Below are 46,297 nucleotides of genomic sequence, written 5' to 3'. Positions count from 1 at the left end.
GAACTCAGAAGTGAAACGCGGTAGCGCCGATGGTAGTGTGGCATTCGCCATGCGAGAGTAGGACACTGCCAGGCACCCAACACGAAAAACCCCGCTCATCGAGCGGGGTTTTTTATTGCCTGAAATTTATCATTCCTGCGGTGTCCTCTGCGCTATGCCCCTTAGGCTCTCTCCGCACAGGGCAACTCCATATTGACCACCCCATCTTCCAGCTGGATATCGATCTTGAAACCAAGACGCTTGGCCAGATTGATCATGCCGCGATTGCTGGGCATGGTCATGCCGGATAGCTGGCCAATCCCTCTCTCTCTGGCGTAACGTACGATTTTCTCCATCATCAACTTGCCGAGCCCCAACCCCTTTAGGTCGGATCGCACCAGAATGGCAAACTCCGCATCGGACTGATCCGGGTTTGAAATGGCTCGCACCACCCCCAGGATTTGCTGGTTGAAGGCGCCATCCTGTCCTACCGCGACGAAGGCCATCTCCCGGTCGTAGTCAATCTGGGTCATGCGAGCGAGCTCCTCGTGGCCCAGTTCTCCCACGTCAGCAAAGAAGCGCTTGTACCTGTCTTCATCGGAGACCTTGAGTACAAATTGCTTGTGAGCGGGTTCATCCTCCGGCCGGATCGGGCGAAGCAGCACATGGCTCTGGTCCTTGAGCCAGGCCCCCTCTTCCAGCTCGGTGGGATAGGGGCGTATCGCCAGGGGGCAACGCTGCTGCGTTATTGGCATCAGTGTCAGGCTGGCATCCAGGATCACCATCTCGGCCCCGCATGCTTGCAATGGATGCAGGTCCAGCTCCTGGATCTCGGGAAACGCCAGCAGCAGTTCTGACAGCTGGCATAACACCTGACCAAGCGCATCGATATCGAGTCTTTCGGGGGTGGCCTGCTCGCGGATCTTGCGGCTCTTGAGAGCACCGATGACCTGGTAGCGTGCGAGAGCCTGGTTCAGTGGCGGGAGTGCGGCGACCATCTCCTGGGGTTCTGCTCCCGACTCGCCGAGCAGGATGACAGGACCGAAGACGGGATCCTGTTGCAGGCGGATCCTCAGTTCCAGCCCGCCGCTGCGGCGTGCCATGCGTTGCACCAGCAAGCCTTCGATGCGGGCCCCCGCATCGTGCTGTCTGACCCGATCCAGAATGGCATCTGCCGCCTGAGCGACCTCGGCAGAAGTGCGCAGGTTGAGCATGACGCCGTGCACCGCAGACTTGTGGGCAATATCCGGCGAGCGCAATTTGACCGCTACCGGATAGCCGATCTGTTCAGCCGTCAGGGTGGCTTCGATGGCGTCGGAGACAATCCAGGTCGGTAGGGTCGCGAGCCCGGCAGCTTGCAGTATGGGTTGCACCAGATGGGTATCGAGGGTGAGTTGCTTGCGTTCCAGAGCCTGCCGGATCAGTTGTTGGCAGAGTTCGACGTTGAGCTTGTCCCCCTGCAGGGACGCGGGTGTTTCCATCAGCTGCTTCTGGTTGCGACGGTATTCCACCATATGCATGAAGGCGGCCACTGCACTTTCGGGCGTGCGATAGGTCGGAATGCCCGCCTCGGTGAAGAGCTTGCGTCCTTCCTGTGCCGAGTATTCCCCGGCCCAGTTGGTCAGGATATTGAAGCGCCTGGCTCTGGGATGCTGCCTGAGGTAATCGATCAGACTGCGTGCCAATTCGGCCCCGCGTGCTGTGAGGGAAGGCGCATGAATGAGCAGGATGGCATCTGCTTCATTCCCTTGTAGCAAGGTATCGAGTGCCTGCTGATAGGCGGTGATATCGGCATCACTACCTATGTCTTTTGGCGGCATGGCCAGTTTTCCGCCCCGCTCAAGCAGCACATCGACCGCCATGTTGGCCAGTCCGCGGCCGTTGGAGATGATGGCCAGCCGTTCTCCCTTGAGGGTCAGCGAATGGCTCAGGGTTTCGACCGCGGCAAACAGCTCGTGGGTATCTCGTACCCGCAGCATGCCTGCTCGCCGGATGGCGGCATCGTAGACGTTGTCCAGCCCCTTGGCCGGATCGTGGCGACCGCTCTTGAGCACCAGTATTGGCTTGTTGCGCGAAGCCGCCCGCGCTGCCGAGAGGAAGTGGCGGGCGTCGTGCAACTTGTCCATATAAAGCAGGATGGCGCGAGTGGTGCCGTCGCGAGAGAGCTGATCCAGCAGTTGGCCGAAGTCGATGTCACAGTGGTCGCCGAGGGAGATAAAGGCGGAAAAGCCCAGCTCATGCTGTTTGGCCCAATCCAGTATGGTCGTGCTGACGGCCGCTGACTGGGAGACAAAGGCAACCTGCCCAGGTTTGGCGGCGATGGGGGAGAAGCTGGCGTTGATGCCCTGCGCTGGCAGCAACATGCCCATGCTGTTGGGGCCAAGCAGGCGAATGTCATATTGGCTGCTCAGGCGCTGCAACTGTTCCCTCTCTTCCTGCGAAAAATCGGCGGCCAGTATGATGGCGGCCCCGGCCCCTTTTTTGCCGAGCGCTTCGATGAGCGACAGTACCCGTTCGCGTTTGGTGCAGATGATGGCGAGATCGGGGGAGAGTGGCAGGCTGGCAATGTCGGGATAAGCCAGCACTCCGGCGATGGCTTTGTTATGGGGGCTGACCGGCAGTATGGGGCCTTTGAACTGACCCGCAAGCAGGTGTCTGATCACCACGTGACCCGCTTTCTGCGGGTCGGTTGAGGCACCGATGACGGCGATTGACTGGGGTTTGAAGAGCCGATCCAGGCCGCTTGGTTTCATGGGCACTCCTCATGGCGACCCCCGGAGGCGAGGGTGACGGATGGTGCCAGTGTAATACGCTTTGATTGCCTGTTCTGTGACCGGTTGCGGATCACTGTTTGGTCAGGGCGCTGGCTCGCAGATAAAACTTCATCTTGCCCTGAATTTGGCGCACTGCCGCCAGCGGGCGCTCTTGCAGATAGATATCCTGTTCGTGATCCAGCAAGGTTTGTGGCACTCCCAGACTCTGCAGGTACTCTTCAAACAGCTGTGAGCTGTTGATTTCGATCAGGTGACGCATCATAGCGAGGCTTTTTCCATTCAGGTTGAACACCGAGCCTAGTCTGTGATCTGGATCTTGCTCTGACCATTGTCAGATTTGACACCAAGTCGCTCACACATCTGTGGGTCCATGCATCAGAACTGGGCGCTCAAGCGTTATAGTGAGTGCATCAAGATCAGAGGTACGAGGCGCAATGCTCAGGATTTGGCTGTGGTGCATCACACTGTTTGCGGGGAGTGTCCTGGCTGCCGAGTCGCACATTCGGGCCTGGAACCTGCTGTTGGAGCACCCCAATCCGGCTGTGGCGGGCTTGCTGCGGTTGTCGCTCGATCTCACAGTGCCTGAATATGGTCCCTATCAGCTGATTGCGAGTCCGCCAATGGAGCAGGGGCGGGCAGTCAAGGCGTTACAGGAGGGCGCCCTGGTACAGATAGGAGTTTTTGCCCCTGATGAAGAGCGGGAGCGTTCCCTGCTGGCGGTCCATATTCCGTTGGCGAAGGGGTTGCTGGGCTGGCGGGTCTGCCTCATCCGGCCGGGGGATGAGGGGCGCTTTAGCGGCATAGGGTCGCTGGCGGACTGGCATAGCGCCGGACTCACCATCGGTCAGCACAGATCCTGGCCCGATACCCGCCTGCTCAAGGCCAACGGCCTCAAGGTAACGGTGGGCAATCTCTACGAGGCGCTGTTCAACATGCTGAGCAAGCGGCGTTTTGACTGCTTTCTGCGTTCCGTCATCGAGATAGAGGATGAACTAAAGCAGCATCCGGAGCTCGCAATCGAGCCCCATCTGGTGTTCCGTTATCCGCTGGCGCTGCTGTTCTTTGTTTCCCCCCAATATCCCGAACTGGCACAGCGCATCGAGCTCGGGCTGCAGCGGGCTCGCCAGTCCGGTGCCTTTGATCAGATCTTTGAAGAGGAGTTTGGCAGCACGATTCGTCGGTTGAAGCTGGACGAGCGGGTCATGCTTGAGCTGCATAATCCGGATCTGCCCGCCAGGAGCCGCAACATGATGGCTGACCCCTCGCTAATCTATGCGCCGGTCACTGCCACCCCGTCAGCGCAGTGAACCCTGGCCGCGCGCCGTATCCCAGAAGGCGCGGATAAGAGGCTCTTCCAGCCGCTTCTTGAGTACTGCGATACCGACGTCGAATGGCTTGAGCGCAGGTCTGGGCTCGACGATGCGTACCTTCTCCCCCATGGGGCTGTGATCGATCACGGCGGCAGGCACCAGCCCGACGCCAAAACCGAGTGCCACCATGGCGACTATGCCCTCGTTGCCCGCCACCTCGGCATAGATATTGGGGGCAATTCCCTTGTTGCGAAACCACTGGTCACAGCGCTTTCGTGCCAGACCCTGTTCGGAGAGGATCAGCGGCAGCCGCTCCCAGTCCGGCTCACCCTGCAAGAACCACTGGCTCTGTTGCGGTGCGGTACGGGGGGCAATGAATACCAGCGGCACCTGCTGCAGGCTGGCAAATTCCAGCTTGGCGGAGAGCGCATCCGGCCGCGCGGCGATGGCGAGATCGGCCTCATCGGCCAGTATCTTGTCCACCGCCAGCGCTGGGTCGCCGGTCTCCAGCTTGATCTCCAGCTGGGGGTAGCGGCGGCGGAAGCGCTCCAGCACCTCTGGCAGCAGAAAGTAGCTGGCGGTGACCGAGCAGAACACCCGCAGCCTCCCCTGCAGCGGTTCGTCGCTGCGTTTGAGCTCCTGCTTGAGCTGGCGCCACTCCTGCAACAGGCTGCCGCCAAACTCCCGCAGTTTCTCACCCGCCGAGGTGAGTCGCACGCTGCGGTTGTCCCGCTCGAACAGCACGCAGCCGGTCTCCTGCTCCAGTCGCTGAATGGCGCGGCTGAGGGTGGAGGGGCTGACCGCCATGGCATCGGCACTCTTGCCAAAGTGAAGGGAGTCGGCGAGGTGGAGAAACAGCTCGAGATTGCGAAGGTCCATCTTTCTATTCCTGCGGCGGCGCGTTTGCTGACGTGGGGGAGAAACAGCTTGAGATTGCGAAGAATCATCTTTCAATTCCTGCAACATACTGTTTCGAATATATCAGTTCAGGCAATGAGTGTCCCGCGCTATAGTGGTTCAGACAACGCCACAACCCGGCATGGAATCAATCGAACGGAGCAATCACCATGGCTAACTATTTCAACACCTTGAACCTGCGTCAGCAGTTGGCCCAACTGGGCAAGTGTCGTTTCATGCAGCGAGCGGAATTCGCCGACGGTTGCAACGTGCTGAAGGGCAAGAAGGTGGTGATTGTGGGCTGTGGTGCCCAGGGTCTGAACCAGGGTCTGAATATGCGCGACTCCGGGCTGGATATCTCCTACGCCCTGCGCAAGGCTGCCATCACCGAGAAGCGCGCCTCCTGGCAGAAGGCCACCGACAACGGCTTCGCGGTTGGCACCTATGAAGAGCTGATCCCGACCGCCGATCTGGTGCTGAACCTGACCCCGGACAAGCAGCATTCCGACGTGGTGAAAACCGTGATGCCGCTGATGAAACAGGGCGCCGCCTTGGGCTATTCCCACGGCTTCAACGTGGTGGAAGAGGGTCAGCAGATCCGCGCCGACATCACTGTCGTCATGGTTGCGCCCAAGTGCCCGGGCACCGAGGTGCGTGAAGAGTACAAGCGCGGCTTCGGTGTGCCGACCCTGCTCGCAGTCCACCCGGAGAACGATCCCAAGGGTGAAGGTATGGCCATCGCCAAGGCGTGGGCCTCTGCCACCGGCGGCGACCGTGCCGGCGTACTGGAATCCTCCTTCGTGGCGGAAGTGAAATCCGACCTGATGGGCGAGCAGACCATCCTCTGCGGCATGCTGCAGGCAGGTTCTCTACTCTGTTATGACAAGCTGGTTGCCGAAGGGACAGACCCGGCCTACGCCGGCAAGCTGATCCAGTTCGGTTGGGAGACCATCACTGAAGCCCTGAAGCAGGGTGGCATCAGCCTGATGATGGACCGCCTCTCCAATCCGGCCAAACTGCGTGCCTTCGAGCTGTCCGAGCAACTGCGCACCCTGATGCGCCCGCTGTTCGAGAAGCACATGGATGACATCATCGCCGGTGAGTTCTCCCGCGGCATGATGGCCGACTGGGCCGAAGACGATGCCAAGCTGTTCGGCTGGCGCGAAGAGACCGGCAAGTCCGCCTTCGAAAACGCCCCGGCGTTCGCGGGCAAGATTGCCGAGCAGGAGTATTTCGACAATGGCGTTGTGATGGTGGCCATGGTCAAGGCGGGTGTCGAGCTGGCGTTCGAGACCATGGTGGCTTCCGGCATCTACGAGGAGTCCGCCTACTACGAATCCCTGCACGAGCTGCCGCTGATCGCCAACACAGTCGCTCGCAAGCGTCTGTATGAGATGAACGTGGTCATCTCGGATACCGCCGAGTACGGCAACTACCTGTTCGCCAACGCCGCCGTGCCCTTGCTGCGTGAGCACTTCATGCCGACCCTGAAGGCCGGCGATCTGGGTGCAAGCAAGGCGGAAGGGCAGAGCGTTGACAACCTGGCGCTGCTGGCGGCCAACGAAGCGACCCGCAACCACCCCATCGAAGCGATCGGTCAGGTACTGCGTGGTTATATGAAAGACATGAAGCGTATCGCCGTTGGCGGTTAATCAGGTATGACCCGCAACCATGCCTGATGCGTGAAGATTGGCAGGTACTGCGTGGTTACATGAAGGACATGAAACGCATCGCCGTCGGCGGTTAAGCCGGCATCGGGCAGGATGATGAAGGGGCGGGGGTGACGATCCCCGTCGCCGGTCGGGCTGGACACCCGACTGGCCAGCCAGAAAACCCGGCCACAAAAAAAGCCCCGCTCATCGAGCGGGGCTTTTGCATGCGGAAAGGCCGGCTAAATCAGGCTTTCCATGCTTTCCAGGTATTGATCAGACCGTTGGTGGAGCAGTCGTGGCTGGTGACAGCATCGGCAGTGTTGAGCTCCGGCAGGATCTTGTTGGCCAGCTGTTTGCCCAGCTCTACGCCCCACTGGTCGAAGCTGAAGATGTTCCAGATTGCGCCCTGTACGAAGATCTTGTGCTCGTACATGGCAATCAAAGAGCCAAGCGTCTTCGGGGTCAGGCTCTTGAACAGTATGCTGTTGGTCGGGCGGTTGCCTTCGAACACCTTGAACGGCACCAGATCCTTGACCTGCTCCAGGGTTTTGCCAGCAGCAAGGAACTCGGCTTCGACCTGTTCTTTGCTCTTGCCGAAGGCCAGTGCCTCGGTCTGGGCGAAGAAGTTGGCCAGCAGTTTCGGATGGTGGTCACCGATCGGGTTGTGGCTGATGGCTGGTGCCAGGAAGTCACAGGGGATCAGCTTGGTGCCCTGGTGGATCAGCTGGTAGAAGGCGTGCTGGCCGTTGGTGCCCGGCTCACCCCAGATGATGGGGCCAGTCTGGTAGTCAACCGGCTTGCCGTTGCGATCCACATACTTGCCGTTGGATTCCATGTTGCCCTGCTGGAAGTAGGCAGGGAAGCGGTGCATGTACTGATCGTACGGCAGAATGGCTTCGGACTCGGCACCATGGAAGTTGTTGTACCACAGGCCAATCAGCGCCAGCAGCACCGGCACGTTCTGCTCATAGGAGGCAGTGGCGAAGTGCATATCCATCTCGAAGGCGCCTTGCAGCAGGGCTTCGAAGTGCTCGAAACCGACAGACAGGGCGATAGGCATGCCGATGGCAGACCAAGAGGAGTAGCGGCCGCCAACCCAGTCCCAGAACTCGAACATGTTGTCGGTGTCGATACCGAACTCGGCCACGGCCTTGCCGTTGGTGGAGAGGGCGGCGAAGTGCTTGGCAACGTGGGCCTTGTCACCGGCGATCTTGATGAACCAGTCGCGGGCGGTCAGGGCGTTGGTCATGGTCTCCTGAGTGGTGAAGGTCTTGGAGGCCACCAGGAACAGGGTGGTTTCCGCATCAATCTCTTTGAGAGTCTCGGCGATGTGGGTGCCATCGACGTTGGAGACGAAGTGCATCTGCAGGTGATTTTTGTAGGGGCGCAGCGCCTCTGTGATCATTACCGGGCCCAGGTCTGAACCACCGATACCTATGTTGACCACATGCTGGATCGCTTTGCCAGTGTAGCCTTTCCACTCGCCGGAGATGATTTTCTCGCAGAAGCTCTTCATCTTGGCCAGCACTGCGTTCACTTCCGGCATCACATCCTTGCCGTCGCACTCGATGGGGCGGTCGGAGCGGTTGCGCAGGGCCACGTGCAGTACTGAGCGCCCTTCGGTCATGTTGATCTTGTCGCCGTTGAACATGGCATCGATCGCGCTGCGAAGATCGGTCTCTTTGGCCAGATCAACCAGCAACTTGAGGGTTTCCTCGGTGATCAGGTTCTTGGAGTAGTCGACCAGAATGTCGCCGCCAAAGGTGAGGGAGAACTTGTCGAAGCGCTGCGGGTCCTGCGCGAACAGATCCTTGAGTCGAGTCTCTTTGTTAGCTGCAAAATGGGCTTCCAGCGCCTGCCAGGCCTGGGTCTGGGTTGGATTGATATTTTTCATAGGATTACCGATCTTCCAAGTTGTGTTTGAACCTTGCAGGCAAGGCTCCCGCCAAACCTTATTATTCGAGCACTATACCGGGCCCATTATACCGAGCCCATGGTGCAGCCCGTGTAACAGAGCTTTACCAATTGTCTGCCATCGAAGGAGTTTACAACCAAAACGCTGCGATTATGAGTCACTCATGGCCAGGGGATCTTGAGTTTGCTCATACTTCACCCGGCTTGCCCGGGTTGAAAAGGCTTTCATCTATGGCTGCCAGCTTGGCAAGTTTGTATTACAGCTAAAGGGGTATCTGACAGCCGTTTTTCGGCTCGTTTTATGAGCAAACGCAACTTGTCGGGGTTGGGCGTTGGCTAGTATGTGCACCGAATGGACGAGATCTCCCAGGGATGGCCACTGTCTGGAATGAGGAGATCGATATGAAACATGCTTTATCCCTGTTTGCCCTGAGCCTGATCGCCACCGGTCTCATCGGCCTGCTGACCCTGGCGCTGACCGCCGCCGCGCCGACTCTCGAGATTCGGGTGTTGGCCGTGATCGGGGCCGTGCTGGGGGGCTATGCGCTGGTGCAGCCACTGCTCAACCGGGTCGCTCGTCGACTGGTATGAAGAGGGGCAAGCCAACCTGGCTGCCCGGATTGACAGGTTTTCGACCCCATGGTGCAAGGTGGGCTGCGGGTCGAATCTTTATGCCTTGCCGCATGATCTGGGTTTCAGAAACGACAATGCCAGCCCCGGGGCTGGCATTGTCGTGATCGTCTGCGCAGGTATCAGGCCTGAGGCTTTTGCATGTGCATGACCATCTGCGGGAAGGGGATCTCGATGCCTTCGGCATCGAAGGTCAGCTTCACCTTTTCGTGGAAGTCGAACCAGACGCCCCAGTAATCGGCAGTCTTGACCCAGGGACGCACTACGATATTGACCGATGAGTCGGCCAGGGCGGCAACGGCTATGGTGGCTGCCTGTTCCTTCAGGATGCGCGGCTCTTCATTCACCAGGCGCTCGAGGAGCTGTTTGGCCTTGCGCAGATCCGAACCGTAGCCGATACCGAAGGTCATGTCGACGCGGCGGGTGTCCATGCGCGAGTAGTTGACTATGGTGCCGTTGAGGATGGCGGAGTTGGGTACCACTACCATCTTGTTGTCACCCGAGGTGAGGGTGGTAGTGAATAGCTGCACCGACTGCACGACACCACTGGTGCCCGCCACTTCGATAAACTCACCGGCCTTGATGGGGCGGAAGATGATCAGCAGGAAACCGGCGGCGAAGTTGGAGAGCGAGCCTTGCAGTGCCAGACCTATGGCCAGACCGGCGGCACCGATAATGGCGACGAAGGAGGCGGTTTGCACCCCGACTCGACCCATGGCTGCAATCACCACGAACACCAGAATGGTGTACTTGAGGATGCTGCCAACGAAATGCGTCACTGTGGCATCCAGCTTGCGAGCATGCATCACCTTGATCACGCCATTGCTGAGAAGGTTGGCGGCGATGTAACCGACCAGCAGGGTGATCAGGGCGGCCACAATATTGACGGCATACTCGATCAGCAGGCCCTGATTATTGACCAGCCAGGTCTGCGCTTCTGTGATGATTTCGGGTTCCATAGGATGTCCTGTCAGGCAGTAAAGGTTTATGACGCATGAATCTAACACTGGCATGCGACAGTTTGGGTCGTATCTGGAGCTCCCTTCCATTTTTTGCCATAAAAAACAAGGGAGGCCAAGGCCTCCCTTTGTGTATCCACCCGAATGGCGTCAGCTTTGCAGCAGTTGGCTGCGGATGAAGAGCCACTGATCTTCGAAGCCGGCGGTGGGCTTGAGTTTGAACTCGGAGCGGACAAACTGACTGATGCGTCCCTCGGTATAGGCCAGCAGCAGATTGGCGAGCATGGTCTCGTCGAGCTGGAAGCCCTGACCTTCCCGCAGCCGTTTTTCCCGCAACACCTGCTTGATCTGGGTTTCCAGCTTGTCGAACAGGATGCTGATGCGATCCCGCAGTCGATCGTGCTCACCCAGCAGGGCGTCGCCGTTGAGGATGCGGGTGATGCCGGGATTGCGCTCGGCGAACACCAGCAGCAGCTGAAGGATATGATGGCAGCGGGCCATGGTGTCCTTCTCTTCGGCCATGATCAGGTTGACCCGTGACAGCAGGGAATCCTCGATAAAGTCGATCAGTCCCTCGAACATCCGCGCCTTGCTGGGAAAATGTCGATAGAGGGCGGCCTCAGAGACACCCACCTCGGCCGCCAGACGTGCCGTGGTGATACGCTGGCCAGGGCTGGTCTCCAGCATATGGGCGAGTGCTTGCAGGATCTGATCGCGCCGACTCTGTTTCTGATTACTGCTTGCCATGGATTCCCCTAAAAAAACAATGGCTTGATTCTGTTATTAGACACAGGCCCGGGGGCTTGTGTGGTCTGTTATTGGCGACCAGAAGAACCAAAACTGCCTTCACCCCGTTCACTCTGATTGAACTCATCGACCAGTTGGAAGCTGGCCTGCACCACCGGCATTATCACCAGTTGGGCGATGCGTTCACCGGGTTGCATGGTGAAACTGTCGTTGCCACGATTCCAGACCGAAACCATCAGCTGGCCCTGGTAATCGGAATCGATGAGGCCCACCAGGTTGCCCAGCACTATGCCGTGCTTATGGCCGAGGCCGGAGCGGGGCAAAATGGTGGCGCACAGGCCGGGATCCTGAATGTGGATGGCCAGACCGGTCGGTACCAGAATGGTGTCGCCTGGTGCCAGCGTGATGGGCGCATCCAGCAGCGCACGCAGGTCCATACCGGCAGAGCCCGGTGTGGCGTAGGCGGGCAGCGGGTACTCGGTGCCGATGCGGGCATCCAGAATTTTCAGCTCAATTTGTGTTGTCATGAATCGTTCGTTTTTCAATGGGTTCTTGTGTGGACACCCGGAATACTCGGTACAGTCCGGGCAGTCATGAATTGATAGTTGCTTAGCGAGTGCTGGTGTGGGCGTCCTGCATGGGCAATGCCAGCGGGGTGCCATGTGTCTGCACTCAGCGCCGGTAGTGGCGCGCAATCAGGGCGATGAGGTGGCGAGCCAGCGTCAGCTTATCGGCCAGTGGCAGAGGGGCTTGACCCCCTTGCCAGAACACGGTCAGAGCGTTGTCATCGGCATTGAAGCCCTGGCCCGCACGAGACACATCGTTGGCGGCGATCATGTCCAGCCGTTTTCGCTGCAGTTTGTCGAGGGCGTATTGTTCCACATCCACGGTTTCGGCGGCAAATCCGACGGTGAAGGGCTTGTCTGATAACGCCCCCACTGCGGCTATGATGTCGGGATTCTTGACCAGGGTCAGCACCATCTGATCGTTATCACCGGTCTTCTTGATCTTCTGGCTGGCAACTTGCTCGGGCCTATAGTCGGCCACCGCCGCGCAACCGATAAAGAGGTCGCACTCGCCGACCCGGCTCATCACCGCCTGATGCATCTGTTCGGCGCTCTCCACATCGACACGCTCCACCCCGCTCGGTGCAGGCAGGGCAACCGGCCCGCTCACCAGCGTCACTTCGGCCCCTGCCTCACGGGCGGCGCGGGCGATGGCGTAACCCATTTTGCCCGAGCTGTGGTTGCTGATGTAGCGCACCGGATCCAGTGCCTCGCGGGTCGGCCCGGCGGTGAGCAGCAGTCTGACGCCCGCCAGCAGCGGCTCGGCGGCCAGTTGCTGGCAGCAGTGCTCAACCAGTTCCAAGGGATCCAGCATCCGGCCCGGGCCTACGTCGCCACAGGCCTGGCTGCCGGAATCCGGCCCCCACAGCAGTATGCCGCGGCTGGCCAGGGTCTTGAGATTGGCCTGGGTGGCGGCGTTGAGATACATCTGCTGATTCATGGCGGGAGCCAGTGCCACGGGGGCCGGGGTTGCCACGCAGAGGGTGGTGAGCAGCTCGTCGGCCATGCCGGCGGCCATGCGGGCCATCAGGTTGGCGCTCGCCGGGGCGATCAGCACCAGATCCGCCCACTTGGCCAGCTCTATGTGGCCCATGCCCGCCTCGGCAGCCGGATCCAGCAAGCTGTCGGCCACCGGATGACTGGAAACCGCCTGCAGGGTCAGCGGCGTGATGAACTCCTTGGCGGAGCGGGTCATCACCACCCTTACCTCGGCTCCCTGATCTTTCAGGCGGCGTACCAGTTCGGCACTCTTGTAGGCGGCGATCCCGCCACTGACACCCAACAGGATGCGTTTATCGGCCAATCTCATCTGCTGCTTCTCTTCCGGCTCACTCTGACTGGTCGGCTAAGATACCACAGGCAAGGGATGACGACAGAGGCTGACATGAGGGACTTGTGGTCGGGGGCGTGCAATTTTTTGCTATGTTTTTTCTCAACAGGGATGAGGGAGAGACAAATGAGCATCAAGGAGTGGCCTGAGGATGAGAGACCCAGAGAGAAACTGCTACGGCAGGGGCCAGCGACGTTATCCGATGCTGAGTTGCTGGCCATCTTCCTGCGAACCGGCGTCAACGGCCTGAGTGCGGTGGATCTCTCCCGTCAGCTATTGCAGCAGTTTGGTTCGCTGCGGGCACTGCTCGGGGCCGATCAAGGCACCTTCTGTCATGCCCATGGACTGGGGCCTGCCAAGTATGCTCAATTGCAGGCGGTGCTGGAGATGGGCAAGCGCCATCTGGCCGAGCAGTTGCAACGAGGTGATGCCCTGACCTCGCCCCAGCTGACCCGGGATTACCTGCAAGCCCAGCTGCGGGATCGGCCGCGGGAGGTGTTCGCCCTGCTGTTGCTGGATAACCAGCACAGAGTCATTCAATTCGTTGAACTTTTTTACGGCACCCTCGATTCTGCAAGCGTCTGGCCCAGAGAAATCGTGCAGATCGCGCTCAAACATAATGCAGCCGCAGTGATTCTGGCGCATAATCACCCGTCCGGCGTGGCCGAGCCCAGTCGGGCCGACCGCCAGATCACGGATCGGATCTTGGCCGCCTTGGCCTTGATCGATATCAGAGTGCTGGATCACTTGGTGATCGGTGACGGCATCACGGTTTCTTTTGCAGAGCGTGGTTGGTTGTAACTGGGCTCTGGCACTGTATTAGTTGATCTTTGATCACGGATGCTGTATAAAATGCCGCCTTCTGTTTGCCCCGCAATCGAAGGCCAGCGGGGCAGATATTTGCTCGAGCAATGAAGTAAGATTTGGAGAGACTGACATGTCTAGAGTATGCCAAGTAACCGGCAAGCGCCCGGCAGTTGGTAACAACCGTTCGCACGCTAACAACGCTACCAAGCGTCGTTTCCTGCCGAACCTGCACACTCACCGTTTTTGGGTTGAGGGTGAAAAACGCTTCGTAAGCCTGCGCGTATCCGCAAAAGGCATGCGTATTATCGACAAGCGTGGCGTTGAAGTGGTTCTGGCTGAACTGCGCGCCAGCGGTGTTAAGGTATAAGGAATTAGATCATGGCTAAAGGTATTCGCGAGAAAATTCGCCTGAACTCCAGCGCCGGTACTGGTCACTTCTATACCACTACCAAGAACAAGCGCACCATGCCCGAAAAAATGGAGATCAAAAAGTTTGATCCCGTTGTTCGTCAGCATGTGATCTACAAGGAAGGCAAAATCAAGTAATTACTTGAGGCTGCATTCCCAAAAGCCCGGCCCAGTGCCGGGTTTTTTTATGGTCGAAATTCAGTACACTGCCGGTTCAAACGGAGGCTTGCCATGTTGAAATTGAGCCGTAAGGGCTGGAATAACGTGATCATAGTGGCCGTGCTGGGGGTCGTGACCTTGTTGCACCGGCTGGAGGTTGCCCAGCAGGAGAACAGCGCCCAGCGGCCTCGTACCCTGTTGCCGGACAGTGCAGTCGTTCTCACCTGGCAGGGGCCGAGCTGGCAGATAGAGCGCATCGGCCAGGGCTGGCGCAGTGGAGCGGATCTGGGGCTCAGCAGTGCCCAGTTGGCGGCCCATGTCGAGGCTTGGCAGGCTTGGTTGCTGCCCCCTGGCGACGCTGTGCGCGGCACGCCGGTCACCCTCAAGGTGTGGATCGCCGGTCAGAGCGATCCGATTGAAGTGGGGCTCTATCAGGACAACGGCAAGTTTGCCGCCCTGTTGCCGCCCTCGACCTGGCTCACCCTGAGTCAGGAGCAGTATCGCAGCCTGTTGCGTCCCTCTCCTTAATCCACCCTATTTGTTGGAGGCCCCATGCCTGAATTACCGGAAGTTGAAGTCAGCCGCCAGGGCATATCTCCCTGGCTCACCGGCATCAAGGTGACCCGCGTCGTGGTACGGGATGGCCGGCTGCGCTGGCCGGTACCTGGCGAAATCCAGGAGCTGGTGGATCTCACCATCCACAGGGTCAGCCGTCGTGCCAAGTATTTGCTGCTGGAGACCGACTTTGGCACCGCCATCCTGCATTTGGGCATGTCCGGCAGTCTGCGGGTACTGAATATCGGTACGCCGGCCGAGAAACACGATCACGTGGATATAGAACTCGCCAACGGCAAGCTGTTGCGACTCAATGACCCGCGCCGCTTTGGGGCCCTGCTGTGGACCCGTGAACCGGCGGAGGCACACGCCCTGCTGGTCAAACTGGGCCCGGAGCCGCTGACCGACGCCTTCAACGCCGAGTATCTGCAAGGGCGTGCCAAGGGGCGCAGCACTGCCATCAAGACCTTCCTGATGGACAACCATGTGGTAGTCGGTGTGGGTAACATCTACGCCAATGAGGCGCTGTACGCTGCCGGTATTCACCCCAAACGGGCGGCGGGCAACATCAGTGCCGAACGACTGGGAACCCTGGTGGCCGAGATCAAGCGGGTGCTGGCTTCTGCCATCCAGCAGGGGCAGCGTACAACCGTTTTTTGTTCTCATTGCCAGCGCTGAGCGCAGTTATTTTGACCAAAAACAGCCAAGTTGTAAGAGAGTATTTCCGGTCTGTTGAATATTTGGCCTGCTGTCACTAGTATCTCGACCGTTCAGGCGGTTTGAGAATATAAAATGACAGCTAAATCAATGGACTGGGATCACTTATCCCGGCAGGGGCACTATTGTGCCCAAAAAATGGCCCGCTTCCTCTATCCCGATGACAGCGCCCGCAAGACCTTCAATCGCGCCAAGTTCGTGCTGCGCAGCCTGCTCTATCGGCAGCAGATGAGCCGGGTGTTCGAGCTGTTTCAGGCCGAACCGCTCAAGGCCCTGCCTGCCCACTATCCCGAGCTGCTCGACAAGCCGATGCGACCCTATCGGTTTGCCGGCTCAACCGCGACCCAGCGGGCCGAGATGCTGGAAAACCACTATCGACTGCTGCTGGCCCGTTATCCCGAGCTGATAGACCCGCTCTATCTGGACGAGGGCATTGAGCTTGGCCACTATCCCCAGAGTGGATGTCGCATCGTGCTGCGCCACGATGGTACCTTCCGTCGTGAGGCCGAGCTGGCGCTCTCCATCGTCGATCAACAGGGCAAGCGCCTCTATAGCTGCGCCTTCTCGCTGGCGGGCACCCCAGGCAAGCTGTCGCTGGTGATCGGCTCGGTACAGGGGCCGGAACCCTGCGTCGAACAGGCACAGGACAAGGTTCGAGCCCTGACCAAGGAGGGCCATGGTTTACGGCCCAAGTCGCTGGTGGTAATGCTGGTGATGCAGCTGGCCGAGGCGATGGGTGCCGAGCATATCTCGGCGGTGCGGATGAAGGCGCACATCTACCAGGCCAAGCGTTACAGCAAGAAGAAGAAAGCCTGTCTGCAGGCGGATTATGACGAGCTGTGGGAGGAATTTGGCGCCATCGATCAGGATGACAACTTCGTGCAGCTGTTGCCTGCGGTGCGCAAGCCGCTGGAGGAGATTGCCTCCAAAAAGCGTGCCATGTACCGGCGCCGCTACGAATGGCTCGATGAGCTGGCGCTCTCCTGCCAGCAGGTGCTGGGTCGCGCGGCGGGCTGACTGCCAGTGCGGACAATGGCGAGCGCGGCCCATGTGCGCCGCACTAAACAGGCTACCCTCGGGTAGCCTGTTTGCTTGTTACTTGCCTTGCTTGGCGGCAATCGCCTTGGCGACGATCGGGTCGACAAACTGGCGGATATCACCGCCATGCAGGGCGACCTCCTTCACCAGGGTCGAGGAGATGAAGGAGTTTTCTTCGGCAGGGGTGAGAAACACGCTCTCCAGCTCTGGCATCAGGCGGCGGTTCATGTTGGCCAGCTGAAATTCGTATTCGAAGTCGGAGACGGCCCGCAAGCCACGGATCAGCACGTTGGCTTGCTGCTCTTTGGCAAAGTCCACCAAGAGGCCGGAGAAGCCCACCACCTTGACGTTGGGCAGGTGGGCCGTCACTTGCTGGGCAAGCAGGACACGTTCTGCCAGATCGAACAAGGGGCGCTTGCTCGGGCTGTTGGCTACCCCGACGACCACTTCATCAAACAGCCTGGCGGCACGACCTATCAGGTCGGTATGGCCGTTGGTGATGGGGTCGAAGGTGCCGGGATAAATTACCTTGTTGGTCATGCTGTTGATTCCTGCAACCTGGAAATTTGGTCGCATTATAGGGTCTGTTGACGTTTTGTCGCGACCGGGACGATGTCCGTTTTGTGCGGGACTTGGCGCGAGACGCCCGGTTTGGTCGTCCAAATCAGTATCGTCTGGTGTCTTCGCTTGAGAATAGCTGTGCATCAGGCAAGAATACCCGCACCGCGCATCAAGCCTCCTTGCATTGGTGACAGGGAGCAAAGGGATTTTTTATGAAACGTATTCTGGTAGTACGCAACGACAAGATTGGTGACTTCATGCTGGCATGGCCGAGTTTTGCCATGCTCAAGCGTTCCATGGATTGTCATGTGACTGCCCTGGTTCCTGCCTACACGGCGCCGTTGGCCCGTCTCTGTCCCTGGATCGACGAGATTATCCTGGATCCGGGGTCAGGAGCCGACAAGGAACAGCAACGCGCCTTGCTGGCCCGCATCAAGGCGGCAGCCTTCGATGCCTCAATTTGCCTGTTCTCCAACACCCGTAACGCCAAGCTGGTGTGGAAGGCGCACATCCCCTACCGGTTGGCACCGGCCACCAAGCTGGCCCAGGTGCTCTACAACCAGCGTCTGGTGCAGCGCCGCTCCCGCTCCCAGAAGCCGGAGTACGAGTACAACCTGGATCTGGTGCGTCGCTTTCTCGCCGACCAGCAGGTAAGCGTGGTCGAGCCACAGGGCCCCTACCTCAGCTTTGACCCCCAGAGCCTGCAGCGGGTGCGCGAACAGGTTGCAACCAGACTGAAGCTGGATGCCAGTCGCCCCTGGCTGATGGTACACGCCGGCAGCGGTGGTTCGGCCAACAACCTCTCCATCGAGCAGTACTCGCGCCTCATCATCAAGCTCAATCAGGCATGCCCGGAATTGCAGTGCATCCTGACGGCGGGGCCGGGGGAGGAGAAGATCGCCGAGCAGCTGGCGGCAGAATTGCTGGCCCACGGCGGCAATGGCTGGATCTATCGCTCCGACGAGGGGCTGCCCAAGTTCTGTCAGGTGATGGCCAACGCGGCCCTGTTTGTGGCGGGCAGCACGGGTCCCTTGCACATAGCGGCGGCGCTGGACGTGCCCACCATAGGTTTCTTCCCGGCGCACCGCTCGGCCACCCCGCTGCGCTGGCGTCCGCTCAACAGCGAGGGGCGTCACCTGGCGTTCAGCCCGCCGGAAGACAGCGATCATCCGGAAGACATGAGCCAGCTCGATCCCAAGGCAATGGCGGCGGCGATAGCTCGCTGGGCACCGCCCTTCTGGCGAACAGAGAGCTGACAGATGCAAACAGGGCCCTTTCGGGCCCTGTTTCGTCATGCTGGCTTGAGCGGCTGCGCAATTAGCTGCCGGTCTGGTCTGGTGCTTGCGGCTGCTGGCGGATCCAGAGATCTGCGTACTTCGCGAAAGTGGAGTGGGCCGAGAGGATCGCGAGCAAGAGTCCCTGCTTGCCATCGAGGAAGCCGGCTTTGAGCAGGTACATCTTGAGGAAACAGCCCACGGCATGGACCAGTCCCTGGCCGAGGGAGCCCTTCTTGCCACGGGCGGTGCGCTGATCGGCCCAGGCCTTGGCATAGCCGGCGGACTTCACCAGATAGTGCTCCAGATCCCGGTAGGTGAAGTGGAGCAGGTCGCCATGGATATTGACGATCTTCATGTTGGCGCGCACCTCCACCTTCTCGTGTACCAGCACCTCGTTGTAACGGGTGAGCGCCTTGGGATAGAGGCGCAGCACCCGATCCGGATACCAGCCGCTGTGGCGGATGAAGCGGCCAAATACCCAGGAGAGGCGCGGGATAGAGTAGATGGTGTCGCTGGCCGGATTGGCCATGACGGTCGCGATGGCCTCTTTCAGCTCAGGGGTGAGCCGCTCGTCCGCATCCAGCCACAGTACCCACTCTGACTGGACATGGGACTGGGCGAGGCGGCGTTGGCGGCCGAAACCGGGCCACACCGTATTGACGAAGAAACGGGCGCCGAATTCGGCGGCGATGGCAGGGGTCTCGTCCTGGCTGCCGGAGTCCAGAATGACGATCTCGTCCACCAGACCGTCGAGTGAGGAGAGGCAGGCTTTCAGGTTGTCGGCTTCGTTCTTGACGATCAGGACGGCCGCCAGAGTCGGTTTTTTCACGGGTTGAAGGCTCTTGTTGGCGCCCGGCTGGCGGGGCATGCTCAAATTGGCGCCCATTCTAGCCTAAAACGGCAGGCGGAGCATGGTTCCGGCGGTCTGAGTACGTCAGCTTCAAACGGATTCTTTTTTATTCGAGGTGCACATGGTGCGGGGATCTTCTGTTATTTCTCGGGCCATTCTTGGGGCATAATCTCGCCCAGCAATGATTAACCGCAGGGCTTGGCCCCAAGAGAAGCGTGAGATGAAAATATTGGTGATCGGCCCCTCCTGGGTCGGCGACATGGTGATGTCCCAGAGCCTCTACAAGGCGATCAAGACCAATCACCCTGACAGCGAGTTGCATGTGATGGCGCCAGCTTGGTGCGGTGCCCTGCTGGAGCGGATGCCCGAAGTGGACAAGGCTATCCCCATGCCGCTCGGCCACGGTGACTTCAAGCTGGGGGCCCGCCGTCGGCTCGGCAAGCAACTGGCGGCCGAGAAGTACGATCAGGCCATCATCCAGCCCAACTCCATGAAGTCGGCGCTGATCCCCTGGTTCGCCAGGATCCCGGTGCGCACCGGCTGGAAGGGGGAGCACCGCTTCGGCCTGCTCAATGACATGCGCAGCAACAAGTCCGCCTTCCCGCTGATGGTGGAAGCCTATCTGGCGCTGGCCTATCCCAAGGCGCAGATGAAGAGCCGGGTCGATATTCCCGCCATTCCCCACCCCTCGCTCAATGTGGATCTCATCAATCAGGGGAAGGCGCTGGAGCGACTCGGTCTGGATCGCGTTCGTCCCGTGCTGGTGCTCTGTCCGGGAGCCGAGTTCGGCCCGTCCAAGCGCTGGCCTGAAGGGCACTACGCCGTGGTGGCGCAGAAGTATCTGGATGAGGGCTGGCAGGTGTGGATCTTCGGCTCCGGCAAGGATGTGCCTGTGGCCAACACCATTCGCGAGCGGATCAATCCCCTGTCGCGCCCCAACTGCCACGTGCTGGCGGGCAAGACCAACCTGTATGAGGCGATCGATCTGATGGCGCTGGCCGGGCGGGTCATCTCCAATGACTCCGGCCTGATGCACATAGCCGCCGCCCTCAACCGGCCGTTGATCGGCGTCTATGGCTCTACCTCGCCGCTCTACACGCCGCCGCTGGCGGACAGGGTCGAGATAGTGCACACCGACATAGAGTGCCGCCCCTGTTTCAAGCGCACTTGCAAGTTCGGCCACCTCAAGTGCCTGATCGAGCTGATGCCGGAACAGGTCATAGAGGCAGGCCGACGGCTGGAGTGCGCCGAGTCGCCAGATCAACCGATCGTGCTGCAAGTGGGTGAGCCGCCACGGTTTGTCTCCGATGCGAGCAAGCGATCGGAGCCGACATAACATGGGCTATCGGCTGCTCTACAACCTGCTGATCCATCTGGGCTTGCCGCTGGCGTTGCTGGCACTCTACAAGCCGAAGAAGGGCAAGCCTGGCTTTGGTGCGCGTTGGGCCGAGCATCTGGGACGGACGCCGGCCAGCGGGCAGGAGGCGCCGCTCTGGATCCATGCGGTCAGCGTGGGTGAAACCCTGGCCATCAGTCCCTTCATCCGTGCACTCAAGGCCGAGCGGCCGGATTTGCCGATCCTGCTCACCACCACCACCCGCACCGGCGCCGAGCAGGCAGCAAAGCTCGGCAACTTGGTGATGCATCGCTACGCCCCCCTCGATTACCCCTGGGCGGTTGCCGCTTTTCTCAAGTGCATCAAGCCTCGCGCCCTCTGGGTGATGGAGACAGAGCTGTGGCCGAACTGGCTGGCGGCCTGCGAGGCGCGCCATCTGCCGGTGACCATCATCAATGCCCGTCTCTCCGAACGCTCCTGCCAGCGCTATGCCCGTTTTCAGGGGGCGTTCGATACCCTCAGCCGGCCACTGACCCATCTGCTTTGCCAGCATCAGGACGATGCCGAGCGTTTTGCACGGCTCGGCGTCGGTCGTGAGCGGCTGGCGGTGACCGGTTCCATCAAGTTCGATATCCAGCTGGGTGACGAAGTGCAGGCCAGGGGGCACGCCCTGCGTCAGCAGCTGGGGCAGAGCAGGCCGGTCTGGATCGCCGCCAGTACCCATCAGGGTGAGGATGAGCAGGTATTGGCGGCGTTTGACCTGGTGCTGCAACGCCACCCCCAGGCCTTGCTGATCCTGGTGCCGCGTCATCCGGAGCGCTTCGATCGGGTGGCCGAGCTGTGCGCCCCTTACGGCTGTGTGCGGCGCACCGGCGGCGCCCCGATCCGCGAGACGGACAAGGTCTATCTCGGCGATACCATGGGCGAGTTGCCGCTGATGCTGGCGGCGGCCGATGTGGCCTTCGTCGGCGGCAGTCTGGTGAAGGTCGGCGGTCACAACCTGCTGGAACCGGCGGCGCTGGGCAAGCCCTGCCTGACCGGCCCTGCCTACTTCAATTTTAGCGACATCACCCGCCAGCTGGTGGCTCAGGGTGGCGCGGCCCTGGTGGCCGATGCCGCCGCGCTGGGGGAGAAAGTGAGCGAGCTGCTGGCCGACGAGGGCGAGCGCAGCCAGATGGGCGAACAGGCCCGCGCCGTTGTGTTGCGCAATCAGGGCGCGCTGGCGCGAACCCTCTCTCACTATCTTGCCAGTCTGGAAAGCGACTGAGCCCAGAGTGGCCATAAAAAACGGAGCGCCAGGCGCTCCGTTTTTTTTCCGTACAGGCGTCGGTCAACGCATTATCAGGCCGAGCAGTATGCCCACCACGCCGAAGTCGGCATCGCTGAAGGTGGTGTTGGCAAAGCCGAGATCCCCCAGCACAGGCAGCAGAAATACCGGCAGGAAGGTGATCAGCAGGCCGTTGGCGAAGGCACCAAGCAGGGCCCCGCGGCGACCACCGGTGGCGTTGCCGAATACCCCGGCCGCCGCGCCGACGAAGAAGTGCGGTACCACGCCCGGTATGATGACGGTGAGCCCCAGCAGGTAGAGCAGCACCATGCCCACCAGACCGGCGGCAAAGCTCGACAGGAAGCCGATCAGCACGGCGTTGGGGGCGTAGGGGAAGACGATGGGGCAGTCCAGCGCCGGCTTGGCGTTCGGCACCAGCTTGTCGGAGATCCCCTTGAAGGCCGGCACGATTTCGGCGATGACCATGCGCACCCCCTGCAGGATCACATAGACCCCGGCGGCGAAGGTGATGGACTGCATCAGGGAGAACATGAACCAGTGCTTGCCCTTGGCAACGCTGGTGACGAACTCGGGCCCGGCAAAGGCGGAGGTGATGAGGAAGATGATGCCCATGGTGAAGGAGATGGCCACAGGAGTATCGCGCAGGAACAGCAGGCTCTTGGGCACCTGCACCTCTTCGCTGCTGTGGGCCTTGTTGCCGAACTTGGCGCCGATCCAGCCGGCCAGCACGTAGGAGATGGTGGAGAAGTGGCCGAGAGCCACCTCGTCCGAGCCGGTGATCTGCTTCATGTAGGGGTGAGCGAGGGCCGGGAACAGCACCATGGTCACGCCGACCACCAGGCTGCCTACCGCGATCAGCGGAATGCCGCTCATGCCGCCGGCGGAGAGGATCGCCGCCACCATCATGGACATGAAGAGGGTGTGGTGACCGGTCAGGAAGATGAATTTCCACGGGGTGAGGCGGGCGATCAGTATGTTCACCAGCATGGCGAAGAACATGATCATCGCCATCTCCTTGCCGAACGACTGCTGGGCGATGGAGACGATGGCTTCATTGTTGGGAACCACGCCCTTGATGCCGAAGGAGTGCTGGAAGATGGTGGCAAAATCGCCCAGCGAGTTCACCACCAGGGTGGCACCGGCCCCCAGGATGACGAAACCCATTATGGTCTTGACCGTGCCCTTGATGCACTCGGTCACGGGTTTTTTCTGGGCAATCAGGCCGATGAGCGCGATCAGGCCGACCAGCACGGCCGGCTCGGACAGCACGTCAAACATCAGAAAATTGAAAAATTCCATGGTCAGCTCCAATCAGATGGAAGAGGCGGCCCGCAGGCCGCGAAGTCAGGTGGTCAGAGAGCGCCCAGTTCGCGCAGGGCGATGGAGAGTTTCTCTTTCATGGCGGCCTTGTCGACCATGTTGTCCAGGGATACCAGTCGGCCGTTGACCCCCATGCTGATGAGCTGCTCGGCGATGTCGCGGGTAGCCACGAACATCTCGGCGGTTTCGCTGCCGGCGGAGGCGAGATCCCTGTGATCCACTTCGGCAGTGACTGCCAGCTCCTTGAGGATGCTCTTGATGCTCATCTCCATCATCAGGCTGGTGCCCAGGCCATGTCCGCATACAACCAGAATTTTCATCGTCTCTTCCTTTGTCGGGCGCAGGGCGCCGCTCAGTAACGCGCCAGAATGCGCAATATGTCGTCTTTGGTGTCGGCCGTCATGATGGCCGCCACGTCCTCTTCGTTCATGAACAGCTCGGCCAGCTGGGCGATGGTCTCCACGTGGGAATTGCTGTCGCTGGCGGCCAGGGTGACGAGCAGCCGGATCGGGTCATTGCCCTCGGAGCCGAAATTGACTCCGGTTTTCAGCACTGTCAGTCCCAGGCCGAGACGGTTGACGCCATCTTCCGGGCGGGCGTGGGGCATGGCCAGGCCTGGGCCCAGCACGTAGTAAGGGCCGAGCTCCTCGTGGGAGCGAAACAGCGCCGCCACATAGGAGGGCTCTATGGTGCCGTTGGCCAGCAGGGGAGCGGTGGCGAGCTCGATGGCATGACGCCAGTCGCGGGCTCCCGTTTCGATGGAAATGACCTCTTCGGTCAGCAGTTGAGTCAGCATGGCAATGATCCGGCTGGATGAGATGGCGCCAATCTAGCGATCTTGCCCCGCGATAACTGTGAGCCTGATCCCGAAAGTTAGCGCTACCAGATAGCGCTAACATGAAATTGTGATAGCGCTATCATTTATGCCATGAGTGGGATTCATCTTGCCCCGTCACTCGCTCAAAGGGGGTAAAATCCGGTTTGAGCAAATAGTCAGTGCCGCACTTTTGCCTTAAAGTGAGCACCCGTATGTCGAGGAAGGGAAGGGATGTCAGAAGCGAAGAAGCGCCGTAGCACGGGTCGGGTGACCCTCAACGATGTGGCCCAGCTGGCCGGAGTGGGTGCCATGACGGTGTCCCGTGCCCTGCGCACCCCCGAGCTGGTGTCAGACAAGATGCGCGAGCGCATCGACGCCGCCGTGGATGAACTCGGCTATATTCCCAACCGGGCGGCGGGTGCGCTCGCCTCCGCGACGTCCCAGACCATAGTGGTGATAGTGCCCAGCCTGACCGAGCGCGGTTGCGGCGACGTGATCGCCGGCCTGCAGCAGACCCTGCTCGATGAGGGCTACCAGATAATGCTGGGGGATGCCCAGCACCTGAAGCAGCAGGAAGAGAGCCTGCTGACCAGCTTTTTGCAGCACAACCCGGCTGCCGTTGTGCTGTTTGGTGGCGATCCCGGCGAGACCATCCGTGCCCGCCTGAAAGCATCCCGCCTGCCGGTAGTGGAGGTGGGCGCCATGGCGCGCAACCCTGTCGACATGAACGTGGGGGTCTCCAACTTCGATGCCGGTTATCAGCTGACCCGTCATCTCATCGAGCGCGGCTATCGCAACATCGGCTTTCTTTGTGCCCGCCAGGAACAGTGGATGCTGCAACAGCGCATGCAGGGCTGGCAGAAGGCGCTGCTGGACAACTACCTCTCCCCCGATGCCATCATCAACACCTCTGAGCTGCCGAGTTTCAGCACCGGGGCCGCCATGCTGGGGGAGTTTTTGTTGCGCTGGCCCGAGCTGGATGCACTGGTGTGCGTCAACGACGAGCTGGCGGCGGGGGTGCTGTTCGAGTGCCAGCGTCGTCACCTGAGCGTGCCTGGCAAGTTGGCCATCGCCGGATTCGACGATCTGGATGTGGCGCGCGCCTGCTATCCGGCGCTCACCTCGGTCCGGATCCCCTATCGCAAAATGGGGCAGGAGGCGGCCGAGCTTATCTTGCGCCAGCTGGCTGGCGAACCTGTCATGGGCACGGCCCTGACCCTGGATTTTCAACTGCAGAAGCGTCAAAGCAGTTGATCCCCGTTTCACACTTCATCAAAGAGGCAACCATGTTCAAGGCTCTGTTACTGGAAAATCAAGACGGCAAGACTGCTGCGACCCTGACCCGGCTGGCCGAGAGCCAGTTGCCGGCAGGCGAGGTGCGGGTGGCGGTGAGCTACAGCTCCCTCAACTACAAGGATGGGTTGGCCATCACCGGCAAGGGCAAGATAGTGCGTCAGTGGCCGCTGGTGCCCGGCATTGATTTTGCCGGTACCGTGCTGGAATCGGCTGATAGCCGCTATCAGGTCGGCGACAAAGTCGTGTTGACCGGTTGGGGCGTAGGGGAAGGACACTGGGGCGGCATGGCCGAGCAGGCAAGGGTCAAGGCCGACTGGCTGGTGCCGCTGCCCGCCGGGCTGGATGAGCGCCAGGCCATGTGTATCGGTACCGCCGGTCTCACCGCCATGCTCTGCGTACTGACGCTGGAGGAGGCAGGCGTCACCCCCGACAGCGGCGAAATTCTGGTGACGGGCGCCGCGGGTGGCGTGGGTTCCACCGCAGTAGCCCTGCTGGCCGCACTGGGTTATCAAGTCGCGGCCCTGACCGGTCGCCCCGACGAGCAGGGGGATATGCTGATGGCGCTTGGTGCCAGCCGCATAGTGCCGCGCGGCGAGCTGCTGGAGCCTGCCAAGCCGCTGGAGAGGCAGCTAGCTGTGGGCCGGGGCGGTCGATACCGTCGGCAGTCAGGTGCTGGCCAAGCTGCTGGCCCAGATGAACTATGGTGGTGCCGTGGCTGCCTGCGGGCTGGCTGGCGGTTTCGATCTGAAGGCCACTGTCATGCCTTTCATCCTGCGCAACGTGCGGTTGCAAGGGATCGACTCTGTGATGTGTCCGTTGGCGCGCCGCCAGTTGGCGTGGCAGCGACTGGCGCGGGATCTGCCCGCCCGCTTCTTCGAACAGGCGGTGACCGAGATAGCACTGGAGCAGGTGGTGGCGGCTGCCGAGGCCATCACGCAAGGCCGGATCGCGGGTCGCACCCTGGTCAAACTTTGATCCTGCCTTGACTGGCGAGCCCCATTTTTCTGGATAGACTTTGAGGGCGGGTGCACTATCCAAGGAGAATGAGCATGGGTGGACACAAGCCGGATTACGATCTCGATGATGAATGGGAACCGGAATCCTGGGAAGAAGAGCTGGATGAATGGGAAGACGAGAGCTGGCAGGATGATGACCCTCTCGACGATCAGTAATCCACGCATTGAGAGAGCAGGCGGGCCTTGGGGCCCGCCTGATTTTTTTGTGCGGCTCACAGGAATGGGGATGATCCCTTGGTCGCCGCCATCAGGCTGACTAGAATGAACAGCCCAAACGACACTCAAGGATGACTATGAGACTCACCATCATACTGTTTGCTGCCCTGCTGGGAGGCTGTGCCTCCAAGGATGATCCGTGCGAGAAGGTATGGAGCGATGTGGGGGAGGCAGATGGCAAGCTGGGCTTCACCACGGAACGGGTCGCGTTTCATCAGGACCTGTGCGGCAAGAAGGTGGATGTCGAGCTATGGAAACAGGGACGCCAAAAGGGACTGGCCTGGTATTGCCGGCCTGAACACCTCTATCTGGCCGGGCGTTCCGGCAGTGAATACCGTGGGGTTTGCCCCAATGACGGGCAGGCGCGCAGATTGTTCGAGCAGGGGCGCCAGGGCTGGACCGATCAATAGCCGGTCACGTGGTGGGGATGTCCAGTCTTACTCCTCTTTCAACCGCAGCGGCTGACATAGATAGCTTTTGTCATTGGCGCTACGAGCACACTTGCCACAGACAAACTTGGGTTTGCGCACGATTTTGCGCAGTGTCTTGAGATCGGCGGGGATCTCGCTGCGGCGCCATTCACACAGGGTTTTGTTGCCCATAACGACTACCTCGACAACTCGGTGGGGGCCTAGTGTAATCACTTTTCATTTCGAAAACAGCGACAGGGCCACCTTGGGGTGGCCCTCGCTTAAGGCTTGTATCTGTTACTGGTAGAGGAACTTGGTGAAGATGAGCTCGCGTACCGCCTTCTTGCCGGTTTCTTTTACCAGCAGCTCGTTGACCTGGGTCTGGCACTCCTTGCGCAGCTCCTCACGGTTTACCAGCGATTTGACCTGCTCGGCGGTCTTGCTGCCCATCAGACGTATGATGGCGTCGCGGATCAGGGGGTCGTGCTGTTCCAGCAGTTTGAGGTCGCTCTCATTCTCGGCCATCAGCTCGACCGTGATCCGGATATAGCCGAGAGTCTTGCCGTCGCTGATGTAGTTGGTGATGATGTCGGGATCGAGGGCGTGGTAGGAAAAGCCGGGCTTGGCAGCAGCGTCGGCGCCCTCTGCGGACGGTTCCTCTTCGGACGAGGCCTGCACATGCAGGGAGCCACAGCTCAGTAACAACAGCAGCAGAATTTTGAAGATCTTCATATAGATGGCTCATCGGCGGCAGGTACCCCATTTTTGATGTTGCCATCGGGGCCGTCAAGCACGGATGTTCTTACAATTCTCGAATGATTTACGGATAATAAACCGGATTTTAACCTGATAACGTAAATCTCCGGATGGTGAAGCCGTGAAGTCCGAGTTGACTGTTCCCCTTATCCAGCTAGCGCCGTGGCGGGTTCCCGTAGAGTGCGAGCTGCCCGAGGCATTGCGGCCCTGGTTGCTGGAGGCCGATTCCATGACCCGGCGTCTGCGCCACCACAATCGCCACTTCTCGGTGCAGCTGCTGGGCAATCGCAGTGTCACCCTCTGCGCCGATGAACAGCAGCTGGTGGCCGCCGAGCAACCCATGGGCTTGTGCCGCGAGGTGATACTGCACGGTGATCGGGGGCCGGCTGTGCTGGGCTGGACCCTGTTTGCCGAAGCCGCCCTGCAAGAGAGCGGGCTGGGCGAGCTGGGTGAGCAGCCCCTGGGCGAGCGTATTTTCGGTGACGAGCCCACCCGCCGCGATCACCTGCAACTGGCCTGTTTCGAGATTGCGAGCAATCCCTGGTGCCCGGCCGCCACCGTCTGGGGACGTCGTTCCCGTCTGTTTCTGGGGCAATGGCCACTGTTGGTCCATGAACTCTTCTTACCCTCTCTGTCATGCAACAAGGAGCTGGAGTGAATCTGTTAACCAAGGAGCGGGGACTGGCCTATGTGCAGCTGGCCCGCATCGACAAGCCTATCGGGACCCTGCTGCTGCTGTGGCCGACCCTGTGGGCGCTCTGGCTGGCGGCCGGCGGCCTGCCGGATCTCTGGACCCTGCTGGTGTTTGTGGTGGGCGTGTTTCTGATGCGCTCGGCCGGTTGTGTCATCAACGACTATGCGGATCGCAACTTCGATGGCCATGTGAAACGCACCGCCGGTCGGCCACTGCCCATGGGCAAGGTCAAGCCGCGGGAGGTGCTGGCGCTGTTCGCCGTGCTGGCGCTCATCTCGTTCGCGCTGGTGCTGACCATGAATTCCCTCACCATAGCACTGTCGTTCGCGGCCTTGCTGCTGGCAGTCTGCTACCCCTTCATGAAGCGCTATATTCCGATCCCGCAACTGGTGCTCGGCATGGCCTTCTCCTGGTCTATCCCCATGGCCTATGCGGCTCAGGCCAACGCCTTGCCGCTGGTGGCCTGGCTGGTATTCCTCGCCAATCTGCTGTGGACCATCGCCTACGATACCCAGTACGCCATGGTGGACAGGGATGATGACCTCAAGCTCGGCTTGAAATCGAGCGCGATTCTGTTTGGTCGCCACGACAAGCGGATCATCGGCGTGTTGCAGCTGGCCACCCTGCTGATCCTGCTGGCGGTAGGCCAGGTGATGGGGCTGGGGGCTTGGTATTACTGGGGGCTGTTGGGGGCTGCGGCCCTGTTTGTCTACCAGCAGCGGCTGATCCGGGAGCGGCAGCGGGAGGCCTGCTTCCAGGCGTTTCTCAACAACAACTATGCGGGGGCGCTGGTATTCATCGGCCTGGTGCTCAACTACCTGTTGCCGTGACGCATGTCAGGATAAAAAGAAGGCCGCATCATGCGGCCTTCTTTGTTTCCGGTCTCTGTCAGAGCCGGTTGCCCGCCTGTATGGTGCGGCGGATCTTGTTGCTCAGCAGCGGCACTATGTTATCGGCCAGCGCCTGGAAGCGGCCCAGATCCGGTTTGCACTCGGAAGAGAGGTAGCCCTCCTTGCGCAGGGTGTGGATCAGGGTGCTGAACAGCTTCTGGTCGAAGAACTCGGGGGCATTGATGCCGTGCAGGGTGCCGAGGCGCTCCGCCATCATCAGGCCGTCCGCCTCCAGCTGCTCCGCCTCGACATAGGGCTGGGCCAACACCCGGGTCAATACTATGGCGTAGCGTTGCAGCGTCTCCTGAATGCTCTCGGCCAGCAGCAGCAGGCGCATCTGGTTGCCCGGATTGACCCAGAAGCCGCCATCCCGTGCCTCGACCAGTTGCTGGCGTTGCAGTTCGGCCAGCAGGGCATCGACCAGCTCCGGCAGCTCATCCTCTTCGTAGTGGAGGAACAGCTCCGTCTTGAGCAGCGGATAGATGTCGATGCAGCGGGCGACGATCTCGCCGCGGGATATCCCCTCACAACGTTCGATCAGCGCGGCCACCAGGGATGGCAAGGCAAACAGATGCAGTATGTTGTTGCGGTAGTAGGTCAGCAGGATCGCCTGATAGCGGTCCAGGCTGATGATCTGGCCCAGCTTGTCCTCGCTCACCTCGAACTTGTTGAGCTCCATCGCCTGATCCAGCAGTGTTTTGGCATCCTCAGCCGGGATTGTGCTCTGGGGGCTGTAGGGCACCTGCTTGAGCAGGTCCAGATAGGTGTTGAGCTGTGCCTGCAGTTCATCGCGAGTCAGGGCGTGGCGTTCGGCGGCCAGCAGTGCCAGCGCGCTCAGGGTCAGGCCATTGACGGCGGCGGCAGCGTTGATGCGGGTCATCAGCAGCTCGGCCAGCCGGGTGACTGTGGGTGCCATCCACTCTGGGCGCTCCTCCTGACCTATGTGGTCCTTCCACTCGGGCACATGTTCATTGAGGTAGCTGTTGAGGGTCAGGGGTTCGCCGAAGTTGACGAAGCCGCGGCCATAGTTGCGCAGCTTGCGCAGTATGCCGAGCACCTGCAGGAAGCTCTCTTTCTCCTTGCGGCTGCCCTTGAGCTCGTTGTGATAGGTGTTCACCTCCATCACATGCTCATAGCCCAGATAGACGGGCACCAGGGTCACGGGTCTGTCCAGCCCTCGCATCATGGCCTGCAGTGTCATTGCCAGCATGCCGGTTTTGGGTGGCAGCAGACGACCGGTGCGGGAGCGCCCACCCTCGGTAAAGAACTCCACCGAATAGCCCTTGGCAAACAGCAGGTTGAGGTATTCGCGAAATACAGTGCTGTAGAGCGGGTTGCCCTTGAAGGTGCGGCGGATGAAGAAGGCGCCGCCGTGGCGGAAGATGGGGCCCGCCGGCCAGAAGTTGAGGTTGATGCCCGCCGCTATGTGGGGCGGCACCATCCCCTGGTGGTAGATGACGTAGGAGAGCAGCAGGTAGTCCATGTGGCTGCGATGGCAGGGCATATAGACGATCTCGTGCCCTTCTTGCGCCAGCTGGCGTACCTTCTCGGCGCCGTTGACCGAGAGGCCGCGATAGAGCTTGTTCCACAGCCAGCCGAGGAAGCTTTCACTGAGGCGGATCAGCCGGTAGGAGAAATCGGAGGCGATCTCGTCCATGTAACCGTGGGCGCGCTTTTGCGCTTTCTCCAGGCTGATGCCCTCGCGCTGCGCCTCCTCTTCTATGGCCTGCTGGATGACGCTGGAATCCAGCAACTGCCTGAACAGCAGGCTGCGGTTCGGCAGCTTGGGGCCGGTGGCTGCCAGCTGCTGGCGGCTGAAGTGGGTGCGGGCCACCCGCGCCAGCTTGTGGGCGATAGCCTCGTCGGTGCCGTGCTTGTCCGCCATTTGACGCAGGGAGAGCGGCGGAGAGAAGCGCACCAGGTTCTCGCGGCCCTTGAGGATCACGATCAGTGCCTTTTTGAGGCGGTTCGGTGCCAGACTGCTGATGATGTTCCAGCCGGAGGCCTCTTCCCCTTCCCGGCCGGGGGCGCGGCCCCAGAACAGGGTGACGGGCACCACCTGGATATCCAGTGCCTGATCCTGCTTGTGCAGATCCAGCAGCTGGTGGAACTCCTGCAAGAAAGGCAGCGGTTTGCTGCGCTTGCCGAACAGGGGAGGCGGGCGGTCCAGGCAGACATAGCGCGGCAGCAACTGACCGTTCAGTTCCAGCGGGGTGAAGGGACCGGGCAGGCCGAGATCCTCGCAGCACTGTTGCAGTGTCATCAGGTCGGTGATCGAGCTGGTTTTCAGGGCATAGACTATGGGTCTGGCTGGATCCAGCTTGAGCTCTGTGATGGGATTTTCCGGCAGGCTCTTGTGATTGACCAAGCCACTGACCGGCCATTGCAAGATGGCTCTGGAAATCTTCTGTCCAAGGGACATGTGCGTCTGCTCTCCAAAAAAATGCGGCGTGAGCATAACAAATCACCGGCGGCTTGTCGCCGAGAGGTACGATGAGTCGGCTGCACAGTCGTAAAACCATGGTAAATAAGGGGTTGGCCGCGACAAATGTCAGCCGCGCCTTGCCTTGGCCACTGCACTGTATATACTGCCAGTGTGCTGTATAAAAAAACAGGTGCCAATGTTATGAAACCCCTTACCCCACGCCAGGCCGAAGTGCTGGAACTGATCAAGGTGAATATGAGCGAGACCGGCATGCCGCCGACTCGTGCCGAGATTGCCCAGAAGCTTGGTTTCAAGTCGGCCAATGCGGCCGAAGAACATCTGAAGGCCCTGGCCAAAAAAGGGGTCATCGAGATCATGCCGGGGACCTCTCGTGGCATCCGCCTGCTGATTGAAGAGGAAGCTGTGCTGGAAGAGACCGGCCTGCCTCTGATCGGCAAGGTCGCGGCCGGTGAACCCATACTGGCCCAGGAGCATATCGAGAGCCACTATCAGGTAGATCCCGCCCTGTTCCATCCGCGGGCAGACTTCCTGCTGCGGGTGCAAGGCATGAGCATGAAGAACATCGGCATCCTGGATGGCGACCTGCTAGCTGTCCACAAAACCCAGGAAGTGCGCAACGGCCAGGTGGTGGTAGCACGTCTCGACGAAGACGTCACCGTCAAGCGCTTCCAGCGCAAGGGCAGCCAGGTGTGGCTGCTGCCTGAAAATGAAGAGCTTGAACCCATCGCCGTTGATCTCTCCTGCCAGCAACTCACCATAGAGGGACTGGCCGTCGGCGTGATCCGCAACGCCGACTGGATGTAACAGCACGGCCTCCCTCGGGAGGCCGTCTCGCTTCTGTACCTCTTTCCCCATGATTTCAATCAGATCCTGATACCCGTGATTTTTGTCTGTCGCGCCCGTCCGCATCCGCCTCATTTCAGATATATCCTTGGCTAAGGCAGTCACTTGCTTGATCTGCCCCGAATGCTCGACAAGACGATCCTCTCCCACTTGGCAGGTGGCAGGAATCAAGGTCAGCAGGGATGCATAACAACAGCCTCAGGCGGAGCGCCGGACAGCAACGGCGCTACCAGCCCAGTTGATGGAGGCGTTCGCGGGATAGAAGGGAGGGTGGCCAGCATTGCACCGGCGGCATCTGCCGTCTGGAGGATAAAGGCACACCTGCGCAGTCGACACGCGGCAGTCATCGATCTGGCCACCCAAGGGGGCTGTCGATGCTGACCGGCGTGACCTGTTGGTCAAGGAGGACAGGTATGGCTTCAAGCTCGCCATGGGATCCGGGTCTGGCATCGCCCGCTTCTTCCATCACCCGTTTCATCAAGGGTAACCGGATGACCCGCTTCTATGCTCTCTGGGTACATCACAAGGGTGCCTGCTGGACTGTCTGGCTTGGCTGCCCCAAAGACAAGATAGTCCGCCTGGTGCGTCTGTTTCACCGTCATAGCGACACGGGACAAACGGATCTTCCCTGGACGGCTCCCGTCATACCGCTGCGAGCCTTGACAAAGCGCGCCCATGAGCGGCGCAGACAACAACCCTGATGTTTCCTGGCCCTTGTCTCACAGCCCCACCTTGATGGTGGGGCTGTTGTTTTATGGCCCAGCCCGGCTGACCAGTGGTGATGGGAGCCTCTTTTGACCAAAGCGGCATCCGGTGCAAGGGATAACCCGGAGCGCGATGGGCTGGGTTACAATGGGCCATCCATTCGTGCCCACTCTGCGGGCATGTCGTAGTGAAAAGGTCTGTTGTTATGGTTAAACCGCGTTATCCCTTGCTGTTCCTGCTGCTGGTCGGGGGCATGATGGCTGCATTCCACTGGAGCCGGCCCTCCCTGCCCGAGCAGGCCGACTATTACCCGGCGGGGCGGGACATCAATCCGTTTGCCTTCACCGACGAGGAGGGGCAGCCCTTCGTTCCAGCCAGTCTGGTGGGGCACTGGACCTTTCTGTTTGTCGGCTATACCTTCTGCCCGGATATCTGCCCGACCACGCTGGCGGATCTGCGCTCCGTCTATCCGGCGCTGAAGAAGATTGCACCGGACAGCCAGGTAGTGTTCATTTCGGCGGATCCGCAGCGCGATGACATCACTCGCCTCAAGACCTATACCGCTTTCTTCCATCCCGAGTTCAAGGCGGCAACCGGCCCCCACGAGAAGTTGTTCCCGTTTGTGCGCAACCTGGGCCTCATCTACTCCATTGCCGAACAGGGAGAGAAGGATTACCTGATCGACCACTCCGCCTCCATAGTGCTGATCAATCCGGAAGGCAAGCTGGAAGCCGTGTTCCGCCCCCAGATGAGCGAGGGGAGAGTACCCCATGTTGTCATGGAAACCCTGGTCTCCGATTTCGCCAAAATTGTGCGACTGGAGGGCGAATGATGTCGGATGAGTGGCTGCTCTCATGCTGATCCCGCCCTGGTTGACAGACAGGCGGCGCCATGGGGCCGTGTTTGCCCTGGCATTGCCCATGGTGCTCTCCAATATCACTACCCCATTGCTGGGGCTGGTGGATACCTGGGTGATAGGCCAGCTCGGTCAGGCCTGGTTTTTGGGAGGCGTCTCGGTCGGGGCGACCCTCATCAATCTCATCTTCTGGCTGCTCGGCTTCCTGCGCATGTCCACCACAGGGCTGACCGCCCAGGCTCATGGCGCCGGTAGTCCAGGTGGCCAGCTCGACACCCTGGCGCGGGCGCTCGGTCTCGCCGTTGGGCTGGGCATGCTGCTCTTGCTCTTGCTGCTGCCCCTGCTGCCCGGGCTTATTGCACTCAGTGGCGGGTCAGCCGAGGTGCAGGTTTATGCCAGCGAGTATGTGTCGGTACGGATCTGGAGTGCGCCTGCGGCGCTCTGCAATCTGGTGATCATGGGCTGGTTGCTGGGCATGCAGGATGCCCGCAGCCCCATGCTGTTGCTGATCTTCACCAACCTGATCAACATGGCGCTGGATACCTGGTTCGTACTGGGGCTGGGCTGGCAGGTGAAGGGAGTGGCCGCCGCCTCTCTGCTGGCAGATTACAGCGCCCTGGGGGTCGGGCTCTGGCTGGTGAGCCGCCATCTGCGCCGCCTCTCGCCCGAGGTGTGGCAGGGGGCCTGGCAACGCTGGCGTCAGTGGCCCGCGCTGTTGAGATTGCTCAGCCTGAATCGGGATATCTTCATCCGCTCCCTCTGCCTGCAGCTCTGCTTTGCCTTCATGACCTTGCAGGGTGCGCGTTTGGGGGATGTGGCAGTGGCCGCCAATGCGGTGCTGCTCAACTTTCTGATGCTCATCTCCTACGGGATGGATGGCTTTGCCTATGCGGTGGAGGCCATGGTGGGCCGCGCCATCGGCCGGCGGGATCGGCAGGCGCTGCGCGAAGCCATCGTCTTGAACCTTGGCTGGGCGCTGATCATAGCGATTGGTTTCAGCCTGCTGTTTGCGGCGGGCGGCAGCCAGCTCATCGCCCATATTACCGACATACCGGCGGTGATCGCCGAGGCAAACCGCCAGTTGCCCTGGCTGATCCTGATGCCGTTACTGGCGGTCTGGTGCTTCCTGCTGGATGGGGTCTTCATTGGCGCTACCCGTGCCCGGGAGATGCGTAACAGCATGCTGGTAGCGGCGTTTTGCGGCTTCTTCCCGGTCTGGTGGCTCTGTCAGGGCTGGGGCGTTGCCGCCTTGTGGGCCGCCATGGGCGCCCTGATGGCGGGCCGAGGTCTGACACTGGGGTATCTGTGCTGGCAACTGGAACGTGATGGCCGCCTGTTGCATTCACCCCATGGGGTGAGTCAGGATCAGAGCGAGCCCTCATAACCCAGCTGGCGCCAGCTCTCGTACACGAATACCGCGACCGCATTGGAGAGATTCATGCTGCGGCTCTGGGGCAACATGGGGATGCGCAGCCGCTGTTCGAACGGCAGGCTCTCTATGATCTCCAGTGGCAGACCTCGGCTCTCCGGGCCGAACAGCAGGGCATCACCGGGCGCGAACTGCGCTGCAGAATGGGCGGTGCTGCCCTTGGTGGTGCAGGCAAATACCCGCTCGGGAGCAACGGCAGCCAGAAATGCCTCATAGCTCGGCCAGCGTTTCACCTCGGCAAACTCGTGATAATCGAGCCCGGCCCGCTTCACCCGCTTGTCATCCCACTCGAACCCCAGCGGTTCTATCAGATGCAGCCGGTAGCCGGTGTTGGCGCAGAGGCGGATGATGTTGCCTGTGTTGGGCGGGATTTCCGGTTGGTAGAGCACGATATCGAGCATGGCGGGATCCTGATGCGGGCTGAGATGAGGCTGAAAAGGGCGCCAGCATACCCAGCGCCCACCTGGATGAAAAGAGATGGCTCAGCCAATAGGCAGACGTATGGTGATAGTCAGCCCGGTGGGCTGATTGCAACTGGCGCGAATGGTGCCGCCATGGCGCTGGATTGCCTCCGAGGCGATGGCCAGCCCCAGCCCGGTGCCGCCGGTCTTGGCGTTACGGGCATCATCCACCCGAAAGAAGGGCAGGAACAGCTGCTCCTGTTGCGCCACCGGCACACCCGGGCCGTCATCACGAATGGTAATGACCCACTCTCTTCCTTCCCGATACCAATCCAGTTTGATGAACTTGTGAGCGTACTTGAGTGCGTTGCGCAGGGGATTTTCCAGCGCCCGTGCCAGCAGCTCGGGCCACATCCTGATCGACTCGGTCGGCAGTGGCGGCAGCCGGAGTTGCTTGCCGCTCTGGTTGGCCTCGAACATGGCGTCGTCCAGCATGGGCTCCAGCAGTTCGGCCAACGGCATCACCACGGGTGCCTCCACATGCTGCTGTACCCGTGACAGGTCGAGCAGGTCGCCGATCAGCTTGTCCAGCCGCCCAATCTCCGACTCTATCCGTGCCAGCTCGTTGCTGTCGCCCTGCTTGCGGCGGATCAGCGCCTGCGCCAGCTGGATACGGGTGAGGGGGCTGCGCAGCTCGTGGGATATGTCGGACAGCAGCTGTTTCTGCTTCTGGATCATGCTCTTGAGCGTGTCGACCATGTGGCTGACGTGATCCGCCAGCTGGCCGATCTCGTCACGTCGCCCCAGATTGGGGATCTGTACTTCCAGGTTGCCTTCCGCCAACTGGGAGACTGATCGCTGCAACTGCAGTATGGGGCGGGTCAGTCGCCAGGCCAGCAACAGGCAGAGTGGTGTGCTGACCAGCATGGCGATCCCCAGGATCTGGATCGGGTGATCCAGGATCTGGATAAACAGGAACAGATAGGAGTTTTCGACATTGAGGCCGAAGTAGACGTGATAGGTCTGACCGTGGTGCTCCATCTCGAAGGGACCGGCGATGGCTCTCTGGTGCTCGCTGCCCAGCATGGGTTTGGCCGGGTTGTCCGAGTCGACCATGAAGCGGACGACGAACTTGCTGAGCCGCGTGCTGGATTGCATCTGGCCCTTCTCGTCGCGCAGGTAGATATTGTCCACCGGCAACAGACCAGCAGCCTCTATGGCCTTGGCCAGATCAAAATCCTGATTGGGGTCGGCACCCCGCTGCAGGGCTTTCAGGTTGTTGTTCATCCGCACCATCTCGTGGGCGGGTAACGGGATTATGTTGCGGGGATCCAGGGTCGGCAGTATCACGACAGCGGCGACCACGACCAGCAGCATGAACCAGAACCAGAGGAAGATCTGGGTGGAGAGGCCATTGAGGGAGCGAGCCGTTTTCATGCCTGTTCCAGCCAGAGGTAGCCGCGTCCCCGCACGGTTTTGAACCGCGGCTGGCCATCGGCGCGTTCCGGCAGCTTCTTGCGCAGGTTGCTCAGGTGCATGTCGATGGCGCGATCGAAGGGTTCCAGCTTCTTGCCGAGCACCAGCTCCGAGAGCTGGCTCTTGCTGACGATCTGGCCGGGATTGCGCAGCAGACACTCCAGCAGCCCGAATTCGGTGGCGGTGAGCTCCAGCAGCTGTTCGCCGCTGCTGGCTTGCTGCAAGCCCGGTTGCAGCACCAGATCCATGAAGCGGATCTCTTCGGAAGTACCGCCACGTTGGGGTTGCGCACTCTGGGTCCGGCGCAGTATGGCGCGGATCCGGGCCAGCAATTCTCTGTCATCAAAGGGCTTGGCAAGGTAATCATCGGCGCCTGCCTCCAGCCCGTTGACCCTGTCCTGGCTGTCGCCCCGCGCAGTCAGCATCAGCACCGGGGTGTCGTGGGTCTCACGCAGCTTTGCCAGCATGGCGAAGCCGTTGAGCCTGGGCATCATCACGTCCAGCAGCACCAGGTTGAAGTCCTGCTCTGCCAGCCGCAGCAACCCCTCTTCGCCATCCTCGGCGACAGTCACCTGGAAGCCTTCCAGGGTCAGAATTTCGGTGAGCAGCTGAGTCAGCTCGAGATCGTCGTCGACCAGGAGTATTTTGTGCATCTAGGGTCATTCCGCTGATTTTTCGCGCCAAAGTGACGCAGGGGTCAGGGTATAATAGATTTTTAACCGCAAGAGGAAAGCCGGTTTTGAGCCATCAACAATATTCCCGCTGGGTGACGCTGGCCAGCATGGCCGCCGTTACCACAGCCACCCTGCTGATCACTGGCAAGCTGATCGCCTGGCTCATGACCGACTCCTCAAGTCTGCTGGCGTCGCTCACCGACTCCTTTATGGATGTCAGTGCCTCCATCATCAACCTGCTGGCCATTCGCTATGCGCTGGCACCGGCCGATGATGAGCACCGTTTTGGCCACGGCAAGGCGGAATCGCTGGCGGGTCTCATTCAGTCCGCTTTTATCTCTGGGTCGGCCCTGCTGCTGGTGATGCATGGCATCTCCTCCCTGCTCAATCAGGCCCCCATTCTGCGACTCGAAGCGGGTATCTGGGTCAGCGGCGGCTCCATAGTGCTGACCTTGCTGCTGGTCAGCTTCCAGGGTTTTGTCATCCGCAAGACCAACAGCGTGGCCATCAAGGCCGACATGATGCACTACCGCTCCGATCTGCTGCTCAATGCCGGCGTCTTGCTGGCGCTGGTACTGGCGGGGCGGGGCTGGTTCTGGGCCGATGGCCTGTTTGCCATCCTGATCGGTCTGTTCCTGCTGTGGGGCGCCATCCATATCGGCTATGAGTCTGTGCAGGCGCTGCTCGATCGTCAGTTGCCAGCCGAAGAACAAGCGAGAATAATGGCCCTCTGCTGTGAAGTCGAAGGTGTCCACGGGGTGCATGATCTGCGTACCCGCCAATCCGGTCCGACCCGTTTCGTTCAGTTGCATCTGGAACTGGACGATCAGCTCCCTCTGGTCAAGGCCCATCAGATTGCCGATGAAGCCGAACTGGCGGTGCGTCAGGAATTTGAACGCATGGATGTCATCATTCATATGGACCCCATCTCTGTGGTGCACAAGGAACAGCAAGGCACTCCATCAGAACAACAGTAGGCTGCAACATGGATGATCTGGTTGCCAGAACCTGGCAAAAAATTGAGCGAGAAGCGGCATGCATGGCGACCGAAGAGCCCATGCTGGCCAGCTTCTTTCACTCCACGATTCTCAATCACAAGAACCTGCGTTCGGCTCTCAGCTTCCAGCTGGCCAACAAGCTCGACAGCGCCACCATGCCCGCCATCGCCCTGCGTGAGGTGATCGAGCTGGCCCTGCGCAGCGAGCCCGAGTTGCTGGCAATGGTGGCTGCGGATATCTGCGCCGTGCAGGAGCGCGACCCGGCGGTCGATCTCTTCTCCACCCCGCTGCTCTACCTCAAGGGTTTCCATGCCCTGCAGGGGTATAGGGTTGCCAACTGGCTGTGGCGCCAGGGTCGTCGCTCGCTGGCGCTCTACCTGCAAAACCAGATTTCGGTGGTATTCGGGGTCGACGTGCACCCGGCTGCACGGATCGGCAAGGGCATCATGTTTGACCATGCCACCGGCATAGTGGTCGGTGAAACCGCTGTGATTGAAGACGATGTCTCCATCCTGCAGAGCGTGACCCTGGGAGGGACCGGCAAGGAGAGCGGCGATCGCCATCCCAAGATCCGCGAAGGGGTCATGATAGGGGCGGGCGCCAAGGTGCTCGGCAATATCGAAGTGGGGATGGGTGCCAAGATAGGTGCCGGCAGTGTGGTGATCAACCCTGTGCCCCCGCACACCACTGTCGCCGGCGTACCGGCCAAGATAGTGGGCCGCCCGGAGTGCGACAAGCCTTCGCTGGATATGGATCAGTGTCTCTGATCCCCTGACCGAGACGATTCGATGGCCAAGCGCTGGTCAGGTTACCTGATCCTGGGGATGTGGCTGCTCAACCTGCTGCACCTCTATCTGGGATTCTCTCCCTGGCCGGCGGCCATCGCCGCCTGGGGGGCATCGCTCCTCACCTGGCCCTGGCTAGTGGGGGCTGCCAGACGGCAGGCCCTTGCCCTGTACGGGGCCGCGCTTGCGCTGCTGATCTTCTCCTGGTGGCGGGGCGCCAGCCTCAACCCGGGCGACTGGCTGCTGCCCAACATCAATATGCTCACCATGTTTGCCGCCGTGAGCACCCTCAATCTTGCAACGTCCGGCCTGCTGACCGGTACTGCCTCCTGGTCTGGTCGCAAGGGGCTGTGGAGCACCATGGCCAGCCTCAATCTGCTGGGATCCGTTATCAACCTCTCTGTGTTGTTCATCATCGGCGATCGGCTGGAACGTAACGGCACCCTGGAGCGGCGCCAGGTAATGGTGCTGAGCCGGATCTTCTGTGCGGCGGCTTTCTGGTCCCCCTTCTTCGTCGCCATGGCGGTGGCGCTCACGTACGCGCCGGGTCTGCAGCTCTCCAGCATAATGCCGTTTGGCGTGATTGCTGCTCTGCTGGCCATGGGACTGACCGCCTGGCAGGTGGAGCGACTCGGCGTACAGGATTTTGCCGGCTATCCGCTGCGACTGCAGACCCTGGGGCTGCCGGTGGCCTTGGCGCTGCTGGTGCTGCTGATCAAACAGATTTGGCCAGCGCTTGGCATTCTGGCTGTGATCGCCCTGGTGGCACCGCTGCTGGCGCTGCTGTTCATGCCCAGAGCCGGGCGAGGCGCCGCCCTCAAGCGGCAGGTGGTGGAGCGTTTCCCTGCCATCGGTGGCCAGCTGGTGCTGTTTCTGGGGGCCGGTTTGCTGGCAGCCGGCATCAACAGCGCTCTGTCTGTGCTCGAGCTTGGCGGTGAGCACGGGCTGCCACTCTTCAACCACTTCGGCTGGCTCGAGTCATCCCTGACGCTGCTGTTGATCCTGCTGGTGGCCATCGTCGGTGTGCATCCGCTCATCAGCATCTCCGGGCTGGCGCCGCTGCTGTGGCCCTTGTCACCGGATCCCAGCTTGCTCGGCATGTGTTTTTTGCTGGGATGGGGACTTGCGACCGGGACCAGCCCGCTCTCCGGCTCCAACCTGGCATTGGCATCGCGCTACAACCTGAGTGCGGGGATGATCCTGCGCTGGAACCTGCTCTATGGCCTGCTGATGTACGGGGTCGCCTGCTTGCTGTTGGGGGCTTATGTGGCGCTGCACGGATGAAGGCATAACTGGGGGGAAGTGCCCGGCAACATGCCCGTGGTGACTGGATTGGCAGGGCGTTGCCTGCTGGTTATGAGGCTCTTGTATCGGCCTGGGCGCAGGATGCGAGAAAAATAGACGCATATTTAGACAATACATCTATGGAAGGCGCATTTTACAGCGCGCTGGCTTGTTTGTGCCGATGTGCTCGGGGTATGCTGGCTTTACGCGCTTGAATCGCCCTCTGTGGGGCATCGCAATTGAACATACAGGTATGCATATGTCACTAGAAGTCCTTGAGCAACTCGAATCCAAAGTACAATCCGCCGTCGACAACATCTCCCTGCTGAAGATGGAGCTGGACGAACTGAAAGAGCAAAACAGCAAGCTGCAAGACGAGAACCATCTGCTGCGCAACGAGCACGTTGCATGGCAGGAGCGTCTGCGTGCCCTGCTGGGCAAGATGGAGCAGATGGGCGAATCCATCTAACCGGCAGCCAGCTGCAAGATTGAAAACGGGCCGCTCCATGAGCGGCCCGTTTGTTTTTGGCGGGGTGGGGATTACAGCGCCAGCAGCTGCTTGACCGTCTTCTCTATGCCATCTGCCGCTTCCACAATGTTGTTGGCCAGCATGTAGGCGGGGGTGGAGATCACCTTGCGCTCCTGATCCACCACGAACTCGTTGACCGGGCAGTTGAGATGGCTGCCCCCCATGGCCTCCATGGCATTGGCGGTGCCTTCGTCATGACCTATGGTCGCCAGAGTGCCTGCGCCATAGATGAGCGGTATCATGGCGGGCGCGATGCAGATGTATGCCGCCGGCTTGTTGGCGTTGGCAAAGCTCTGGCAGGCTTTGAGGACATCTGGCTGAATTTGGCACTCGGCTCCCTTGATGGCGAAGTCGCACAGGTTCTTGGCGGCACCAAAGCCGCCGGGCACCAGCAACGCGTCGTAATCGGCCGCATCCAGCTCTGCCACATCTCTGATCTGACCGCGACAGATACGAGCGGCTTCAACCAGCACGTTGCGGCTTTCCCCCTCGCTCACGTCACCGGTCAGGTGGTTGATAACATGGAGCTGCGCCACGTTCGGAGCGAAGCATTGGGTAGTCGCACCCTGGCGGGCCAGCGCCAGCAAACTGATGACGGCCTCATGGATTTCGGCACCATCAAAGACGCCACAGCCACTCAAAATCACGGCCACTTTTTTCATGGCAAACCCCTCGTTGTTGAAAATGTGAGCCAGGATAGATTGTTGTACTTTTGTATGGTTATCGTTCGCCATCCGCTGGTCAAGTCATCTCGCTGTGCTAGGATTGTTTCGTTTTCGATCCTGCCGTATCTACTCCCTTAAATCTTTTTCCACATTGATCGAGATCATCTCAACCGTCTCAAGATCAGTTTTTACGATCTCATCGTATTGTTTTATATGTACTTTTATATTGTTATGCACAGCTTTGTCACTGTGGTCCGTACTGAGCCCCATTTTTGAACACAGAGTTATCCACAGCGCGCCCCTTTTCAATGGCCTGTTGATGGTGGCGCTAGCCCCCTTGGTGTGAAGGGGGCCCTGTGGCATCCTAGCGGCTGTTTATCTCTGGCAGGACGATTTCATGGCCCCTAGCAATCCCCTTATTCTGGTCGACGGCTCTTCTTATCTTTACCGCGCCTTCTTCGCCTCCCAGCAGGCTGATCTGCGTACATCGACCGGTTTGCCGAGTGGTGCCGTCCGTGTCATGGCCAACATGATGCGCAGCCTGCGCAAGCAATACCCTGACTGCCATGTGGCCGTGGTGTTCGACGCCAAGGGCAAGACTTTCCGTGACGACATCTATCCCGAGTACAAGGCGACCCGTGCCAGCATGCCGGACGATCTGCGCAGCCAGGTTGCCCCCATCCATCAGATGATCAAGGCGATGGGCTTCCCCTTTTTGATGGTCGAAGGAGTCGAGGCGGACGATGTGATCGGCACGCTTGCCCGCCAGGCCACCGAGAAGCAGCTGCCTGTGCTGATCAGTACCGGCGACAAGGACATGGCGCAGCTGGTCTCCGACCATGTCACCCTGATCGACACCATGAAAGATGTGAAGACAGACAGGGAAGGGGTGATTGAGAAGTTTGGCGTGCCGCCCGAGCTCATCATCGACTATCTGGCCCTGATGGGGGACAAGGTGGACAACATCCCCGGCATGACGGGTGTCGGCGAGAAGACAGCGCTGGCCCTGCTGCAGGGGATTGGCAGCATAGACGAGATTGCAGCCAACCTCGACAAGGTGGCGGCCCTCGGCTTCCGCGGTTCCAAGGCGTTCGCCGACAAGTTCCGTGAGCAGGAGGAGCAGGTTCGCCTTTCCTATGTACTGGCGACCATCAAGACCGATGTCGAGCTGGAACAGAGTCTGGAAGAGCTGCAGCTTGGCCCCATCGACAAGGAGTCACTGCTGGCAGTCTACCGTGAATACGAGCTTCGCAACCTGATCAAGGAGCTTGAGTCCGGTGGCGAAGAAGGTGCCGGGCAGGAAGAGGCTGGCGATGACAGCGCTGCACCGGTTGCCGCCATCGAAACCGACTACCGCTGTATTCTAGACGAAGCCGAGTTTGACGGCTGGCTGGAACAGCTGAAAGTGGCACCGCTGTTTGCCTTCGATACCGAAACCACCAGTCTCGACTACATGGAGGCGCGTATCGTCGGCGTTTCTTTCGCAGTCGAAGCGGGCAAGGCGGCCTATGTGCCGTTCGGTCACGACTATCTCGGGGCGCCGGTGCAGCTGACCGAGGCCGTAGTGCTGGGCAAGCTCAAGCCGTTGCTGGAAGACCCAACCCGTCTCAAGGTGGGTCAGAACCTCAAGTACGATCGCAACGTGTTGCTCAACCACGACATCGACCTGCAGGGTATCGCCTACGACACCATGCTCGAGTCCTACGTGCTCAACTCTACCGCCAGTCGTCATGACATGGATTCGCTGGCCAAACGCTATCTCGGGGTCGAAACCACCTCTTTTGAAGATATCGCTGGCAAAGGGGTCAAACAGCTCACCTTCAACCAGATTGAGCTGGAGCAGGCAGCCCCCTATGCGGCGGAAGATGCGGATATCACCCTGCGTCTGCACCAGACCCTGTGGGGCCAACTGGAAGCCGTGCCTGGCCTGTGCCAGGTATTCAGCGAAATCGAGCTGCCGCTGCTGCCGGTACTGGCGCGGATGGAATTGCTCGGCACCACTATCGATCCTAAGCTGCTGCACCAGCAGAGCCAGGAGATAGAGCTGCGGCTGGCCGAACTGGAGCGTCAGGCCCATGAGCTGGCCGGGCAGGAGTTCAACCTCTCCTCGCCCAAGCAATTGGGGGAGATCCTCTTCACCAAGCTGGGTCTGCCGATCATCAAGAAGACCCCAAAGGGTGCACCATCCACCGCGGAAGAGGTACTGGCCGAGCTGGCCGAGACCTACGAGTTGCCTCGCCTGCTGATGGAGCACCGCACTCTGGCCAAGCTCAAGTCCACCTACACAGACAAGTTGCCGCTGATGATCAAGCCGCAGACCGGGCGGGTACACACCTCCTATCATCAGGCGGTGGCGGCAACCGGCCGTTTGTCCTCCTCTGATCCCAACCTGCAAAACATTCCGGTGCGCAACGAACAGGGTCGACGGATCCGGCAGGCCTTCATCCCGAGCGCCGGTTACAAGCTGGTGGCGGCGGACTACTCCCAGATCGAGCTGCGCATCATGGCGCACCTCTCCGGTGACAAGGGGCTGCTGACTGCGTTTGCCGAGGGCAAGGATATCCACAAGGCGACGGCCGCCGAGGTGTTCGGGGTCGCGCTCGATGCGGTGACCACCGATATGCGTCGCAGTGCCAAGGCGATCAACTTCGGCCTCATTTATGGCATGAGCGCCTTTGGCCTGGCCAAACAGCTGGGGATCGGTCGCGCCGAGGCGCAGAAGTACATGGACCTCTACTTCGAACGCTACCCGGGTGTGTTGGAGTATATGGAGCGTACCCGCCAGCAGGCGGAAGCGCAGGGCTATGTCGAGACCCTGTTCGGCCGTCGTCTCTATCTGCCGGATATCAAGTCCCGCAACGCCGGTCTGCGCAAGGGCGCCGAGCGGGCGGCGATCAACGCCCCCATGCAGGGGACGGCCGCCGACATCATCAAGCGCGCCATGATCAACGTAGATGACTGGATCCGCGGCATCGAGGATGAGTCGATCCGCATGCTGATGCAGGTACACGATGAACTGGTGTTCGAGATCCGCGAAGAGAAGCTGGAAGAGTACACTGCCATCATCAAGGAGAAGATGTCGGCGGCGGCCGAACTGCATGTGCCGCTGCTAGTCGAAGCGGGCACGGGCGACAACTGGGATCAGGCCCATTAACTTTCGGCACTCTGTTGCTATATAGATAGCTATATAAGAAGAGAAGCCCGGCATCATGCCGGGCTTCCTGTTTGTGGGGTCTGCTCAAGCCTCTTGCAGATACTCGTCCTTGAGCAGGACATAGTTGTCGGCTGAGGTCTTGAGAAATGCGACCTCGGCAGGTTTGAGGGGGCGGACCTGCTTGACGGGGTTGCCCATATAGAGGAATCCGGATTCGAGTCGCTTGCCTGGTGGCACCAGACTGCCGGCCCCGATCATCACGTCATCTTCCACCACAACCCCATCCAGGATGATGGCCCCCATGCCGACCAGCACACGGTTGCCTATGGTGCAGCCGTGCAGCATGGCCTTGTGGCCGATCGTCACATCCTCTCCGATCAACAGCGGATAGCCGTCAGGATTGCTGGCGCTCTTGCGGGTAAGGTGCAACACAGTGCCGTCCTGAATATTGCTGCGAGCACCGATACGGATATGGTTCACATCCCCCCGCGCCGCCACCATGGGCCAGATGCTGACATCCTCCGCCAGATCTATATCTCCGACCAGAGTCGCGCAGGGATCCACATATACACCTTTACCCAGTTGTGGGCGTTTTCCTTTGTAAGGTCTCAGTCGCAAGTCCATCTTGGCCTCCTTGTTTTTGGCCATTCTAGCAATCCGGAACTCGTTTCTGTGGATAAGTTTGTACAAAAGCTGTGGTTGGATATGAATAACTAAAAAAGTGCCGATTTTTGCAATTTTATTGCCGATAAGGGGTTGCCAGAAAGATTCAACTCCCTATAATGCGCCTCCATCGACAGGGCAAGCGGCAACGCAGAAAGCCAAGTCGATAACCTCAAAAAGCCTTTGAAAATAAGGCTTGACTCGAGAAGGCGGTTGAGTA

At 60.3% G+C, this 46,297-nt stretch carries 46 protein-coding genes and 2 pseudogenes; 27 read left to right on the top strand and 21 right to left on the bottom strand.

The features are described 5' to 3' along the window. Nucleotides 1–161 precede the first annotated feature (161 nt). Nucleotides 162–2,732, bottom strand: coding sequence for a bifunctional acetate--CoA ligase family protein/GNAT family N-acetyltransferase (locus tag GWQ29_RS20780; RefSeq protein WP_275910157.1), 2,571 nt, complete (start codon nucleotides 2,730–2,732; stop codon nucleotides 162–164). 91 nt (nucleotides 2,733–2,823) lie between these two features. Beyond that, nucleotides 2,824–3,015 (bottom strand): hypothetical protein, encoded by a 192-nt coding sequence (locus GWQ29_RS20775; RefSeq protein WP_021140974.1) that lies wholly within the window; start codon nucleotides 3,013–3,015, stop codon nucleotides 2,824–2,826. Nucleotides 3,016–3,187: 172 nt separating this feature from the next. Between GWQ29_RS20775 and GWQ29_RS20770 the strand changes: the two genes are divergently transcribed. Then, nucleotides 3,188–4,060 carry a transporter substrate-binding domain-containing protein gene (locus tag GWQ29_RS20770; RefSeq protein WP_275910156.1) on the top strand — a complete coding sequence of 291 codons (873 nt, stop codon included), beginning with the start codon at nucleotides 3,188–3,190 and terminating at the stop codon, nucleotides 4,058–4,060. On the opposite strand, the gene ilvY is transcribed toward GWQ29_RS20770, so the two are convergent. Then, a complete protein-coding gene (ilvY, locus tag GWQ29_RS20765) occupies nucleotides 4,049–4,942 on the bottom strand; it encodes an HTH-type transcriptional activator IlvY (protein WP_005321302.1) in 894 nt (297 codons plus the stop codon). The two genes, GWQ29_RS20770 and ilvY, sit on opposite strands and share 12 nt — an antisense overlap. Nucleotides 4,943–5,130: 188 nt before the next feature. Here ilvY and ilvC point away from each other — a divergent pair, with 188 nt between their 5' ends. Next, nucleotides 5,131–6,612, top strand: a complete 1,482-nt coding sequence (gene ilvC / locus GWQ29_RS20760; protein ID WP_275920230.1) for a ketol-acid reductoisomerase — start codon at nucleotides 5,131–5,133, stop codon at nucleotides 6,610–6,612. Nucleotides 6,613–6,856: 244 nt separating this feature from the next. Here ilvC and pgi read toward each other — a convergent pair whose 3' ends face one another. Further along, complete coding sequence (gene pgi, locus GWQ29_RS20755) at nucleotides 6,857–8,506, bottom strand: glucose-6-phosphate isomerase (protein ID WP_275920229.1); 1,650 nt, start codon at nucleotides 8,504–8,506, stop codon at nucleotides 6,857–6,859. A gap of 422 nt (nucleotides 8,507–8,928) precedes the next feature. Here pgi and GWQ29_RS20750 point away from each other — a divergent pair, with 422 nt between their 5' ends. Continuing rightward, the gene (locus GWQ29_RS20750; RefSeq protein WP_275920228.1) at nucleotides 8,929–9,117 is read left to right on the top strand and encodes a holin; all 189 of its coding nucleotides are present in this window, start codon (nucleotides 8,929–8,931) and stop codon (nucleotides 9,115–9,117) included. 161 nt (nucleotides 9,118–9,278) lie between these two features. Here GWQ29_RS20750 and mscS read toward each other — a convergent pair whose 3' ends face one another. The 4 genes from mscS to coaBC form a co-directional block, all read right to left on the bottom strand. Further along, a complete protein-coding gene (mscS, locus tag GWQ29_RS20745; protein ID WP_275920227.1) occupies nucleotides 9,279–10,115 on the bottom strand; it encodes a small-conductance mechanosensitive channel MscS in 837 nt (278 codons plus the stop codon). A 150-nt stretch (nucleotides 10,116–10,265) separates the two neighbouring features. Continuing rightward, the gene (gene slmA / locus GWQ29_RS20740) at nucleotides 10,266–10,862 is read right to left on the bottom strand and encodes a nucleoid occlusion factor SlmA (RefSeq protein ID WP_005321293.1); all 597 of its coding nucleotides are present in this window, start codon (nucleotides 10,860–10,862) and stop codon (nucleotides 10,266–10,268) included. Nucleotides 10,863–10,930: 68 nt separating this feature from the next. Then, nucleotides 10,931–11,389: a dUTP diphosphatase gene (dut, locus tag GWQ29_RS20735; RefSeq protein ID WP_275920226.1), complete on the bottom strand. Its 459-nt coding sequence runs from the start codon at nucleotides 11,387–11,389 to the stop codon at nucleotides 10,931–10,933. Nucleotides 11,390–11,534: 145 nt separating this feature from the next. Further along, nucleotides 11,535–12,737 carry a bifunctional phosphopantothenoylcysteine decarboxylase/phosphopantothenate--cysteine ligase CoaBC gene (gene coaBC, locus GWQ29_RS20730; protein WP_275920225.1) on the bottom strand — a complete coding sequence of 401 codons (1,203 nt, stop codon included), beginning with the start codon at nucleotides 12,735–12,737 and terminating at the stop codon, nucleotides 11,535–11,537. 147 nt (nucleotides 12,738–12,884) lie between these two features. Between coaBC and radC the strand changes: the two genes are divergently transcribed. The 6 genes and pseudogenes from radC to GWQ29_RS20700 all read left to right on the top strand — a co-directional run bounded on the left by radC (nucleotide 12,885) and on the right by GWQ29_RS20700 (nucleotide 16,421). After that, entirely contained in the window at nucleotides 12,885–13,559 is a 675-nt protein-coding gene (gene radC / locus GWQ29_RS20725; RefSeq protein WP_125601175.1) for a DNA repair protein RadC, read from the top strand. A gap of 136 nt (nucleotides 13,560–13,695) precedes the next feature. Continuing rightward, nucleotides 13,696–13,932, top strand: coding sequence for a 50S ribosomal protein L28 (rpmB, locus tag GWQ29_RS20720; protein ID WP_005321271.1), 237 nt, complete (start codon nucleotides 13,696–13,698; stop codon nucleotides 13,930–13,932). A gap of 11 nt (nucleotides 13,933–13,943) precedes the next feature. Further along, nucleotides 13,944–14,111 (top strand): 50S ribosomal protein L33, encoded by a 168-nt coding sequence (gene rpmG, locus GWQ29_RS20715; RefSeq protein WP_005307500.1) that lies wholly within the window; start codon nucleotides 13,944–13,946, stop codon nucleotides 14,109–14,111. 93 nt (nucleotides 14,112–14,204) lie between these two features. Continuing rightward, nucleotides 14,205–14,660, top strand: a complete 456-nt coding sequence (locus GWQ29_RS20710; RefSeq protein ID WP_275920224.1) for a hypothetical protein — start codon at nucleotides 14,205–14,207, stop codon at nucleotides 14,658–14,660. A gap of 24 nt (nucleotides 14,661–14,684) precedes the next feature. After that, nucleotides 14,685–15,326 (top strand): annotated as a pseudogene (gene mutM, locus GWQ29_RS20705) (bifunctional DNA-formamidopyrimidine glycosylase/DNA-(apurinic or apyrimidinic site) lyase); the annotation flags it as partial. A gap of 216 nt (nucleotides 15,327–15,542) precedes the next feature. Next, a complete protein-coding gene (locus tag GWQ29_RS20700; RefSeq protein WP_081045713.1) occupies nucleotides 15,543–16,421 on the top strand; it encodes a VirK/YbjX family protein in 879 nt (292 codons plus the stop codon). Between the two features lie 78 nt (nucleotides 16,422–16,499). Here GWQ29_RS20700 and coaD read toward each other — a convergent pair whose 3' ends face one another. Next, nucleotides 16,500–16,982, bottom strand: a complete 483-nt coding sequence (gene coaD / locus GWQ29_RS20695) for a pantetheine-phosphate adenylyltransferase (protein ID WP_043555919.1) — start codon at nucleotides 16,980–16,982, stop codon at nucleotides 16,500–16,502. Nucleotides 16,983–17,215: 233 nt separating this feature from the next. Here coaD and GWQ29_RS20690 point away from each other — a divergent pair, with 233 nt between their 5' ends. Then, on the top strand, nucleotides 17,216–18,259 hold the full coding sequence (locus GWQ29_RS20690; protein ID WP_265463184.1) for a glycosyltransferase family 9 protein: 1,044 nt from the start codon (nucleotides 17,216–17,218) through the stop codon (nucleotides 18,257–18,259). Between the two features lie 61 nt (nucleotides 18,260–18,320). On the opposite strand, the gene GWQ29_RS20685 is transcribed toward GWQ29_RS20690, so the two are convergent. Then, a complete protein-coding gene (locus GWQ29_RS20685) occupies nucleotides 18,321–19,109 on the bottom strand; it encodes a glycosyltransferase family 2 protein (RefSeq protein ID WP_271773990.1) in 789 nt (262 codons plus the stop codon). A gap of 241 nt (nucleotides 19,110–19,350) precedes the next feature. Between GWQ29_RS20685 and waaF the strand changes: the two genes are divergently transcribed. Together waaF and waaA are read left to right on the top strand one after the other, a co-directional pair. Then, nucleotides 19,351–20,466 carry a lipopolysaccharide heptosyltransferase II gene (gene waaF, locus GWQ29_RS20680; protein WP_275910150.1) on the top strand — a complete coding sequence of 372 codons (1,116 nt, stop codon included), beginning with the start codon at nucleotides 19,351–19,353 and terminating at the stop codon, nucleotides 20,464–20,466. A gap of 1 nt (nucleotide 20,467) precedes the next feature. After that, nucleotides 20,468–21,733, top strand: a complete 1,266-nt coding sequence (gene waaA, locus GWQ29_RS20675) for a lipid IV(A) 3-deoxy-D-manno-octulosonic acid transferase (RefSeq protein ID WP_275920222.1) — start codon at nucleotides 20,468–20,470, stop codon at nucleotides 21,731–21,733. Between the two features lie 63 nt (nucleotides 21,734–21,796). On the opposite strand, the gene GWQ29_RS20670 is transcribed toward waaA, so the two are convergent. Genes GWQ29_RS20670 through GWQ29_RS20660 form a run of 3 tightly spaced genes read right to left on the bottom strand, consistent with a single transcriptional unit; the run spans nucleotide 21,797 to nucleotide 23,870 of the window. Beyond that, the gene (locus GWQ29_RS20670) at nucleotides 21,797–23,053 is read right to left on the bottom strand and encodes a PTS ascorbate transporter subunit IIC (protein WP_275920221.1); all 1,257 of its coding nucleotides are present in this window, start codon (nucleotides 23,051–23,053) and stop codon (nucleotides 21,797–21,799) included. 53 nt (nucleotides 23,054–23,106) lie between these two features. After that, a complete protein-coding gene (locus tag GWQ29_RS20665; protein WP_005321257.1) occupies nucleotides 23,107–23,394 on the bottom strand; it encodes a PTS sugar transporter subunit IIB in 288 nt (95 codons plus the stop codon). A gap of 32 nt (nucleotides 23,395–23,426) precedes the next feature. Next, nucleotides 23,427–23,870, bottom strand: coding sequence for a PTS sugar transporter subunit IIA (locus GWQ29_RS20660; RefSeq protein ID WP_275920220.1), 444 nt, complete (start codon nucleotides 23,868–23,870; stop codon nucleotides 23,427–23,429). A 252-nt stretch (nucleotides 23,871–24,122) separates the two neighbouring features. Between GWQ29_RS20660 and GWQ29_RS20655 the strand changes: the two genes are divergently transcribed. The 4 genes and pseudogenes from GWQ29_RS20655 (at nucleotide 24,123) to GWQ29_RS20640 (ending at nucleotide 26,829) form a co-directional block, all read left to right on the top strand. Continuing rightward, entirely contained in the window at nucleotides 24,123–25,145 is a 1,023-nt protein-coding gene (locus GWQ29_RS20655) for a LacI family DNA-binding transcriptional regulator (RefSeq protein WP_021140703.1), read from the top strand. Between the two features lie 32 nt (nucleotides 25,146–25,177). Beyond that, nucleotides 25,178–26,162 (top strand): annotated as a pseudogene (locus GWQ29_RS20650) (MDR family oxidoreductase). A 74-nt stretch (nucleotides 26,163–26,236) separates the two neighbouring features. Beyond that, nucleotides 26,237–26,359, top strand: a complete 123-nt coding sequence (locus tag GWQ29_RS20645; protein WP_111589670.1) for a hypothetical protein — start codon at nucleotides 26,237–26,239, stop codon at nucleotides 26,357–26,359. A 137-nt stretch (nucleotides 26,360–26,496) separates the two neighbouring features. Continuing rightward, complete coding sequence (locus tag GWQ29_RS20640; RefSeq protein ID WP_275908246.1) at nucleotides 26,497–26,829, top strand: DUF2799 domain-containing protein; 333 nt, start codon at nucleotides 26,497–26,499, stop codon at nucleotides 26,827–26,829. A 27-nt stretch (nucleotides 26,830–26,856) separates the two neighbouring features. Here GWQ29_RS20640 and GWQ29_RS20635 read toward each other — a convergent pair whose 3' ends face one another. Together GWQ29_RS20635 and GWQ29_RS20630 are read right to left on the bottom strand one after the other, a co-directional pair. Further along, nucleotides 26,857–27,021 carry a hypothetical protein gene (locus GWQ29_RS20635; protein ID WP_021140706.1) on the bottom strand — a complete coding sequence of 55 codons (165 nt, stop codon included), beginning with the start codon at nucleotides 27,019–27,021 and terminating at the stop codon, nucleotides 26,857–26,859. 105 nt (nucleotides 27,022–27,126) lie between these two features. Further along, on the bottom strand, nucleotides 27,127–27,561 hold the full coding sequence (locus GWQ29_RS20630) for a flagellar basal body-associated protein FliL (RefSeq protein WP_099991351.1): 435 nt from the start codon (nucleotides 27,559–27,561) through the stop codon (nucleotides 27,127–27,129). Nucleotides 27,562–27,706: 145 nt separating this feature from the next. Here GWQ29_RS20630 and GWQ29_RS20625 point away from each other — a divergent pair, with 145 nt between their 5' ends. Together GWQ29_RS20625 and ubiA are read left to right on the top strand one after the other, a co-directional pair. After that, the gene (locus tag GWQ29_RS20625; protein WP_275910146.1) at nucleotides 27,707–28,243 is read left to right on the top strand and encodes a chorismate lyase; all 537 of its coding nucleotides are present in this window, start codon (nucleotides 27,707–27,709) and stop codon (nucleotides 28,241–28,243) included. Next, nucleotides 28,240–29,109, top strand: a complete 870-nt coding sequence (gene ubiA, locus GWQ29_RS20620; RefSeq protein WP_265422783.1) for a 4-hydroxybenzoate octaprenyltransferase — start codon at nucleotides 28,240–28,242, stop codon at nucleotides 29,107–29,109. The genes GWQ29_RS20625 and ubiA overlap by 4 nt, the downstream gene beginning before the upstream one ends. A 58-nt stretch (nucleotides 29,110–29,167) precedes the next feature. Here ubiA and plsB read toward each other — a convergent pair whose 3' ends face one another. Then, nucleotides 29,168–31,591: a glycerol-3-phosphate 1-O-acyltransferase PlsB gene (plsB, locus tag GWQ29_RS20615; protein ID WP_275920219.1), complete on the bottom strand. Its 2,424-nt coding sequence runs from the start codon at nucleotides 31,589–31,591 to the stop codon at nucleotides 29,168–29,170. Nucleotides 31,592–31,795: 204 nt separating this feature from the next. On the opposite strand from plsB, the gene lexA reads away from it, so the two are divergent. The 4 genes from lexA to GWQ29_RS20595 all read left to right on the top strand — a co-directional run bounded on the left by lexA (nucleotide 31,796) and on the right by GWQ29_RS20595 (nucleotide 35,403). Next, a complete protein-coding gene (gene lexA / locus GWQ29_RS20610; protein WP_005321237.1) occupies nucleotides 31,796–32,419 on the top strand; it encodes a transcriptional repressor LexA in 624 nt (207 codons plus the stop codon). A gap of 452 nt (nucleotides 32,420–32,871) precedes the next feature. Continuing rightward, nucleotides 32,872–33,159, top strand: coding sequence for a hypothetical protein (locus GWQ29_RS20605; protein WP_005321232.1), 288 nt, complete (start codon nucleotides 32,872–32,874; stop codon nucleotides 33,157–33,159). A 209-nt stretch (nucleotides 33,160–33,368) separates the two neighbouring features. After that, nucleotides 33,369–33,995, top strand: a complete 627-nt coding sequence (locus tag GWQ29_RS20600) for an SCO family protein (protein ID WP_005321230.1) — start codon at nucleotides 33,369–33,371, stop codon at nucleotides 33,993–33,995. 22 nt (nucleotides 33,996–34,017) lie between these two features. Further along, entirely contained in the window at nucleotides 34,018–35,403 is a 1,386-nt protein-coding gene (locus GWQ29_RS20595; RefSeq protein WP_275920231.1) for an MATE family efflux transporter, read from the top strand. Here GWQ29_RS20595 and trmL read toward each other — a convergent pair. The 3 genes from trmL to GWQ29_RS20580 form a co-directional block, all read right to left on the bottom strand. Then, nucleotides 35,385–35,849 carry a tRNA (uridine(34)/cytosine(34)/5-carboxymethylaminomethyluridine(34)-2'-O)-methyltransferase TrmL gene (gene trmL / locus GWQ29_RS20590; RefSeq protein ID WP_005321220.1) on the bottom strand — a complete coding sequence of 155 codons (465 nt, stop codon included), beginning with the start codon at nucleotides 35,847–35,849 and terminating at the stop codon, nucleotides 35,385–35,387. The genes GWQ29_RS20595 and trmL overlap by 19 nt on opposite strands. An 81-nt stretch (nucleotides 35,850–35,930) precedes the next feature. Then, complete coding sequence (locus GWQ29_RS20585) at nucleotides 35,931–37,286, bottom strand: ATP-binding protein (RefSeq protein ID WP_212539699.1); 1,356 nt, start codon at nucleotides 37,284–37,286, stop codon at nucleotides 35,931–35,933. After that, entirely contained in the window at nucleotides 37,283–37,978 is a 696-nt protein-coding gene (locus GWQ29_RS20580; RefSeq protein ID WP_159165095.1) for a response regulator, read from the bottom strand. The genes GWQ29_RS20585 and GWQ29_RS20580 overlap by 4 nt, the downstream gene beginning before the upstream one ends. An 86-nt stretch (nucleotides 37,979–38,064) precedes the next feature. Between GWQ29_RS20580 and GWQ29_RS20575 the strand changes: the two genes are divergently transcribed. The 4 genes from GWQ29_RS20575 to GWQ29_RS20560 all read left to right on the top strand — a co-directional run bounded on the left by GWQ29_RS20575 (nucleotide 38,065) and on the right by GWQ29_RS20560 (nucleotide 41,535). Then, nucleotides 38,065–38,976, top strand: coding sequence for a cation diffusion facilitator family transporter (locus GWQ29_RS20575; RefSeq protein WP_005321213.1), 912 nt, complete (start codon nucleotides 38,065–38,067; stop codon nucleotides 38,974–38,976). Between the two features lie 8 nt (nucleotides 38,977–38,984). Further along, nucleotides 38,985–39,764 carry a serine O-acetyltransferase gene (gene cysE / locus GWQ29_RS20570; protein WP_011899226.1) on the top strand — a complete coding sequence of 260 codons (780 nt, stop codon included), beginning with the start codon at nucleotides 38,985–38,987 and terminating at the stop codon, nucleotides 39,762–39,764. Nucleotides 39,765–39,785: 21 nt separating this feature from the next. After that, on the top strand, nucleotides 39,786–41,066 hold the full coding sequence (locus tag GWQ29_RS20565; protein WP_265463174.1) for a hypothetical protein: 1,281 nt from the start codon (nucleotides 39,786–39,788) through the stop codon (nucleotides 41,064–41,066). 259 nt (nucleotides 41,067–41,325) lie between these two features. Next, nucleotides 41,326–41,535 (top strand): cell division protein ZapB, encoded by a 210-nt coding sequence (locus tag GWQ29_RS20560; protein ID WP_011899225.1) that lies wholly within the window; start codon nucleotides 41,326–41,328, stop codon nucleotides 41,533–41,535. Nucleotides 41,536–41,606: 71 nt separating this feature from the next. Here GWQ29_RS20560 and elbB read toward each other — a convergent pair whose 3' ends face one another. Then, complete coding sequence (gene elbB / locus GWQ29_RS20555) at nucleotides 41,607–42,257, bottom strand: isoprenoid biosynthesis glyoxalase ElbB (protein WP_005321205.1); 651 nt, start codon at nucleotides 42,255–42,257, stop codon at nucleotides 41,607–41,609. Nucleotides 42,258–42,657: 400 nt separating this feature from the next. On the opposite strand from elbB, the gene polA reads away from it, so the two are divergent. Further along, entirely contained in the window at nucleotides 42,658–45,414 is a 2,757-nt protein-coding gene (gene polA / locus GWQ29_RS20550; RefSeq protein WP_275920218.1) for a DNA polymerase I, read from the top strand. An 84-nt stretch (nucleotides 45,415–45,498) separates the two neighbouring features. On the opposite strand, the gene GWQ29_RS20545 is transcribed toward polA, so the two are convergent. Beyond that, on the bottom strand, nucleotides 45,499–46,038 hold the full coding sequence (locus GWQ29_RS20545) for a gamma carbonic anhydrase family protein (RefSeq protein WP_275920217.1): 540 nt from the start codon (nucleotides 46,036–46,038) through the stop codon (nucleotides 45,499–45,501). Nucleotides 46,039–46,297: the final 259 nt, after the last annotated feature.

The sequence above is a fragment of the Aeromonas sp. 2HA2 genome, assembly GCF_029237345.1.
GTDB lineage: Bacteria > Pseudomonadota > Gammaproteobacteria > Enterobacterales > Aeromonadaceae > Aeromonas > Aeromonas salmonicida.
Note: the sequence above shows the minus strand (reverse complement) of the source record. Positions and strands in the feature narration are given on the sequence as shown.

What these genes read in the sequence shown, in the direction of transcription:
- GWQ29_RS20700 (WP_081045713.1), top strand. Translation starts at nt 15,543, where the DNA reads ATGGCCCGCTTCCTCTATCCCGATGACAGCGCCCGCAAGACCTTCAAT.
- elbB (WP_005321205.1), bottom strand. Translation starts at nt 42,257, where the DNA reads ATGAAAAAAGTGGCCGTGATTTTGAGTGGCTGTGGCGTCTTTGATGGT.
- GWQ29_RS20585 (WP_212539699.1), bottom strand. Translation starts at nt 37,286, where the DNA reads ATGAAAACGGCTCGCTCCCTCAATGGCCTCTCCACCCAGATCTTCCTC.
- GWQ29_RS20665 (WP_005321257.1), bottom strand. Translation starts at nt 23,394, where the DNA reads ATGAAAATTCTGGTTGTATGCGGACATGGCCTGGGCACCAGCCTGATG.
- waaA (WP_275920222.1), top strand. Translation starts at nt 20,468, where the DNA reads ATGGGCTATCGGCTGCTCTACAACCTGCTGATCCATCTGGGCTTGCCG.
- GWQ29_RS20645 (WP_111589670.1), top strand. Translation starts at nt 26,237, where the DNA reads ATGGGTGGACACAAGCCGGATTACGATCTCGATGATGAATGGGAACCG.
- GWQ29_RS20780 (WP_275910157.1), bottom strand. Translation starts at nt 2,732, where the DNA reads ATGAAACCAAGCGGCCTGGATCGGCTCTTCAAACCCCAGTCAATCGCC.
- GWQ29_RS20580 (WP_159165095.1), bottom strand. Translation starts at nt 37,978, where the DNA reads ATGCACAAAATACTCCTGGTCGACGACGATCTCGAGCTGACTCAGCTG.
- rpmB (WP_005321271.1), top strand. Translation starts at nt 13,696, where the DNA reads ATGTCTAGAGTATGCCAAGTAACCGGCAAGCGCCCGGCAGTTGGTAAC.
- GWQ29_RS20775 (WP_021140974.1), bottom strand. Translation starts at nt 3,015, where the DNA reads ATGATGCGTCACCTGATCGAAATCAACAGCTCACAGCTGTTTGAAGAG.
- GWQ29_RS20565 (WP_265463174.1), top strand. Translation starts at nt 39,786, where the DNA reads ATGGCCAAGCGCTGGTCAGGTTACCTGATCCTGGGGATGTGGCTGCTC.
- GWQ29_RS20750 (WP_275920228.1), top strand. Translation starts at nt 8,929, where the DNA reads ATGAAACATGCTTTATCCCTGTTTGCCCTGAGCCTGATCGCCACCGGT.
- GWQ29_RS20595 (WP_275920231.1), top strand. Translation starts at nt 34,018, where the DNA reads ATGCTGATCCCGCCCTGGTTGACAGACAGGCGGCGCCATGGGGCCGTG.
- GWQ29_RS20710 (WP_275920224.1), top strand. Translation starts at nt 14,205, where the DNA reads ATGTTGAAATTGAGCCGTAAGGGCTGGAATAACGTGATCATAGTGGCC.
- cysE (WP_011899226.1), top strand. Translation starts at nt 38,985, where the DNA reads ATGGATGATCTGGTTGCCAGAACCTGGCAAAAAATTGAGCGAGAAGCG.
- GWQ29_RS20545 (WP_275920217.1), bottom strand. Translation starts at nt 46,038, where the DNA reads ATGGACTTGCGACTGAGACCTTACAAAGGAAAACGCCCACAACTGGGT.
- trmL (WP_005321220.1), bottom strand. Translation starts at nt 35,849, where the DNA reads ATGCTCGATATCGTGCTCTACCAACCGGAAATCCCGCCCAACACAGGC.
- radC (WP_125601175.1), top strand. Translation starts at nt 12,885, where the DNA reads ATGAGCATCAAGGAGTGGCCTGAGGATGAGAGACCCAGAGAGAAACTG.
- slmA (WP_005321293.1), bottom strand. Translation starts at nt 10,862, where the DNA reads ATGGCAAGCAGTAATCAGAAACAGAGTCGGCGCGATCAGATCCTGCAA.
- plsB (WP_275920219.1), bottom strand. Translation starts at nt 31,591, where the DNA reads ATGTCCCTTGGACAGAAGATTTCCAGAGCCATCTTGCAATGGCCGGTC.
- ilvY (WP_005321302.1), bottom strand. Translation starts at nt 4,942, where the DNA reads ATGGACCTTCGCAATCTCGAGCTGTTTCTCCACCTCGCCGACTCCCTT.
- coaD (WP_043555919.1), bottom strand. Translation starts at nt 16,982, where the DNA reads ATGACCAACAAGGTAATTTATCCCGGCACCTTCGACCCCATCACCAAC.
- ilvC (WP_275920230.1), top strand. Translation starts at nt 5,131, where the DNA reads ATGGCTAACTATTTCAACACCTTGAACCTGCGTCAGCAGTTGGCCCAA.
- coaBC (WP_275920225.1), bottom strand. Translation starts at nt 12,737, where the DNA reads ATGAGATTGGCCGATAAACGCATCCTGTTGGGTGTCAGTGGCGGGATC.
- GWQ29_RS20560 (WP_011899225.1), top strand. Translation starts at nt 41,326, where the DNA reads ATGTCACTAGAAGTCCTTGAGCAACTCGAATCCAAAGTACAATCCGCC.
- rpmG (WP_005307500.1), top strand. Translation starts at nt 13,944, where the DNA reads ATGGCTAAAGGTATTCGCGAGAAAATTCGCCTGAACTCCAGCGCCGGT.
- lexA (WP_005321237.1), top strand. Translation starts at nt 31,796, where the DNA reads ATGAAACCCCTTACCCCACGCCAGGCCGAAGTGCTGGAACTGATCAAG.
- GWQ29_RS20690 (WP_265463184.1), top strand. Translation starts at nt 17,216, where the DNA reads ATGAAACGTATTCTGGTAGTACGCAACGACAAGATTGGTGACTTCATG.
- pgi (WP_275920229.1), bottom strand. Translation starts at nt 8,506, where the DNA reads ATGAAAAATATCAATCCAACCCAGACCCAGGCCTGGCAGGCGCTGGAA.
- GWQ29_RS20600 (WP_005321230.1), top strand. Translation starts at nt 33,369, where the DNA reads ATGGTTAAACCGCGTTATCCCTTGCTGTTCCTGCTGCTGGTCGGGGGC.
- GWQ29_RS20770 (WP_275910156.1), top strand. Translation starts at nt 3,188, where the DNA reads ATGCTCAGGATTTGGCTGTGGTGCATCACACTGTTTGCGGGGAGTGTC.
- GWQ29_RS20655 (WP_021140703.1), top strand. Translation starts at nt 24,123, where the DNA reads ATGTCAGAAGCGAAGAAGCGCCGTAGCACGGGTCGGGTGACCCTCAAC.
- GWQ29_RS20670 (WP_275920221.1), bottom strand. Translation starts at nt 23,053, where the DNA reads ATGGAATTTTTCAATTTTCTGATGTTTGACGTGCTGTCCGAGCCGGCC.
- GWQ29_RS20640 (WP_275908246.1), top strand. Translation starts at nt 26,497, where the DNA reads ATGAGACTCACCATCATACTGTTTGCTGCCCTGCTGGGAGGCTGTGCC.
- GWQ29_RS20605 (WP_005321232.1), top strand. Translation starts at nt 32,872, where the DNA reads ATGGCTTCAAGCTCGCCATGGGATCCGGGTCTGGCATCGCCCGCTTCT.
- GWQ29_RS20630 (WP_099991351.1), bottom strand. Translation starts at nt 27,561, where the DNA reads ATGAAGATCTTCAAAATTCTGCTGCTGTTGTTACTGAGCTGTGGCTCC.
- GWQ29_RS20660 (WP_275920220.1), bottom strand. Translation starts at nt 23,870, where the DNA reads ATGCTGACTCAACTGCTGACCGAAGAGGTCATTTCCATCGAAACGGGA.
- waaF (WP_275910150.1), top strand. Translation starts at nt 19,351, where the DNA reads ATGAAAATATTGGTGATCGGCCCCTCCTGGGTCGGCGACATGGTGATG.
- GWQ29_RS20635 (WP_021140706.1), bottom strand. Translation starts at nt 27,021, where the DNA reads ATGGGCAACAAAACCCTGTGTGAATGGCGCCGCAGCGAGATCCCCGCC.
- dut (WP_275920226.1), bottom strand. Translation starts at nt 11,389, where the DNA reads ATGACAACACAAATTGAGCTGAAAATTCTGGATGCCCGCATCGGCACC.
- mscS (WP_275920227.1), bottom strand. Translation starts at nt 10,115, where the DNA reads ATGGAACCCGAAATCATCACAGAAGCGCAGACCTGGCTGGTCAATAAT.
- polA (WP_275920218.1), top strand. Translation starts at nt 42,658, where the DNA reads ATGGCCCCTAGCAATCCCCTTATTCTGGTCGACGGCTCTTCTTATCTT.